General features: G+C 48.5%; 45 protein-coding genes and 1 pseudogene (1 of these 46 only partly in view). 35 read left to right on the top strand and 11 right to left on the bottom strand.

Annotation, left to right across the window (positions count from 1 at the left end; genetic code table 11):
- From D9734_RS13180 to lptG, 6 genes and pseudogenes are all read left to right on the top strand, one after another.
- A protein-coding gene (locus D9734_RS13180; protein WP_064529665.1) for a hypothetical protein crosses the window boundary here: on the top strand, window positions 1-235 show its final stretch. 524 nt of this gene lie to the left of the window's left edge; 235 of the gene's 759 nt are visible here — the last part of the coding sequence; the start codon falls outside the window, past its left edge; it ends in the stop codon at window positions 233-235.
- 46 nt (window positions 236-281) lie between these two features.
- Window positions 282-1,634 carry a lipopolysaccharide biosynthesis protein gene (locus D9734_RS13175; RefSeq protein ID WP_130208015.1) on the top strand — a complete coding sequence of 451 codons (1,353 nt, stop codon included), beginning with the start codon at window positions 282-284 and terminating at the stop codon, window positions 1,632-1,634.
- Window positions 1,631-2,455, top strand: coding sequence for a hypothetical protein (locus D9734_RS13170; protein WP_130208013.1), 825 nt, complete (start codon window positions 1,631-1,633; stop codon window positions 2,453-2,455). Before D9734_RS13175 ends, D9734_RS13170 begins: the two co-directional genes overlap by 4 nt.
- Window positions 2,456-2,466: 11 nt before the next feature.
- Window positions 2,467-3,024, top strand: coding sequence for a YtfJ family protein (locus tag D9734_RS13165; protein WP_130208061.1), 558 nt, complete (start codon window positions 2,467-2,469; stop codon window positions 3,022-3,024).
- 30 nt (window positions 3,025-3,054) lie between these two features.
- Window positions 3,055-4,125, top strand: a pseudogene (gene lptF / locus D9734_RS13160) (LPS export ABC transporter permease LptF).
- On the top strand, window positions 4,122-5,201 hold the full coding sequence (lptG, locus tag D9734_RS13155) for an LPS export ABC transporter permease LptG (protein ID WP_130208011.1): 1,080 nt from the start codon (window positions 4,122-4,124) through the stop codon (window positions 5,199-5,201). The pseudogene lptF and the gene lptG overlap by 4 nt, the downstream one beginning before the upstream one ends.
- A gap of 37 nt (window positions 5,202-5,238) precedes the next feature.
- Here the strand turns inward: lptG and D9734_RS13150 are convergent, their stop codons facing one another.
- Genes D9734_RS13150 through D9734_RS13135 form a run of 4 tightly spaced genes read right to left on the bottom strand, consistent with a single transcriptional unit; the run spans window position 5,239 to window position 9,323 of the window.
- Window positions 5,239-6,411, bottom strand: coding sequence for an aminotransferase class I/II-fold pyridoxal phosphate-dependent enzyme (locus tag D9734_RS13150; protein WP_130208009.1), 1,173 nt, complete (start codon window positions 6,409-6,411; stop codon window positions 5,239-5,241).
- Window positions 6,411-6,659, bottom strand: coding sequence for an acyl carrier protein (locus tag D9734_RS13145; RefSeq protein ID WP_001697422.1), 249 nt, complete (start codon window positions 6,657-6,659; stop codon window positions 6,411-6,413). The genes D9734_RS13150 and D9734_RS13145 overlap by 1 nt, the downstream gene beginning before the upstream one ends.
- A gap of 31 nt (window positions 6,660-6,690) precedes the next feature.
- Window positions 6,691-7,605: an NAD-dependent epimerase/dehydratase family protein gene (locus tag D9734_RS13140; RefSeq protein WP_130208007.1), complete on the bottom strand. Its 915-nt coding sequence runs from the start codon at window positions 7,603-7,605 to the stop codon at window positions 6,691-6,693.
- Window positions 7,602-9,323, bottom strand: coding sequence for a fatty acyl-AMP ligase (locus D9734_RS13135; protein ID WP_240780541.1), 1,722 nt, complete (start codon window positions 9,321-9,323; stop codon window positions 7,602-7,604). Before D9734_RS13135 ends, D9734_RS13140 begins: the two co-directional genes overlap by 4 nt.
- A 371-nt stretch (window positions 9,324-9,694) precedes the next feature.
- Between D9734_RS13135 and yghO the strand changes: the two genes are divergently transcribed.
- Window positions 9,695-10,837 carry a protein YghO gene (yghO, locus tag D9734_RS13130; RefSeq protein WP_205712818.1) on the top strand — a complete coding sequence of 381 codons (1,143 nt, stop codon included), beginning with the start codon at window positions 9,695-9,697 and terminating at the stop codon, window positions 10,835-10,837.
- A 6-nt stretch (window positions 10,838-10,843) separates the two neighbouring features.
- Here yghO and glcC read toward each other — a convergent pair whose 3' ends face one another.
- The gene (glcC, locus tag D9734_RS13125) at window positions 10,844-11,608 is read right to left on the bottom strand and encodes a transcriptional regulator GlcC (protein WP_130208005.1); all 765 of its coding nucleotides are present in this window, start codon (window positions 11,606-11,608) and stop codon (window positions 10,844-10,846) included.
- 250 nt (window positions 11,609-11,858) lie between these two features.
- Between glcC and glcD the strand changes: the two genes are divergently transcribed.
- The 28 genes from glcD (at window position 11,859) to D9734_RS12980 (ending at window position 49,281) form a co-directional block, all read left to right on the top strand.
- A complete protein-coding gene (glcD, locus tag D9734_RS13120; protein ID WP_125097517.1) occupies window positions 11,859-13,358 on the top strand; it encodes a glycolate oxidase subunit GlcD in 1,500 nt (499 codons plus the stop codon).
- The gene (glcE, locus tag D9734_RS13115; RefSeq protein WP_130208003.1) at window positions 13,358-14,410 is read left to right on the top strand and encodes a glycolate oxidase subunit GlcE; all 1,053 of its coding nucleotides are present in this window, start codon (window positions 13,358-13,360) and stop codon (window positions 14,408-14,410) included. The genes glcD and glcE overlap by 1 nt, the downstream gene beginning before the upstream one ends.
- Window positions 14,411-14,420: 10 nt before the next feature.
- Window positions 14,421-15,644, top strand: coding sequence for a glycolate oxidase subunit GlcF (gene glcF, locus D9734_RS13110; RefSeq protein WP_130208001.1), 1,224 nt, complete (start codon window positions 14,421-14,423; stop codon window positions 15,642-15,644).
- A 4-nt stretch (window positions 15,645-15,648) separates the two neighbouring features.
- Window positions 15,649-16,053 (top strand): GlcG family protein, encoded by a 405-nt coding sequence (locus D9734_RS13105; protein ID WP_000853256.1) that lies wholly within the window; start codon window positions 15,649-15,651, stop codon window positions 16,051-16,053.
- Between the two features lie 21 nt (window positions 16,054-16,074).
- Entirely contained in the window at window positions 16,075-18,246 is a 2,172-nt protein-coding gene (gene glcB / locus D9734_RS13100) for a malate synthase G (protein ID WP_130207999.1), read from the top strand.
- A 355-nt stretch (window positions 18,247-18,601) separates the two neighbouring features.
- Window positions 18,602-20,284: a glycolate permease GlcA gene (gene glcA / locus D9734_RS13095; RefSeq protein WP_130207997.1), complete on the top strand. Its 1,683-nt coding sequence runs from the start codon at window positions 18,602-18,604 to the stop codon at window positions 20,282-20,284.
- 495 nt (window positions 20,285-20,779) lie between these two features.
- A complete protein-coding gene (gene sslE, locus D9734_RS13090; protein ID WP_130207995.1) occupies window positions 20,780-25,333 on the top strand; it encodes a lipoprotein metalloprotease SslE in 4,554 nt (1,517 codons plus the stop codon).
- A 314-nt stretch (window positions 25,334-25,647) separates the two neighbouring features.
- Entirely contained in the window at window positions 25,648-26,457 is an 810-nt protein-coding gene (gene pppA, locus D9734_RS13080) for a prepilin peptidase PppA (protein WP_130207993.1), read from the top strand.
- A 65-nt stretch (window positions 26,458-26,522) separates the two neighbouring features.
- Window positions 26,523-26,933: a type II secretion system pilot lipoprotein GspS-beta gene (gene gspS2, locus D9734_RS13075; protein WP_001324279.1), complete on the top strand. Its 411-nt coding sequence runs from the start codon at window positions 26,523-26,525 to the stop codon at window positions 26,931-26,933.
- A gap of 15 nt (window positions 26,934-26,948) precedes the next feature.
- A complete protein-coding gene (gene gspC, locus D9734_RS13070) occupies window positions 26,949-27,908 on the top strand; it encodes a type II secretion system protein GspC (RefSeq protein WP_130207991.1) in 960 nt (319 codons plus the stop codon).
- Window positions 27,909-27,937: 29 nt separating this feature from the next.
- A complete protein-coding gene (gspD, locus tag D9734_RS13065; RefSeq protein WP_130207989.1) occupies window positions 27,938-29,998 on the top strand; it encodes a type II secretion system secretin GspD in 2,061 nt (686 codons plus the stop codon).
- A complete protein-coding gene (gene gspE / locus D9734_RS13060; RefSeq protein WP_130207987.1) occupies window positions 29,998-31,491 on the top strand; it encodes a type II secretion system ATPase GspE in 1,494 nt (497 codons plus the stop codon). The genes gspD and gspE overlap by 1 nt, the downstream gene beginning before the upstream one ends.
- On the top strand, window positions 31,491-32,714 hold the full coding sequence (gene gspF / locus D9734_RS13055; protein ID WP_130207985.1) for a type II secretion system inner membrane protein GspF: 1,224 nt from the start codon (window positions 31,491-31,493) through the stop codon (window positions 32,712-32,714). Before gspE ends, gspF begins: the two co-directional genes overlap by 1 nt.
- A gap of 16 nt (window positions 32,715-32,730) precedes the next feature.
- Complete coding sequence (gene gspG, locus D9734_RS13050) at window positions 32,731-33,186, top strand: type II secretion system major pseudopilin GspG (protein ID WP_001087289.1); 456 nt, start codon at window positions 32,731-32,733, stop codon at window positions 33,184-33,186.
- Window positions 33,187-33,189: 3 nt separating this feature from the next.
- Window positions 33,190-33,753: a type II secretion system minor pseudopilin GspH gene (gspH, locus tag D9734_RS13045; protein ID WP_130207983.1), complete on the top strand. Its 564-nt coding sequence runs from the start codon at window positions 33,190-33,192 to the stop codon at window positions 33,751-33,753.
- Complete coding sequence (gene gspI / locus D9734_RS13040; protein ID WP_130207981.1) at window positions 33,750-34,121, top strand: type II secretion system minor pseudopilin GspI; 372 nt, start codon at window positions 33,750-33,752, stop codon at window positions 34,119-34,121. Before gspH ends, gspI begins: the two co-directional genes overlap by 4 nt.
- Complete coding sequence (gspJ, locus tag D9734_RS13035; RefSeq protein WP_130207979.1) at window positions 34,118-34,723, top strand: type II secretion system minor pseudopilin GspJ; 606 nt, start codon at window positions 34,118-34,120, stop codon at window positions 34,721-34,723. Before gspI ends, gspJ begins: the two co-directional genes overlap by 4 nt.
- Window positions 34,720-35,697, top strand: coding sequence for a type II secretion system minor pseudopilin GspK (gspK, locus tag D9734_RS13030; RefSeq protein WP_130207977.1), 978 nt, complete (start codon window positions 34,720-34,722; stop codon window positions 35,695-35,697). Before gspJ ends, gspK begins: the two co-directional genes overlap by 4 nt.
- Window positions 35,694-36,872 (top strand): type II secretion system protein GspL, encoded by a 1,179-nt coding sequence (gene gspL, locus D9734_RS13025; RefSeq protein WP_130207975.1) that lies wholly within the window; start codon window positions 35,694-35,696, stop codon window positions 36,870-36,872. Before gspK ends, gspL begins: the two co-directional genes overlap by 4 nt.
- Window position 36,873: 1 nt before the next feature.
- Window positions 36,874-37,410, top strand: a complete 537-nt coding sequence (gene yghD, locus D9734_RS13020; RefSeq protein WP_130207973.1) for a GspM family type II secretion system protein YghD — start codon at window positions 36,874-36,876, stop codon at window positions 37,408-37,410.
- A 1,171-nt stretch (window positions 37,411-38,581) separates the two neighbouring features.
- Window positions 38,582-39,358 (top strand): ABC transporter permease, encoded by a 777-nt coding sequence (locus D9734_RS13015; protein ID WP_130207971.1) that lies wholly within the window; start codon window positions 38,582-38,584, stop codon window positions 39,356-39,358.
- Window positions 39,355-40,023 carry an ABC transporter ATP-binding protein gene (locus tag D9734_RS13010; RefSeq protein WP_130207969.1) on the top strand — a complete coding sequence of 223 codons (669 nt, stop codon included), beginning with the start codon at window positions 39,355-39,357 and terminating at the stop codon, window positions 40,021-40,023. The genes D9734_RS13015 and D9734_RS13010 overlap by 4 nt, the downstream gene beginning before the upstream one ends.
- Window positions 40,024-40,043: 20 nt before the next feature.
- Window positions 40,044-41,069, top strand: a complete 1,026-nt coding sequence (gene galE, locus D9734_RS13005; RefSeq protein WP_130207967.1) for a UDP-glucose 4-epimerase GalE — start codon at window positions 40,044-40,046, stop codon at window positions 41,067-41,069.
- Window positions 41,070-41,124: 55 nt separating this feature from the next.
- Window positions 41,125-42,894 (top strand): sulfotransferase family protein, encoded by a 1,770-nt coding sequence (locus tag D9734_RS13000; protein ID WP_130207965.1) that lies wholly within the window; start codon window positions 41,125-41,127, stop codon window positions 42,892-42,894.
- 410 nt (window positions 42,895-43,304) lie between these two features.
- Window positions 43,305-45,374: a glycosyltransferase gene (locus D9734_RS12995; RefSeq protein ID WP_130207963.1), complete on the top strand. Its 2,070-nt coding sequence runs from the start codon at window positions 43,305-43,307 to the stop codon at window positions 45,372-45,374.
- On the top strand, window positions 45,371-46,498 hold the full coding sequence (locus D9734_RS12990) for a polysaccharide pyruvyl transferase family protein (RefSeq protein ID WP_130207961.1): 1,128 nt from the start codon (window positions 45,371-45,373) through the stop codon (window positions 46,496-46,498). Before D9734_RS12995 ends, D9734_RS12990 begins: the two co-directional genes overlap by 4 nt.
- 135 nt (window positions 46,499-46,633) lie before the next feature.
- A complete protein-coding gene (locus D9734_RS12985; protein ID WP_130207959.1) occupies window positions 46,634-47,803 on the top strand; it encodes a nucleotide sugar dehydrogenase in 1,170 nt (389 codons plus the stop codon).
- 128 nt (window positions 47,804-47,931) lie between these two features.
- A complete protein-coding gene (locus D9734_RS12980; RefSeq protein WP_130208055.1) occupies window positions 47,932-49,281 on the top strand; it encodes a glycosyltransferase family A protein in 1,350 nt (449 codons plus the stop codon).
- Window positions 49,282-49,401: 120 nt separating this feature from the next.
- Here D9734_RS12980 and D9734_RS12975 read toward each other — a convergent pair whose 3' ends face one another.
- From D9734_RS12975 to D9734_RS12950, 6 genes are all read right to left on the bottom strand, one after another.
- On the bottom strand, window positions 49,402-50,643 hold the full coding sequence (locus tag D9734_RS12975; RefSeq protein ID WP_130207957.1) for a capsular biosynthesis protein: 1,242 nt from the start codon (window positions 50,641-50,643) through the stop codon (window positions 49,402-49,404).
- A 34-nt stretch (window positions 50,644-50,677) separates the two neighbouring features.
- On the bottom strand, window positions 50,678-52,705 hold the full coding sequence (locus D9734_RS12970; RefSeq protein ID WP_130207955.1) for a capsular polysaccharide biosynthesis protein: 2,028 nt from the start codon (window positions 52,703-52,705) through the stop codon (window positions 50,678-50,680).
- Window positions 52,702-53,442, bottom strand: coding sequence for a 3-deoxy-manno-octulosonate cytidylyltransferase (kdsB, locus tag D9734_RS12965; RefSeq protein WP_130207953.1), 741 nt, complete (start codon window positions 53,440-53,442; stop codon window positions 52,702-52,704). Before kdsB ends, D9734_RS12970 begins: the two co-directional genes overlap by 4 nt.
- A 9-nt stretch (window positions 53,443-53,451) precedes the next feature.
- Window positions 53,452-55,128, bottom strand: coding sequence for a polysaccharide biosynthesis/export family protein (locus D9734_RS12960; RefSeq protein ID WP_130207951.1), 1,677 nt, complete (start codon window positions 55,126-55,128; stop codon window positions 53,452-53,454).
- A 23-nt stretch (window positions 55,129-55,151) separates the two neighbouring features.
- On the bottom strand, window positions 55,152-56,300 hold the full coding sequence (locus D9734_RS12955; protein WP_130207949.1) for a capsule biosynthesis protein: 1,149 nt from the start codon (window positions 56,298-56,300) through the stop codon (window positions 55,152-55,154).
- A gap of 71 nt (window positions 56,301-56,371) precedes the next feature.
- Window positions 56,372-57,355, bottom strand: coding sequence for a KpsF/GutQ family sugar-phosphate isomerase (locus tag D9734_RS12950; protein ID WP_130207947.1), 984 nt, complete (start codon window positions 57,353-57,355; stop codon window positions 56,372-56,374).
- Between the last annotated feature and the right edge of the window lie 316 nt (window positions 57,356-57,671).

The raw sequence follows: 57,671 nt of genomic DNA, 5'->3' as shown, positions 1-57,671 counted from the left end.
CCGTCCTGAATTAATCATTCGTTTGGGGATTGATATTGATACTGCCATCTCCCGCAAGCCTGACCATGACTATGCCGAGTTGCAGGACAAAATCGGCGTCATGTCGAAGATTGGCTATAACGGCACAAAAATTTTAGAGATTGATTCCAGAGCGCCCTACAGCGAAGTGCTGGAACAGGCACAGAAAGCGGTTTCTCTGGTTGCCATCGTTTCTGACCGCCGAAGCTTGACTTAAGGCAGACGGGATATTTTTCATTTTTCAACGATAAGGTCAGGCTGAATTGGCAGGTTTTAACATCAAACATTGGTTTGCAGATGGAGCCTTTCGCACCATTATTCGTAACAGCGCCTGGTTAGGCTCCAGCAATGTCGTGAGTGCCTTGCTGGGCTTACTGGCGCTTTCGTGCGCCGGTAAAGGAATGACTCCAGCGATGTTTGGCGTACTTGTCGTCATACAGTCTTATGCCAAGTCGATTAGTGATTTTATTAAGTTTCAGACATGGCAGTTGGTGGTGCAGTACGGAACGCCAGCATTAACCAACAATAATCCTCAGCAATTCCGTAATGTTGTCTCATTTTCCTTCTCGCTGGATATCGTCAGCGGCGCGGTGGCGATTGTCGGCGGCATTGCCTTACTGCCATTCCTTTCCCATTCATTAGGTCTGGATGACCAAAGCTTTTGGCTGGCGGCGCTCTATTGCACACTTATTCCTTCAATGGCTTCCTCCACGCCGACTGGCATTTTGCGTGCGGTTGATCGCTTCGACTTAATTGCTGTACAGCAGGCGACGAAACCTTTTCTGCGTGCGGCGGGCAGCGTAATCGCCTGGTATTTTAACTTTGGCTTTGCCGGATTTGTTATCGCCTGGTACGCATCGAATCTGGTTGGCGGCACCATGTACTGGTGGTTTGCCGCGCGCGAATTACGCCGCAGAAATATCCATAACGCGTTCAAATTGAATCTGTTTGAGTCTGCCCGACACATCAAAGGCGCATGGAGTTTTGTCTGGTCAACCAACATTGCCCATTCCATTTGGTCGGCGCGTAATTCATGTAGCACGGTACTGGTGGGGATCGTATTAGGGCCAGCTGCTGCCGGGTTATTTAAAATCGCCATGACATTCTTCGATGCTGCCGGGACGCCCGCCAGTTTGTTGGGTAAGAGTTTTTACCCTGAAGTCATGCGCTTAGATCCACGAACTACCAGACCGTGGCTCCTGGGTGTGAAGTCTGGATTACTGGCTGGTGGGATTGGCATTCTGGTGGCGCTGGCCGTGTTAATCGTTGGCAAGCCACTTATTTCACTGGTGTTTGGTGTTAAGTATCTCGAAGCGTATGACCTGATCCAGGTGATGCTCGGAGCCATTGTTATTTCGATGCTGGGCTTCCCACAGGAGTCATTATTGCTAATGGCGGGGAAACAGCGTGCTTTTCTCGTGGCGCAAACCATCGCCTCAATCGGCTACATCGTGTTGCTGTTCATGTTCTGCCATCTGTTAGGCGTGCTGGGGGCAGCATTTGCTTACTTCGGTGGGCAATGTCTTGATGTGGTGCTCTCGTTAATTCCGACATTAAAGGCGTTCTTTCAACGCCATTTATTGGCCTATAACGCAGTGGGAGAAAAATCCCAATGATGAAAAAATATTTTCCACTTGAGGTCAGTGAGCGTTTATTTATCGCGGTCGAAGAAGATGATGTTGTTGACGCTCAAGTTAGCTTACCACCAACGATCGCACTGCGTTGTTCATCGGAAATTATTCATGATAATTATGCATTATGCCTGAGATTCTGGTTGGACGGAGTCAATCGCAAGGCGTTACTCCACCTGACCCTGAAGCAGGCTAAAGGTGACCCTCTTACCGACGAAGAACGCAAACAGTATAAATACATGCGAGCGCGCTACAAGCATCTGCGTTTTGCGCAACGGCTGTATTTAAAGAAGCATCAGGCTGGTTTTTTATTTGGCAAAACGACCGTTTTTCTGGGGCATTTTCAGGATGGTTTTCGTAACGGTAAGAAAAATATTGTGTCGTATTACGGCAACCTGTTACGTATTTATTTAAGCTCTCCTGTCTGGTGGCTGGTGAACTATTCATTACGCCATAGCCAGCTAGAAAGCGTTAATGGTTTTATCGCTTATCGCCAGAAGCAAATGCGCATCCTGAAAAAAATTATTGCCAGGCCGCAGCTAACCGGCAGGGAATTTCATGATGTGCGAAAAATCATCAGTCAGCAGGTTTCTTATTACGACACTCTAAGATCGATTGATCCCGAAAATACAGAGGCGTTGCAGATTTCCCGCTTCCTGGCGGCCATTAATGGCCTGATGGGGGATAAGCACGACGATATGGTGGCGGATGATTTGGACAATCGCCAATCGTATGATGCGCCAGTGGCACTCGACAGCGATATTCGTCAGCGCTTAGAACTGCTGATTTCGCGTTTTCCGCTATAACCGGAGTAATGATGCCCTCTCGTCTGATTACTGCGCTGATATTTTCACTCTTCTCGTTCGGCGCTACTGCGCACAATTTCGTCATCGGAAAACCGATCACACCTGTTTATATTCAGGACGGTGGCGAATTGCTGCTCAAAAATGACGAAATTTACTATCAAAAGTGGAACAGCACGCAGCTGAAGGGAAAAGTCCGCATTATTCAGTATATCGCCGGACGAAAGTCAGCGAAGAAGAAGAACTCTCTGTTAATCAAAGCAGTAGAAACAGCAAACTTTCCTCAGGATCGTTTTCAGCCCACCACCATTGTGAACACCGATGATGTAATCTTCGGCACTGGCTATTTTGTGACAGGTAAAATTGAAAAAAATAAACGTCGTTATCCGTGGGCGCAATTCGTAATCGACGGCAGCGGTCTGGGGCGCGTTGCCTGGCAACTGCCGAAACAGAGTTCAACCATTCTGGTGCTGAATAAATACGGGCAAATTCAGTGGGCGAAGGACGGCAGCCTGACGCCAGAAGAGGTTGATCAGGTCATTGCGTTGGCGCAGAAGCTGATCAATGAATAAAAAACTCAAAGGATTGAGGACGTTAGTGAGATGAAGCTGGTTGAACACTACATCATGCGTGGTACGCGCCGTCTGGTGCTGATTATCGTTGGTTTTTTGATCTTTATCTTCGCCAGTTACTCTGCACAGCGTTACCTGACCGAAGCAGCCAATGGGACTTTAGCGCTTGATGTAGTACTTAATGTTGTTTTCTACAAAGTGCTGATAGCGCTTGAAATGTTACTTCCAGTGGGCCTGTATGTGTCGGTTGGTGTGACACTTGGGCAGATGTATACCGACTCAGAAATTACCGCTATCTCTGCGGCGGGCGCCAGTCCCGCACGTTTGTATAAAGCCGTTCTGTATCTGGCAATTCCATTAAGTATTTTTGTCACGCTGTTGTCGATGTATGGTCGGCCCTGGGCTTATGCGCAGATTTATCAACTGGAACAACAGTCGCAGTCGGAGCTGGATGTTCGCCAGTTGCGGGCAAAGAAATTTAACACTAACGATAACGGACGAATGATCATTTCGCAGACGGTTGATCAGGATAATAATCGCCTGACTGACGCGCTGATTTATACTTCTACTGCCAATCGAACCCGTGTTTTCCGCGCCCGTTCGGTTGATGTGGTTGACCCATCACCCGAGAAACCGACCGTTATGTTGCACAACGGGACCGCCTATCTTCTTGATCATCAGGGGCGTGACGACAACGAACAGATCTACCGTAATCTGCAATTACATCTTAATCCACTGGATCAAAGTGCCAACGTCAAACGTAAAGCATAATCGGTCGCGGAACTGGCGCGCTCTGTATTTCCTGCCGATCATGCCGAACTGCAATGGCGACAAAGCCGTGGCCTGACAGCGTTGTTGATGGCTCTGCTGGCCATCTCTTTAAGTCGGGTAAAACCGCGGCAAGGGCGATTTTCAACGTTACTGCCACTGACGTTGCTGTTTGTTGCCATTTTTTATGGCGGTGACGTCTGCCGTACGCTGGTGGCTAACGGCACGATTCCCCTCATTCCTGGTTTGTGGTTAGTGCCCGGACTCATGCTAATGGGCCTGTTGATGCTGGTCGCACGCGACTTCTCCTTGCTGCAGAAATTTTCCCGATGAATGTTTTCAGTCGCTATTTAATCCGCCATCTCTTCCTCGGTTTTGCTGCCGCTGCCGGGCTACTGCTGCCGCTTTTTACCACCTTCAACTTGATTAACGAACTGGATGATGTCAGTCCGGGTGGTTATCTCTGGACTCAGGCGGTGCTGGTGGTACTGATGACCTTACCGCGCACACTGGTCGAACTTTCGCCGTTTATCGCGTTATTGGGTGGGATTGTTGGTCTCGGGCAGTTATCGAAAAATAGTGAACTTACCGCCATTCGCAGCACGGGGTTTTCTATCTTCCGTATTGCACTGGTGGCGCTGGTCGCCGGGATACTGTGGACTGTTTCGTTAGGCGCGATTGATGAGTGGGTGGCGTCGCCATTGCAGCAACAGGCGCTGCAAATCAAATCTACCGCGATAGCGTTGGGGGATGACGATGACATTACCGGCAATATGCTGTGGGCCAGGCGCGGTAATGAATTTGTGACGGTGAAATCGCTGAACGAACAGGGCCAGCCGGTAGGCATAGAGATATTTCACTATCGCGACGATCTCTCGCTCGAATCCTACATTTATGCACGCAGTGCCACCATTGAAGACGACAAAACGTGGATCCTGCACGGCGTGAATCATAAAAAATGGCTGAATGGCAAAGAAACGCTGGAAACATCAGATAATCTTGGCTGGCAATCGGCCTTCACCAGTATGAATCTTGAAGAGTTATCGATGCCGGGGAATACTTTTTCTGTCCGTCAGCTCAATCATTACATCCATTATTTGCAGGAAACCGGACAACCCAGCAGCGAATACCGCCTTGCACTGTGGGAGAAGCTGGGGCAACCCATTTTAACTCTGGCGATGATTTTACTTGCTGTGCCCTTTACCTTTAGCGCCCCGCGCTCACCAGGGATGGGTAGCCGTCTCGCTGTAGGCGTCATCGTTGGCTTGCTTACCTGGATTAGCTATCAAATCATGGTCAATCTGGGATTGCTATTTGCGTTGAGTGCGCCCGCTACCGCACTCGGTTTACCAGTAGCGTTTGTGCTGGTGGCGTTAATGCTGGTGTATTGGTACGACAGGCAACATTAATAATCCCGCCGAGGGGTAACACCACGGCGGGCTCACGTTACTGCTTCAGAGTAGCGAACGCCTGAATGATGGCATCGATTTGTTCACAACTGTGGGCAGCGTTTACGCTACAGCGCAACAGCGTAATACCCGCAGGCGCGGCAGGTGGCAGGATAAGATTCACATACACGCCCAGCGAAATAAGCTCACGCCAGATGCGTAAACCTTCCTCTTTCGAACCGATTATTACCGGCACTACCGGACTAATATGTGAGCTTAACTCGTAACCCAGTTTTTGCAGCCCGTCATACAGATGGTTGGCATTATCCATCAGTTTTTGCCGCAGCTCTGGTTGAGTGGCAATGGTTCTTAACGACGAGCGCACGGTTGCAATGCAGGAAGGAGAAGGGGAGGCGGTAAAAATATACGGACGGCTGCCGTAGCGCAGCACTTCCATCGCTTCCGAACCCACGGCAAAACCACCAATAGAAGCCAGGCTTTTACTGAAGGTGCCAACGATAATATCCACATCATCTTCAACGCCAACGGCTTCAACCAGTCCGCGCCCCGTTGCGCCTAACACGCCAAATGAATGCGCTTCATCGACAATCAAATAACCGCCGAGACGACGTTTGATATCAACGATTTCCGCCAGCGGTGCGACGTCACCGAGCATACTGTAGATGCCCTCAACGATGATAATCGCCTCTTTTGCTCGTTCACCGAGGCGCACCATGCGACGTTCCAGATCTTTAGCATCGTTATGGCGGAAACGAATGATCTCCGCGCCGCCGAGAGAACAGGCGTCATAAATACTGGCGTGGCTGTCGGCATCCAACAACACCACGGCGTTATGGTCGGCAAGTGCGCTGATGACACCTAAATTAGCGGTATAACCGGTTGAAAAAACGATAGCGGTAGGGCGATTGAAAAACTCGGCGATCTCTTTCTCTAACGCCAGATGCGGCGCATAACTACCATTAGCCATACGTGAACCGGTGGTGCCGGTGCCTTGCGTCGCTAACGCTGCCTGACCATCGGCGATGGCATCATGATTGAAGGTTAAACCGAGATAATTATTGGTCCCGGCCAGAATCACTTTTTTATCGCCAATGCGCCCTTCGGTGGCGGAGTACACTTCATCAATACAGGTGCCAAACGGCGTTAACCCGTTATCGCTAAATTGCAGTCGCTCGCCCGCAAGACGCGCATATTTATCGTATAGCCCCATTATTTATTCTCCAGCCATGGAAGTAGTGTTTCCATTAATTGCACAGGGGTTTTGACATCCAGCAGAATATTAATAGGAATGGAAATATCAAATCTGTCTTCCAGCATCATTAAGAGATCCATCACTTTAATCGACTCCAGGCCGAGATCGTTGACGAGATCGCTGTCAGGCTTAATTTCCACACCGTTTTCGACCAAATCCTGTAAACAGGAAAGGATGTAATCCATTACTATTTCACGATTTACCATAGAAACGTTAACACACCTTTAAACAAGACAATCAAAATAGCCCGTTGCGTAATGCGTGTTCCAGGCTAATCCCGGGAAACCAATTAATATCTTCAGAAATACGGTTATTACTTGCCGACCAGTCGGCGTGGGTTAATTCACGAATTTTCGAGCGGGTCAGCATAGGTTCTTTACCGGCCAGGCGACTCAACGCGGTACTGACATCTGCAAGGCAGGTGAGCAACGGCAGAGGAATGCCGACCATCCGTACAGCTCCTTGACGGGCGGCGGCGGCCAGTTGTTGCACGCGCTGCCAGTCATAGCCACCGGCGACACCATCACATAATTCATACGTTTGCGCCTGTACGGAATCGGCGCTTAACCACTGACCCACGGCTTGCGCAAAATCGGTGACGTGCAGGAAAGAGAGCTGCGTCTCTGGTGCGCCCAGCCGTGGCAGCAGGCCGCGCAGCATCCAGTCAAACAGTGGTTTTAACTCTTTATCGCCGGGGCCATAGACTGCTGTTGGGCGAAAAATGCCCAGCGTAATTTTGTCCGCCACTGCTGCTAGTCGTTGTTCGGCGACGTGTTTGGATTTCGCGTACCAGGAGAGTTCGGGATGGCGCGCCGCCAGCGAAGAGATAAAAAGAAAACGTTGGCAAAAGCCACTCTCTTTTGCCGCCTGCATCAGGCGCAGACTGCCGTCAACGTTACAGCGAGTAAAGACATCCTCTTTGTGTCCGCGTACTTGCCCGGCGCAATGGACCACAGCACCGGCACCAGCAACCAACTCGCTAAGTGAATGCGTATCTTCCAGCGAACCGCGCACCCAGATGAGATTGTCATTGACGTGAGCGCGGGAAGTACGCGTCAATGCGCGGACGTGAAAGCCGCGGGCGAGCAGGTTATCGACAATATATTTACCGATAAACCCGGTAGCGCCCGTTACCGCGACAGTTTGATTCATGCGAGTGATTCCTGCACATGGAAACTGGCGGCAACGGCCTTCTGATAACGTTTTTTGGCTTCTGCGCGGGCGGGCTTGCCGGAAGATGTGCGAGGAATGCTGTGGGGCGGTAACAGGTCGATAGCCGCGGTTACGCCAAATTCGCTTTGTATCCGCGCCGCCAGCGAGTGGATAAGCTGCGTGCGGCGCTCTGCGTCGCTGATCCGACACTGGATCTGCAAAATGATTTTTTCCTGGGCGGTAACAAACGCAATGGCATCGCCAGAGTGAATTTCTGGCTCCTGTTCCGCAATGTATTCAATATCCTGCGGCCAGATATTACGCCCACGAATAATAATCAGGTCTTTAATGCGCCCGGTGACATACAGATAACCGTCCAGCAGATAGCCGAGATCGCCGGTATCTAACCAGCCCGTCGCGGTAATTTCGTCTTGTGAAGCCTGATCGCCAAAGTAACCGCTCATCAGGCTGGGGCCGGAGATGCAAATATGGCCCACCACACGTTCCGCTACTGGTATACCTGCTTCATTACGGATTTCAATGCCATGTTCCGGCAATGCCTTACCACAGTTGACGAAAGTTGATACGGCACGTGTTTCAACACCTGGCTTCACGGCTTTACCCTGGTATTCGAGGATATCGCGATCCACTTCATTGACCACAACTCCGGAGGCTTCATCGGAGAAGCTGACGGCCAGCGCGTTTTCTGCCAGTCCGTAGCAGGGCATAAACGTTTTATCGTCAAAGTTAACCTGACGAAAACATTCAGAAAATTGATGGAGTTGTTCTGCGGAGATGGGTTCAGCGCCAATACCCGCGACGCGCCAGCAGGAGAGATCCAGCTCAGCGAGATCTTTTTCATTCACGCGGCGCTGGCACAATTCATAGCCAAACGGCGGCGCAACGGAAACAGTGCCACGATTTTTACTGATCAATTTAAGCCATTGCAGTGGGCGCATGGCGAAATCCTGGGTGCGCAAATAATCCACCGAAAGCTGCGTGGCTACAGGTGTCAGGAGAAAACCGACCAGCCCCATATCATGGTAGAAAGGCAGCCAGGAGACGCAGCGGTCGCCAGGGCGTAATTTAATGCCATCGTGGCTGATGGCGCGTAGATTAGCCATCACTTCGCGGTGAGTGATGATAACGCCACGGGGAAAACGGGTGCTGCCGGAGGTGTACTGCAAATAGGCGATATCGTCCGGAATTGGACGCTGGAGCGCAACATCGGCTTCCGGTAATGCCTTAAACCAGGCGTGGCTTAAAACATGTAATTCGGGGTTATCATGCGTCGCGGCATTGACCAGCGGCAACCATTCATCGCCAGTGATTATCGCGGCTGGTTGGCAGCTTGCCAGTAAACCTTGCAGTTTGGTGCTCCAGGAATCCCTCTGACCGACGCCCATTGGAATCGCCAATGGTACGGCAACTAATCCAGCATACTGGCAGGCAAAAAATGCCTCGACAAACCCGCTACTGGTTTCGGCAATCAGCGCCACGCGATCGCCTTTTTTCAGGTTCAGCGATAGCAGCCGCCTGGCTCCTGTTTCCGCTCGCACTTTTAAAGTGTGATATTCCAGTTCATCTTCAAGCTGGCTACGCCTGTCATAAAAATTCATTCCGGCGTTACTCAGAGCGGCATAGTCCAAAGCATCAACCAGCGTTGGAAAATCGGCATAGCGCATAGGCAAAGAATGCGTAAAGATTTTATTGGACATATACACCACAAGAAAATTGGATATCAAAAATAAAATGACAATAATGCGGTGGATTATATATGCATAAAAGATAAATGAGATAGTATTTTCATCGTTGTGATATTGAACATTGATTAAGATAATAAGTTCTGCTCTGTTATTTTTTATTGTGAATAATATTTAATTTATGAATGTATTAAGGTGATGCCTTGTCGGGTCGCTTAAGTCTATAAGAGACATTATTGACTGTTTAACGCAGTCACTGGTTTTATCAACATCATTAATAAATATTGTTTTGTCTTCGTTTGTATTCATTGGGTGGATTATTAAGGTGCCATTCGTTGCGGTTACTGCCTGTTTTTCACCGTTAATTATTTGTTATCCACGTAAATATGGAATGCGATCTGCTGATGATTAAAATTGAAAAAGTAATAAATAAAAACGACTTAAAAGCATTTATCGCTTTTCCGTCGTCACTTTATCTCGATGATCCAAACTGGATCCCTCCTTTATGCATTGAACGCAGTGAGCATCTGTCACAAAAGAATCCGGGAACGGACCATATTATCTGGCAGGCATGGGTGGCGAAAAAAGAGGGGCAGGTAGTAGGGCGCATTACCGCGCAAATCGATACCTTGCACCGCGAGCGTTACGGCGAGGATACCGGTCATTTCGGCATGATTGACGCCATTGATGATTCGCAGGTTTTTAAAGCTTTATTTGACGTAGCGGAAGCGTGGTTGAAGTCACAAGGCGCACGCAACATCACCGGGCCTTTCAGCCTGAATATCAATCAGGAAAGCGGATTACTGATTGAAGGTTTTGACACACCACCCAGTGCGATGATGCCGCACGGTAAACCGTGGTATGCCGCGCATATTGAACAACTGGGTTATCACAAAGGTATTGATTTACTGGCGTGGTGGATGCAGCGAACCGATCTCACTTTCTCTCCGGCGCTAAAAAAACTGATGGATCAGGTGCGCAAAAAGGTGACCATTCGCTGCATCAATCGTCAGCGGTTTGCCGAAGAGATGCAGATCCTGCGTGAGATTTTCAACTCCGGCTGGCAGCACAACTGGGGATTTGTGCCGTTTACCGAACATGAATTTGCGACCATGGGCGATCAACTTAAGTATCTGGTGCCGGACGATATGATCTACATCGCCGAGATTGATTCTGCACCCTGCGCGTTTATTGTCGGCTTACCGAACATCAACGAGGCGATTGCCGATCTGAACGGATCGCTCTTTCCCTTCGGCTGGGCAAAATTGCTGTGGCGCTTGAAAGTCAGCGGTGTGCGGACCGCGCGAGTGCCGCTAATGGGGGTTCGCGACGAGTATCAGTTCAGCCGCATCGGCCCGGTGATTGCGCTGTTATTGATTGAAGCCTTACATGATCCGTTTGCCCGCCGGAAGATCGATGCGCTGGAAATGTCATGGATCCTCGAAACCAATACAGGCATGAATAACATGCTGGAACGCATTGGGGCGGAGCCGTACAAGCGTTACCGCTTGTATGAAAAGCAGATTTAACTCCAGCTAACTCTGGTTCATTTCCAGCGGCACCGCCGAACGAATCAAATGGTGGCCTTCCAGTTCGATATCGTGGAGATTCTTTTTCACGGTCATCACATGATCGCGGGCGGCGCGCTGGGCGACATGCGGGAGTCGCTGCAACACCGCGTTATAGATCCGCGCATGCTGGCGATCGATCTGTTTTTTTTGCTGTGGTCGATGGTAGAGATTATTCACGCTGGCAAACACCGAATTAAACATTAGATCGGTCAATGATTGCAGCGTAAACACCAGCACCTGATTGTGGGAAGCCTGACAAATGGCGAGATGGAAAGCGTGATCCAGCTGTGCATGTTCGATCAGCGAAAGCTCTTTGTTGTGCTCACTGGCAGCGAGCATTTTTTCATAACAGCGGGTTATCAAAACAAAATCAGCCTGGGTTCCCAGCGTAGCCGCCAACCTTGCCGATTCGCCCTCCAGCAATGCGCGAACGTCAAGCAGATCGTACAGCGTTCGCGGCTGCGTGCTGAACAGATGAATTAGCGGGCTGGTGTCCTGGACCCGATTAAGCCGCGCGACCCGAGAATCGCGACCCTGCGCTGTTTCAATAATCCCGCGCCCGCGCAGCACGGTCAGTCCTTCACGCAGTGCGGAACGCGAGAAGCCGAGCTTTTCGCACAGCCGACGCTCCGAGGGAAGCGGCTGACCGACCTTCAGTACGCCGTCGATAATTAACCGTTCGATACTCTCAGCAACTACTTCGCAAATAGGGCGACGTTCATCTTTCATTCCCGGACCTCGTGCACAGGTAGGACCAATTTTTCTGTTCTTAACTCGCGAAACACGTACATCACGTAAGTGATTATGTTACATCAATTTAACATTGAGTTAACCAACGCGAAGTCACAGAGATGGAAAAAAAATGGTCTGACCGGTAGCTAAAGAGATAGACGAAAACGAAAACCCCGCTTAATAACTGTTCACAGAAGCAGCGCGCAAAAATCAGCTGCCACACAACACAACAAAGCGAACCCTACTCATGAGCATCTTGTACGAAGAGCGTCTTGATGGCGCTTTACCCGATGTCGACCGCACATCGGTACTGATGGCACTGCGTGAGCATGTCCCTGGACTGGAGATCCTGCATACCGATGAGGAGATCACTCCTTACGAATGTGACGGGTTGAGCGCGTATCGCACGCGTCCATTACTGGTTGTTCTGCCTAAGCAGATGGAACAGGTGACGGCGATTCTGGCCGTTTGCCACCGCCTGCGTGTGCCGGTGGTGACCCGTGGCGCAGGCACCGGGCTTTCTGGCGGCGCGCTGCCGCTGGAAAAAGGTGTGTTGTTGGTGATGGCGCGCTTTAAAGAGATCCTCGACATTAACCCCGTCGGACGCCGTGCGCGCGTGCAGCCGGGCGTGCGTAACCTGGCGATCTCCCAGGCCGTAGCACCGCATAATCTCTATTATGCACCGGACCCTTCCTCGCAAATCGCCTGTTCGATTGGCGGCAACGTGGCGGAAAACGCGGGGGGCGTCCACTGCCTGAAATATGGTCTGACCGTACATAACCTGCTGAAAATTGAAGTGCAAACGCTGGACGGCGAGGCGCTGACGCTGGGATCGGACGCGCTGGATTCGCCTGGTTTTGACCTGCTGGCGCTGTTCACCGGATCGGAAGGTATGCTCGGCGTGACCACCGAAGTGACGGTAAAACTGCTGCCGAAGCCGCCCGTGGCGCGTGTGTTGTTAGCCAGCTTTGACTCGGTAGAAAAAGCCGGACTTGCGGTTGGTGACATCATCGCCAATGGCATTATCCCCGGCGGGCTGGAGATGATGGATAACCTGTCGATCCGCGCGGCAGAAGATTTTATTCATGCCGGTTATCCCGTCGACGCCGAAGCGATTTTGTTATGCGAGCTGGACGGCGTGGAGTCTGACGTACAGGAAGACTGCGAGCGAGTTAACGACATCTTACTGAAAGCGGGCGCGACTGACGTCCGTCTGGCACAGGATGAAGCAGAGCGCGTACGTTTCTGGGCTGGCCGCAAGAACGCTTTTCCGGCGGTGGGGCGCATCTCTCCCGATTACTACTGCATGGACGGCACCATCCCACGCCGCGCGCTACCTGGCGTACTGGAAGGCATTGCCCGTTTATCGCAGCAATATGATTTACGCGTCGCCAACGTCTTTCATGCCGGAGACGGCAACATGCACCCGTTAATCCTTTTCGATGCCAACGAACCCGGTGAATTTGCCCGCGCGGAAGAGCTGGGCGGGAAGATCCTCGAACTCTGCGTTGAAGTGGGCGGCAGCATCAGTGGGGAACATGGCATCGGGCGCGAAAAAATCAATCAAATGTGCGCCCAGTTCAACAGCGATGAAATCACGACCTTCCATGCAGTCAAGGCGGCGTTTGATCCCGATGGTTTGCTGAACCCAGGAAAAAACATCCCCACGCTACACCGCTGTGCTGAATTTGGTGCCATGCACGTGCATCACGGTCATTTACCTTTCCCTGAACTGGAGCGTTTCTGATGCTACGCGAGTGTGATTACAGCCAGGCGCTGCTGGAGCAGGTGAATCAGGCGATTAGTAATAAAACGCCGCTGGTGATTCAGGGAAGCAATAGCAAAGCCTTTTTAGGCCGTCCTGTCACCGGGCAAACGCTGGATGTGCGTTGTCATCGCGGCATTGTTAATTACGACCCGACCGAGCTGGTGATAACCGCGCGTGCCGGAACGCCGCTGGTGGCGATTGAAGCGGCGCTGGAAAGCGCGGGGCAAATGCTCCCCTGCGAGCCGCCGCATTATGGTGAAGAAGCTACCTGGGGCGGGATGGTCGCCTGCGGGCTGGCGGGGCCGCGTCGCCCGTGGAGCGGTTCGGTCCGCGATTTTGTCCTCGGCACGCGCATCATTACCGGCACAGGAAAACATCTGCGTTTTGGCGGCGAAGTGATGAAAAACGTTGCCGGATACGATCTCTCGCGATTAATGGCCGGAAGCTACGGTTGTCTTGGCGTGCTCACTGAAATCTCAATGAAAGTGTTACCGCGACCGCGCGCCACCCTGAGCCTGCGTCGGGAAATCAGCCTGCAAGAAGCCATGAGTGAAATCGCCCAGTGGCAACTTCAGCCGCTACCCATTAGTGGCTTATGTTACTTCGACAACGCGTTGTGGATCCGCCTTGAAGGCGGTGAAGGATCGGTGAAAGCGGCGCGTGAACTGCTGGGGGGCGAAGAGGTTGCGGGTCAGTTCTGGCAGCAATTGCGTGAACAACAACTGCCGTTCTTCTCGTTACCAGGTACCTTATGGCGCATTTCATTACCCAGCGATGCGCCGATGATGGATTTACCCGGCGAACAACTGATCGACTGGGGCGGCGCGTTACGCTGGCTGAAATCGACAGCCGATGACAATCAAATCCATCGCATCGCCCGCAACGCTGGCGGTCATGCGACCCGCTTTAGTGCCGGAGATGGCGGCTTTGCCGCGCTACCGGCTCCTTTATTCCGCTATCACCAGCAGCTTAAACAGCAGCTCGATCCTTGCGGCGTGTTTAACCCCGGTCGCATGTACGCGGAACTTTAAGGAGCAGGCTATGCAAACCCGGTTAACCGAAGAGATGCGGCAGAACGCGCGAGCGCAGGAAGCCGACAGCATCCTGCGCGCCTGTGTTCATTGCGGATTTTGTACCGCAACCTGCCCAACTTATCAGCTATTGGGCGATGAACTGGACGGGCCGCGCGGGCGCATCTATCTGATTAAACAGGTGTTGGAAGGCAACGAAGTTACGCTTAAAACACAGGAGCATCTCGATCGCTGTCTCACTTGCCGTAATTGTGAAACCACCTGTCCTTCTGGTGTGCGCTATCACAATTTGCTGGATATCGGGCGTGATATTGTCGAGCAGAAAGTGAAACGCCCACTGCCGGAGCGAATGCTGCGCGAAGGGCTGCGTCAGGTGGTGCCGCGTCCGGCGGTCTTTCGCGCATTGACGCAGGTAGGGCTGGTGCTGCGACCGTTTTTGCCAGAACAGATAAGAGCAAAATTACCCGCTGAAACGGTGAAAGCCAAACCGCGTCCACCGCTGCGCCATAAGCGCCGGGTTTTAATGCTGGAAGGTTGCGCCCAGCCTACACTTTCGCCCAACACTAACGCGGCAACCGCGCGGGTGCTGGATCGTCTGGGGATCAGCGTCATGCCAGCTAACGAAGCAGGCTGTTGTGGCGCGGTGGACTATCATCTTAATGCGCAAGAGAAAGGGTTAGCGCGGGCGCGAAATAACATTGATGCCTGGTGGCCCGCGCTTGAAGCAGGTGCCGAGGCAATTTTGCAAACCGCCAGCGGCTGCGGCGCGTTCGTTAAAGAGTATGGGCAGATGCTGAAAAACGATGCGTTGTATGCCGATAAAGCGCGTCAGGTCAGTGAGCTGGCGGTCGATTTAGTCGAACTTCTGCGCGAGGAACCGCTGGAAAAACTGGCAATTCGCGGCGATAAAAAACTGGCCTTCCACTGCCCGTGTACCCTACAACATGCGCAAAAGCTGAACGGCGAAGTGGAAAAAGTGTTGCTTCGTCTTGGATTTACCTTAACCGATGTTCCCGACAGCCATCTGTGCTGCGGGTCGGCGGGAACATATGCGTTAACGCATCCCGATCTGGCGCGCCAGTTGCGGGATAACAAAATGAATGCGCTGGAAAGCGGCAAACCGGAAATGATCGTCACCGCCAACATTGGTTGCCAGACGCATCTGGCGAGCGCCGGTCGTACCTCTGTGCGTCACTGGATTGAAATTGTAGAACAAGCCCTTGAAAAGGAATAACAAAATGAAAACTAAAGTCATTCTTAGCCAGCAAATGGCGAGTGCAATTATTGCCGCAGGTCAGGAAGAAGCGCAGAAAAATAACTGGTCTGTTTCCATTGCTGTTGCCGATGACGGCGGTCATCTGCTGGCGTTAAGTCGCATGGACGATTGCGCGCCGATAGCGGCCTACATCTCTCAGGAGAAAGCGCGTACTGCCGCGCTGGGGCGTCGCGAAACTAAGGGCTATGAAGAGATGGTGAACAACGGACGTACCGCGTTCGTGACTGCGCCGTTACTGACGTCGCTGGAAGGTGGCGTACCGGTTGTTGTTGATGGACAAATTATTGGTGCCGTGGGCGTTTCTGGTTTAACCGGAGCACAGGATGCGCAGGTCGCGAAAGCGGCAGCAGCGGTGTTGGCGAAATAAGCGAAAACGAGGAGATAAACAATGAGTCAAACCATAACCCAGGGCCGTTTACGCATTGACGCCAATTTTAAACGTTTTGTGGATGAAGAAGTTTTACCGGGAACAGGGCTGGACGCTGCGGCGTTCTGGCGCAATTTTGATGAGATCGTTCACGATCTGGCGCCAGAAAATCGTCAATTACTGGCAGAGCGCGATCGCATTCAGGCGGCGCTGGACGAATGGCATCGCAGCAATCCGGGGCCGGTAAAAGACAAAGCGGCTTATAAATCTTTCCTGCGTGAACTGGGCTATCTCGTGCCGCAGCCGGACCACGTTACGGTGGAAACCACGGGCATCGATAGCGAAATCACCAGTCAGGCGGGGCCACAACTGGTGGTTCCGGCGATGAACGCCCGCTACGCGCTGAACGCGGCAAACGCTCGCTGGGGCTCACTGTACGATGCGTTATACGGCAGCGACATCATCCCACAGGAAGGGGCGATGGTCAGTGGCTACGATCCGCAGCGCGGTGAGCAGGTTATCGCCTGGGTTCGGCGTTTCCTCGATGAATCTCTACCGCTGGAAAACGGCAGCTATCAGGATGTGGTGGCGTTTAAGGTGGTCGACAAACAATTACGTATCCAGTTGAAAAATGGTAAAGAAACCACGTTACGTACTCCGGCACAGTTTGTCGGTTACCGTGGTAATGCCGCTGCGCCGACCTGCATTTTGCTGAAAAATAACGGCCTGCATATTGAGCTGCAAATCGATGCCAACGGGCGGATTGGCAAAGACGATCCGGCGCACATCAACGACGTTATCGTTGAAGCCGCCATCAGTACCATTCTCGACTGTGAAGATTCGGTCGCTGCGGTTGATGCGGAAGATAAAATCCTGCTGTACCGTAACCTGCTGGGCCTGATGCAGGGGACTCTGCAAGAGAAAATGGAGAAAAACGGTCGGCAAATCGTGCGTAAACTGAATGACGATCGTCAGTACACCGCCGCCGATGGCTCTGAAATTTCTCTGCACGGGCGCTCGCTGCTGTTTATCCGTAACGTAGGTCATTTGATGACCATTCCCGTAATTTGGGACAGCGAAGGCAATGAAATTCCGGAAGGTATTCTTGATGGCGTCATGACTGGCGCGATTGCCCTCTATGATTTAAAAGTGCAGAAAAACTCGCGCACTGGCAGCGTCTATATTGTGAAGCCGAAAATGCACGGTCCGCAGGAAGTGGCGTTCGCCAACAAACTGTTTACCCGCGTTGAGGCAATGCTCGGTATGGCACCGAATACCCTGAAAATGGGCATTATGGATGAAGAACGCCGGACCTCGCTGAACTTGCGTAGCTGTATCGCTCAGGCGCGCAACCGCGTGGCGTTCATCAATACCGGTTTCCTCGACCGTACTGGCGATGAGATGCATTCGGTGATGGAAGCTGGCCCGATGCTGCGTAAAAACCAGATGAAATCGACGCCGTGGATCAAAGCCTACGAGCGCAATAACGTGCTTTCCGGTCTGTTCTGCGGGCTGCGCGGTAAAGCGCAAATCGGCAAAGGCATGTGGGCAATGCCGGACCTGATGGCAGACATGTACAGCCAGAAGGGCGACCAGTTACGTGCCGGGGCAAACACGGCCTGGGTTCCGTCGCCAACTGCCGCTACGCTCCATGCGCTGCACTACCACCAAACCAACGTACAGAGCGTGCAAGCCAACATTGCCCAGACCGAGTTCAATGCTGAATTTGAACCGCTGCTGGACGATCTGCTGACCATTCCGGTTGCTGAAAATGCTAACTGGTCGGCGCAAGAGATCCAACAAGAGCTGGATAACAACGTGCAGGGGATTCTGGGGTACGTGGTGCGTTGGGTAGAGCAGGGGATTGGTTGTTCAAAAGTGCCGGATATTCACAACGTGGCGCTGATGGAAGACCGTGCAACGCTGCGCATCTCCAGCCAGCATATTGCCAACTGGTTACGCCACGGCATTCTGACCAATGAGCAGGTGCAGGCGTCACTGGAGAATATGGCGAAAGTGGTTGATCAGCAAAACGCTGGCGATCCGGCTTATCGTCCGATGGCGGGGAATTTCGCTAACTCGTGTGCTTTTAAAGCCGCCAGCGATTTGATCTTCCTCGGCGTGAAACAGCCAAACGGTTATACCGAACCGTTATTACACGCCTGGCGTTTACGCGAAAAAGAAAGTCATTAATAGCGTCAAAAAAAGCCCCGGCAAGTTTTATTGTCGGGGCTATTATAGTAACTGCGGTAGTACATTTATCCCGGAAATAACCGGAGCGATTATCAGGGTTTAACAAAATTAAATACCCGCAGCGCATTACTAGCGGGCCTAAAACAACAATATGGACATCTTAACGATACTCTGCACCTGCGTGTGCGGAATAGAACCCCTTACCCGATATACTTGTTATGCCAGAGGTAGCAATTGCGTTAGCAGCGTACTGTTGCTGTAAAGTATAACGCCTATATTTTACAGTTCAGTCCTCTTTTGCTTATTACAACCTTAATCATATCAAGCATATAAAGATAATAAGAGACTGAACAATATGGTTACCTGGACCCAAATGTATATGCCGATGGGAGGACTGGGGCTATCCGCTCTGGTTGCCCTGATCCCAATAATATTCTTCTTCGTTGCACTTGCGGTATTACGTCTGAAAGGGCATGTCGCTGGAGCAATAACCCTTATATTATCTATCCTGATTGCGATATTCGCCTTTAAAATGCCGATTGATATGGCATTTGCTGCTGCGGGCTATGGCTTTATTTATGGATTATGGCCAATTGCCTGGATTATTGTCGCGGCGGTTTTCCTGTATAAATTAACCGTTGCCAGCGGTCAGTTTGATATTATCCGCAGCTCGGTTATCTCCATCACCGACGATCAGCGTTTGCAGGTGTTACTGATTGGTTTCTCCTTTGGCGCGTTGCTGGAAGGGGCGGCAGGCTTTGGCGCACCGGTGGCAATTACAGGGGCATTGCTGGTGGGCCTGGGCTTCAAACCGTTATACGCGGCGGGGCTGTGTCTGATTGCTAACACTGCGCCGGTGGCGTTTGGTGCGTTGGGCGTGCCGATACTGGTCGCCGGTCAGGTGACCGGAATCGATCCGTTCCACATTGGTGCAATGGCGGGACGTCAGTTGCCGTTCCTGTCGGTACTGGTGCCGTTCTGGCTGGTAGCGATGATGGATGGCTGGAAAGGGGTGAAAGAGACGTGGCCAGCGGCGCTGGTTGCGGGTGGTAGCTTTGCGGTTACCCAGTTCTTTACCTCTAACTACATTGGTCCTGAGCTGCCGGATATTACTTCGGCGCTGGTGAGTATCGTCTCACTGTCTTTATTCCTTAAAGTCTGGCGACCGAAAAATACCGAAACGGCAATCAGCATGGGGCAATCCGCAGGTGCGATGGTGGTGAATAAACCGTCTTCTGGCGGTCCCGTGCCTTCAGAATATAGTCTGGGGCAAATCATTCGCGCGTGGTCACCGTTTTTAATCTTAACGGTGCTGGTCACCATCTGGACCATGAAACCGTTTAAAGCGTTATTTGCTCCGGGCGGCGCGTTTTATTCGCTGGTGATTAATTTCCAGATCCCTCATTTGCATCAACAAGTCTTGAAAGCGGCCCCCATTGTCGCCCAGCCGACGCCAATGGACGCGGTGTTTAAATTCGACCCGCTCTCTGCTGGCGGCACCGCTATTTTCATTGCAGCGATTATCTCTATCTTCATCCTCGGCGTGGGGATCAAGAAAGGTATTAGTGTCTTTGCCGAAACGCTAATTAGCCTGAAGTGGCCGATACTGTCGATTGGCATGGTGCTGGCATTTGCCTTCGTGACCAACTATTCCGGTATGTCTACCACACTGGCGCTGGTACTGGCGGGTACTGGTGTGATGTTCCCGTTCTTTTCGCCATTCCTCGGCTGGCTGGGGGTATTCCTTACCGGCTCGGACACCTCCTCGAACGCTCTGTTTGGTTCACTACAATCAACCACGGCGCAGCAAATCAACGTCTCTGACACTCTGCTGGTGGCAGCAAATACCAGCGGCGGCGTAACTGGCAAGATGATCTCCCCGCAATCTATCGCCGTGGCCTGCGCCGCGACGGGCATGGTGGGCCGAGAATCTGAACTGTTCCGCTACACCGTGAAGCACAGTCTGATTTTTGCCAGCGTTATCGGCATTATCACCCTGCTGCAGGCATATGTGTTTACCGGAATGTTAGTTTCGTAAGTCAATAATGCCGGATGATCGTCAATATCATCCGGCTTCTTTCTACTCACGTTTCATTATCCTGACTAAATAATTGTAAAATCATTTCGTTGTTTATTATCCATGCATAAATAATATTTCGTGTTCAGATAACTCGCTAAATAATTAAGGGAGTGAGAATATCTATTTTTTTGTCACGCAAAACAAGTCTGTATTAATTGTGTTCGCTTGATGAGCAAACACCGTGCTATCTGTTGCTTTTGCAATCGCAATCGTTAAAACTATCAACAACTTGGGATAGTTACATTGTGAATAATTGTTACTTTTTTGTTTGTTGAATCATTTTATAAATACCCCGTCTGACATCGAATAGGGGATATTCTTATAAATTTCACCTGTTTCGTTATCAATAATGCAGTTTTCTTAAGAATGGAGGAAGTTACTAGAGAAGGTAAAACATAAAACTATTTCCCCAGTTACGAATTTTTTAACTATATTTTGTCACTTGCGTTATTAATGAATAAGAAATTTAAATATAAAAAATCGCTTTTAGCGGCTATTTTAAGCGCAACCTTATTAACCGGTTGTGATGGCGGCGGTTCAGGTTCTTCCTCCGATAACCCGCCTGTAGATTCTGGAACCGGGTCTTTGCCGGAAGTGAAACCCGATCCAACGCCAACCCCGGAGCCGACGCCGGAGCCTGAACCTACTCCGGACCCGACACCTGAGCCAGAGCCAACGCCAGAACCGGAGCCAGAACCTGTTCCTACGAAAACAGGTTATCTGACCCTGGGCGGAAGCCAGCGGGTAATCGGTGCTAAATGTAATGGTGAATCCAGCGACGGCTTTACTTTTACACCTGGCGAGAACGTTACTTGCGTGGCGGGTAACACGACAATTGCCACCTTCAACACTCAGTCAGAATCTGCGCGTAGCTTGCGTGCGGTTGAAAAAGTGTCGTTTAGCCTTGAGGATGCGCAAGAACTGGCGGGGTCTGATGACAAGAAAAGCAATGCGCTCTCGCTGGTAACCTCCATGAACAGTTGTCCGGCGGATACAGAACAGGTTTGCCTGACGTTCTCCTCGGTGATCGAGAGTAAACGCTTCGACTCGCTGTATAAGCAAATCGATCTGGCACCGGAAGAGTTCAAAAAGCTGGTCAATGAAGAGGTGGAAAACAATGCCGCGACTGATAAAGCTCCATCCACTCATACTTCACCGGTTGTGCCAGTCACCACACCGGGAACAAAACCGGATCTGAACGCTTCCTTCGTGTCGGCTAACGCGGAACAGTTTTATCAGTATCAACCTACGGAAATCATTCTCTCTGAAGGCCGACTGGTAGATAGCCAGGGGAATGGCGTTGTTGGCGTCAACTACTACACCAATTCAGGGCGTGGTGTAACCGGAGAAAACGGCGAGTTTTCCTTTAGCTGGGGGGAAACCATCTCCTTTGGCATCGACACCTTTGAACTTGGCTCAGTGCGCGGTAACAAGTCGACTATTGCACTGACGGAACTGGGCGATGAAGTTCGCGGGGCAAATATCGATCAGCTGATCCACCGCTATTCGAAAGCCGGGCAAAATAATACCCGTGTCGTTCCGGACGATGTGCGCAAGGTCTTTGCTGAATACCCCAACGTGATCAACGAGATTATCAATCTCTCTTTATCCAACGGTGCGACGCTGGGTGAAGGTGATCAAGTTGTTACGCTGCCTAACGAATTTATCGAACAGTTTGAAACGGGTCAGGCCAAAGAGATCGATACTGCAATCTGTGCGAAAACCGACGGTTGTAACTCTCCGCGCTGGTTCTCGCTGACCGCGCGCAGCATTAATGAAGGTCAGATTCAGGGCGTTATCAACAAGCTGTGGGGCGTGGATCAGAGCTACAAATCTGTCAGCAAGTTCCATGTTTTCCATGACTCCACCAACTTCTATGGCAGCACCGGTAATGCGCGCGGTCAGGCGGTGGTAAATATCTCCAACGCGGCATTCCCGATTCTGATGGCGCGTAATGATAAAAACTACTGGCTGGCCTTCGGCGAAAAACGCGCCTGGGATAAAAATGAGCTGGCGTACATTACTGAAGCGCCTTCTCTTGTGGTGCCTGAAAACGTTACGCGCGATACCGCGACCTTCAACCTGCCGTTTATCTCGCTGGGGCAAGTCGGCAAAGGTAAGCTGATGGTTATCGGTAACCCGCACTACAACAGCATTCTGCGCTGTCCGAACGGTTACAGCTGGGAAGGCGGTGTTGATAAAAGCGGTCAGTGTATGCGTAACAGTGATTCAAATGACATGAAGCACTTTATGCAGAACGTGTTGCGCTATTTGTCTAACAATAGCTGGACGCCAGACGCGAAAACCAGCATGACCGTAGGCACCAACCTGGATACCGTCTATTTCAAACGTCATGGTCAGGTTACAGGAAACAGTGCTGAGTTCGGCTTCCATCCGGATTTCGCGGGTATCTCCGTTGAGCATTTAAGTAGCTATGGCGATCTCGATCCGCAGAAAATGCCGCTGCTGATCCTTAACGGCTTTGAGTATGTGACTCAGGTGTGGAACGATCCCTATGCAGTGCCTCTGCGTGCAGATACCAGCAAACCGAAGCTGAGCCAGCAGGATGTGACCGATCTGATCGCCTATCTGAACAAAGGTGGTTCGGTGCTGATCATGGAAAACGTGATGAGCAATCTTAAGGAAGAGAGCGCGTCTGGCTTTGTGCGCCTGTTGGATGCCGCAGGTCTGTCGATGGCTCTTAACAAGTCGGTGGTGAATAATGATCCTCAAGGGTATCCGGATCGCGTTCGTCAGTTGAATGAAAAAGGGATGTGGGTTTATGAACGTTATCCGGTTGTGGAAGGTGCGCTGCCGTACACCATTAATTCTGAGACAGGCGAAGTTACCTGGAAATATCAGATTGATAACAAACCTGATAAGAAACCGAAACTGGAAGTAGCCAGCTGGCTGGAGGATGTGGATGGTGAGCAGGTAACTCGTTATGCCTTTATTGATGTGGCGGAGCATAAGACGGAAGATTCTTTGAAGGCTGCAAAGGATAAAATCTTTAAAGCGTTCCCGGGGCTGGAAGAGTGTAAGGATCCTGACTACCACTATGAGGTCAACTGTCTGGAATACCGTCCTGGCACGAACGTTCCGGTAACGGGTGGCATGTATGTTCCGCAATATACGCAACTGAATCTCAGCGCCGACACCGCGAAAGCGATGGTGCAGGCTGCGGATTTAGGTACCAACATTCAGCGCCTGTATCAGCACGAGCTTTACTTCCGTACCAATGGTCGTAAAGGTGAGCGTCTGAACAGCGTCGATCTGGAACGTCTGTACCAGAACATGTCGGTCTGGCTGTGGAATAAAATTGAATACCGCTATGAAAGCGGCAAGGACGACGAGCTGGGCTTTAAAACGTTCACTGAGTTCCTGAACTGCTATGCCAACAATGCCTATACTGGCGGCACGCAGTGTTCTGATGAGCTGAAACAATCGCTGGTCGATAACAACATGATCTACGGCGAGAAGAGCGTTAATAAAGCGGGCATGATGAACCCGAGCTATCCGCTCAACTATATGGAAAAACCGCTGACGCGCCTGATGCTGGGTCGTTCCTGGTGGGATCTGAACATTAAGGTTGATGTCGAGAAATATCCGGGAGCGGTATCGGCAGAAGGGCAGGAGGTTACTGAAAGCATCAGCCTGTACTCGAGTCCGACCAAATGGTTTGCGGGTAACATGCAGTCTACAGGCCTGTGGGCTCCGGCTCAGCAGGAAGTCAGCATTAAGTCCAATGCGAACGTTCCTGTGACTGTCACCGTGGCGCTGGCCGACGACCTGACCGGACGTGAGAAGCATGAAGTTGCTCTGAACCGTCCGCCAAAAGTGACGAAAACCTATGATCTGGATGCTCAAGGCACGGTGACCTTCAAGGTGCCTTACGGTGGTCTGATTTATATCAAGGGCAACAGCTCAAAGAATGAGTCAGCCAACTTCACCTTTACCGGTGTGGTAAAAGCGCCGTTCTATAAAGACGGCGAATGGAAAAACGATCTGAACTCCCCTGCGCCGCTGGGCGAACTGGAGTCTGCGTCGTTCGTCTATACCACGCCGAAGAAGAACCTGAATGCCAGCAATTACACGGGCGGCCTGAAACAATTCGCTAAAGATCTGGATACCTTTGCCAGCTCGATGAATGACTTCTACGGTCGCAATGAAACGAGCGGCAACCACCGGATGTTTACCTATGAAGCATTGACGGGTCATAAACATCGTTTCGCCAACGATGTGCAGATCTCCATCGGTGATGCGCACTCTGGTTATCCGGTAATGAACAGCAGCTTCTCGACGAACAGCACCACGCTGCCGACGACGCCGCTGAACGACTGGCTGATCTGGCATGAAGTAGGGCATAACGCCGCAGAAACACCACTGACTGTACCGGGCGCAACTGAAGTGGCGAACAACGTGCTGGCGTTGTACATGCAGGATCGCTATCTCGGCAAGATGAACCGTGTCGCTGAAGATATTACCGTCGCGCCGGAATATCTGGACGAGAGCAACGGTCAGGCATGGGCGCGCGGCGGTGCGGGTGACCGTCTGCTGATGTACGCGCAGCTGAAGGAATGGGCAGAGAAAAACTTTGATATCAAGAAATGGTATCCAGATAGCAAGCTGCCAGAGTTCTACAGCGAGCGTGAGGGGATGAAAGGCTGGAACCTCTTCCAGTTGATGCATCGTAAAGCGCGCGGCGATGATGTTGGTGACAAGACCTTTGGTGGCAAGAATTACTGTGCTGAATCCAATGGTAACGCTGCCGACACGCTGATGCTGTGTGCCTCCTGGGTCGCTCAGACGGATCTTTCGGAGTTCTTTAAGAAATGGAATCCGGGCGCGAATGCTTATCAGCTGCCGGGGGCAAGCGATATGAGCTTCGAGGGCGGTGTGAGCCAGTCGGCTTACAACAAGCTCGCTGCGCTTGGTCTGCCGAAACCGCAGCAAGGAGGACCGGAAACCATTAACAAGGTTACCGAGTATTCGATGCCTGCTGAATAAACCGGATAAGGCGTTCACGCCGCATCCGGCATGAAATAAGGCGCACCGGGTTAACACATTTGCCCGATGCGCCAGCTTATCGGGCCTGAAGGGAAGAAGCCGCGATTATTTGCGTTGGCAGACACCCGTAGGCCGGATAAGGCGTTCACGCCGCATCCGGCATGAAATAAGGCGCACCGGGTTAACACATTTGCCCGATGCGCCAGCTTATCGGGCCTGGAGGGAAAGCCGCGATTATTTGCGTTGGCAGACACCTGTAGGCGGATAAGGCGTTCACGCCGCATCCGGCAAGTTACAACAAATAACCTTTAACCATGCTTTTTGATGTTTTTCAGCAATACCCTGCGGCGATGCCCATACTGGCAACCGTCGGAGGATTAATCATCGGCAGTTTTTTGAATGTGGTGATTTGGCGTTACCCCATCATGCTTCGTCAACAAATGGCGGAGTTTCACGGTGAAATGCCGAGTACGCAGTCAAAAATAAGCCTTGCGCTGCCGCGCTCGCACTGTCCGCATTGTCAGCAGACCATCCGGATACGAGACAACATTCCGCTGCTCTCCTGGCTGATGCTCAAAGGGCGCTGCCGCGACTGTCAGGCGAAAATCAGCAAGCGTTATCCGCTGGTCGAGTTATTGACGGCACTCGCTTTTTTGCTGGCGAGTCTGGTCTGGCCGGAAAGTGGATGGGGGCTGGCGGTGATGATATTATCCGCCTGGCTGATTGCCGCGAGCATCATCGACCTCGATCACCAATGGCTGCCCGATGTTTTTACTCAGGGCGTATTGTGGACCGGGCTGATTGCGGCATGGGCGCAACAGAGTCCGTTAACGCTACAAGACGCAGTCACCGGCGTACTGGTGGGGTTTATCACTTTTTACTCCCTGCGCTGGATAGCCGGAATAGTTCTGCGTAAAGAAGCATTAGGCATGGGCGATGTATTATTGTTCGCTGCGTTAGGTAGTTGGGTGGGGCCGTTGTCGCTGCCCAATGTTGCTTTAATCGCCTCATGCTGCGGCCTGATATATGCCGTTATTACAAAAAGAGGATCAACCACACTGCCTTTTGGACCGTGTTTAAGTCTGGGCGGTATAGCAACACTTTATCTACAGGCATTGTTTTAATGATAACCACGTCATTATCGAAGTGACATTTTAACTCTTATTAATAACCTTAGAGATTATTTACCATGTCGATAAAACAAATGCCAGGGAGGGTATTAATATCGCTATTGTTGAGCGTTACAGGATTATTAAGTGGCTGCGCCAGCCATAATGAAAATGCCAGTTTACTGGCGAAAAAACAGGCGCAAAATATCAGCCAAAACCTGCCGATTAAATCTGCGGGATATACCTTAGTGCTGGCGCAAAGTAGCGGCACGACGGTAAAAATGACCATTATCAGCGAAGCAGGTACTCAGACCACGCAGACGCCTGACGCCTTTTTAACCAGCTACCAACGACAAATGTGCGCTGATCCGACGGTGAAATTAATGATCACCGAGGGAATTAATTACAGCATAACGATTAATGATACACGCACAGGTAACCAGTATCAGCGGAAACTGGATCGTACCACCTGTGGAATAGTCAAAGCATAACGTCGGGTATATAAATTGGCGCGGGTTGTTTTTCGTGACGCACGAATTTATCTCATTCAATGGCTGACAAAAATTCGTCACACACTTAGCCAGAGACAATCTCTTAATACAGACAAAGAGCACCTGCGCAAAATTGCACGCGGGATGTTCTGGCTGATGCTGCTTATTATTTCTGCAAAAATGGCGCATTCACTCTGGCGCTATATCTCCTTTTCTGCGGAATATACATCGGCTTCTTCATCGGCGAATAAACCGGCACGTGCAGGTGCAAAACCGTTCGATAAAAAAGACGTGCAATTAATCAGCCAACAAAACTGGTTTGGCAAATATCAGCCCGTCGCCGCACCGGTAAAACAACCCGAACCTGCGCCTGTGGCAGAAACGCGTCTTAATGTGGTGCTGCGTGGGATCGCCTTTGGTGCCAGACCCGGCGCGGTTATTGAAGAAGGCGGCAAACAACAGGTTTATTTGCAGGGCGAACGGCTTGGCTCTCACAACGCGGTGATTGAGGAAATCAACCGCGACCATGTGATGCTGCGCTATCAGGGAAAAATAGAGCGCCTGAGTCTGGCTGAAGAGGAGCGTTCCACCGTAGCCGTGACCAACAAAAAAGCCGCCAGTGACGAAGCAAAGCAAGTTGTTGCTGAGCCTGCTGTCAGTGCGCCCGTTGAGATCCCGGCTGCCGTGCGTCAGGCGCTGGCGAAAGATCCGCAGAAAATTTTTAACTATATCCAGCTTACGCCTGTGCGTAAGGAGGGGATTGTCGGTTATGCAGTGAAACCGGGGGCAGATCGTTCTCTGTTCGATGCCAGCGGTTTCAAGGAAGGCGATATCGCCATTGCGCTAAATCAGCAGGATTTCACTGATCCACGAGCAATGATTGCTCTGATGCGGCAGTTACCTTCAATGGATTCCATTCAACTTACGGTTTTACGCAAGGGTGCGCGCTACGACATTTCCATCGCGCTGCGCTAACCGCATTTAATCCAGGAGAATCATTCATCGTGTTTTGGCGTGATATTACGTTGTCGGTCTGGCGTAAGAAGACAACTGGCCTCAAAACAAAAAAGCGTTTACTGCCGCTGGTGCTGGCAGCGGCATTATGTAGTTCACCGGTCTGGGCGGAAGAAGCCACTTTCACCGCTAATTTTAAAGATACCGACCTGAAATCGTTCATCGAAACCGTCGGCGCTAACCTTAATAAGACCATCATTATGGGGCCGGGCGTACAGGGGAAAGTGAGTATTCGCACCATGACCCCGCTCAATGAACGTCAGTATTACCAGCTATTCCTTAACCTGCTGGAAGCACAGGGGTATGCCGTCGTACCGATGGAAAACGACGTGCTGAAGGTGGTGAAATCCAGCGCCGCGAAAGTCGAGCCGCTGCCGCTGGTCGGTGAAGGCAGCGACAACTACGCGGGCGATGAAATGGTTACCAAAGTAGTGCCGGTACGCAATGTTTCGGTCCGCGAGCTGGCGCCGATTTTGCGCCAGATGATCGACAGTGCGGGGTCCGGCAACGTCGTCAATTACGATCCCTCCAACGTAATTATGCTCACCGGACGTGCCTCCGTCGTGGAGCGCCTGACGGAAGTGATCCAGCGTGTGGATCATGCGGGAAATCGCACTGAAGAGGTAATCCCGCTGGATAACGCCTCGGCTTCGGAAATCGCCCGCGTGCTGGAAAGCCTGACTAAAAATAGCGGCGAGAACCAGCCAGCAACGCTGAAATCTCAAATTGTCGCCGACGAACGCACCAACAGTGTGATTGTCAGCGGTGACCCCGCCACGCGAGACAAAATGCGCCGCCTGATCCGTCGGCTGGACTCAGAAATGGAGCGCAGCGGCAACAGCCAGGTTTTCTATCTCAAATACAGCAAAGCCGAAGATCTGGTCGATGTGCTGAAGCAGGTCAGCGGCACGCTCACGGCGGCTAAAGAAGAGGCGGAAGGCACGGTCGGTAGCGGGCGTGAGGTTGTCTCCATCGCCGCCAGCAAACACAGTAATGCCCTGATTGTTACCGCGCCGCAGGACATCATGCAGTCGCTGCAAAGCGTGATTGAACAACTGGATATTCGCCGTGCTCAGGTGCATGTCGAGGCGTTGATCGTGGAAGTTGCCGAAGGCAGCAATATCAATTTCGGCGTGCAGTGGGCGTCGAAAGATGCTGGATTAATGCAGTTTGCTAACGGTACGCAGATCCCTATTGGCACGCTGGGGGCAGCCATTTCTCAGGCGAAACCGCAGAAAGGCTCGACGGTGATCAGCGAAAACGGTGCCACCACCATTAACCCGGATACCAACGGCGATCTCTCCACGCTCGCCCAGCTACTTTCCGGCTTTAGCGGTACGGCGGTTGGCGTGGTGAAAGGCGACTGGATGGCGCTGGTACAGGCGGTTAAAAACGACTCCAGCTCGAACGTCCTCTCCACGCCGAGCATCACCACGCTGGACAACCAGGAAGCCTTCTTCATGGTGGGCCAGGACGTTCCGGTATTAACCGGCTCTACCGTTGGCTCCAATAACAGCAATCCTTTCAACACGGTAGAGAGGAAAAAAGTCGGCATCATGCTGAAAGTCACGCCGCAGATTAACGAAGGTAACGCGGTACAGATGGTGATTGAGCAGGAAGTCTCTAAGGTGGAAGGACAGACCAGCCTCGATGTCGTGTTTGGCGAGCGCAAACTGAAAACCACCGTGCTGGCTAATGATGGCGAGCTGATCGTGCTTGGCGGCCTGATGGACGACCAGGCGGGAGAAAGCGTGGCGAAAGTGCCGCTGCTTGGCGATATCCCGTTGATTGGTAACCTGTTTAAATCGACGGCGGATAAAAAAGAAAAACGTAACCTGATGGTGTTTATCCGCCCGACCATTCTGCGTGACGGTATGGCGGCAGACGGCGTGTCGCAGCGCAAATATAACTATATGCGCGCCGAGCAGATCTATCGCGATGAACAAGGCTTAAGCCTGATGCCGCACACCGCGCAGCCGGTGCTGCCAGCGCAAAACCAGTCTCTACCGCCGGAAGTTCGCGCGTTCCTCAACGCCGGGAGAGCGCGTTAATGGTGCCTGTAGCACAGGAAACCACCGCTAACACCGTGCGTCTGCCCTACAGTTTCAGCCGTCGGTTTAGCCTGGTGGCATGGTGCGAAGCGTCGCTGGAGATCCTCCATGTTCATCCGTTGTCGCTCTCTGTTTTGCAGGAGCTGCAGCGGGGGCTGAACGCGCCCTTTACGCTGCGGCAAATCGACGAGGCCGAATTTGAACAGCGGCTGAATGCGGTCTGGCAGCGGGACTCTTCCGAGGCCCGCCAGCTGATGGAAGATCTCGGTTCCGCCGAAGACTTCTTTACCCTCGCTGAAGAACTGCCAGAAACGGAAGATCTGCTGGAAAGTGACGACGATGCGCCGATCATCAAACTGATCAACGCCATGCTGGCAGAGGCGATTAAAGAAGGCGCTTCGGATATCCACATCGAGACGTTTGAAAAGAGTCTGGTGATCCGTTTTCGTGTTGACGGCACATTACATGAAATGCTGCGCCCGGGGCGCAAACTGGCCTCGCTGCTGGTATCGCGTATTAAGGTAATGGCGCGGCTGGATATCGCCGAAAAGCGCGTACCGCAGGATGGACGTATTGCACTGCTGCTGGGCGGTCGGGCGATTGACGTGCGTGTCTCCACCATGCCTTCCGCCTGGGGCGAGCGCGTGGTGCTGCGACTGCTGGACAAAAACCAGGCCCGCCTGACGCTGGAGCGTCTGGGTTTAAGTCAGCAACTGACAGTGCAGTTGCGCCAGCTGTTACACAAACCGCACGGCATCTTTCTGGTGACGGGGCCGACGGGTTCCGGCAAAAGCACCACGCTGTACGCCGGATTGCAGGAGCTGAACAACCATTCGCGCAACATTCTCACGGTTGAAGACCCCATCGAATACATGATTGAAGGGATCGGTCAGACGCAGGTCAACACCCGCGTCGGTATGACCTTCGCCCGTGGCCTGCGCGCGATTTTGCGTCAGGACCCGGATGTGGTGATGGTCGGTGAGATCCGCGATACCGAAACCGCAGAAATCGCCGTTCAGGCGTCATTGACCGGGCACCTGGTACTTTCCACGCTACATACCAACACGGCGGTGGGGGCGATTACGCGTTTGCAGGATATGGGCGTGGAGCCTTTCCTGCTCTCTTCCAGTCTGACGGGCGTGATGGCGCAGCGACTGGTCCGCACGCTGTGCTCCGACTGCCGCCAGGCTGCGCCTGCCACTGACGAAGAAAAACGCCTGCTGGGGATTACCGACGCGCGTACTGTCACTCTGTACCATCCGCAGGGTTGCCCCGCCTGTAATCACAAAGGTTTTCGCGGACGTACTGCCATTCATGAGCTGATCGTGGTGGACGCCACATTGCGTGATTTGATCCACCGTCAGGCCGGGGAACTGGAGCTGGAACGTTATGTCCGGCAACACTCTGCGGGCATCCGCAGCAACGGCATTGAGAAAGTGCTCGCCGGAGAAACCTCTCTCGATGAAGTTCTGCGGGTCACGATGGAGGCGTAATGGCACTGTTTTACTATCAGGCGCTGGAGCGTAATGGTCGCAAAACCAAAGGCATGATTGAGGCGGATTCCGCGCGTCATGCCCGCCAGTTGTTGCGCGCTAAAGAGCTTATTCCCGTGCACATTGAAGCCCGGATGAATGCTTCTACAGGGGGAATGTTGCAGCGTCGGCGACACGCACATCGTCGTGTGGCGGCGGCAGATCTGGCGCTGTTCACTCGCCAACTGGCAACGCTGGTGCAGGCAGCAATGCCGCTGGAAACCTGCTTACAGGCGGTCAGTGAGCAAAGTGAAAAACTGCATGTGAAAAGCCTCGGAATGGCGCTGCGCAGCCGGATTCAGGAAGGTTACACCCTGTCGGACAGCCTGCGCGAACATCCCCGCGTCTTTGACTCCCTGTTTTGTTCGATGGTAGCCGCCGGAGAAAAATCCGGGCATCTCGACGTGGTGCTCAATCGCCTTGCGGATTACACCGAACAGCGGCAGCGCCTGAAATCACGCCTGCTGCAGGCTATGCTCTATCCGTTGGTACTGCTGGTGGTGGCAACGGGCGTGGTCACTATTTTGCTGACGGCGGTGGTGCCGAAAATTATCGAACAGTTTGATCATCTCGGACACGCGCTGCCCGCCTCCACCCGCGCGCTTATCGCCATGAGTGACGCGTTACAGGCCAGCGGTGTTTACTGGCTGGCTGGTCTGCTGGGGCTTCTGGTGTTGGGGCAACGGCTACTTAAAAATCCCGCTATGCGCCTGCGCTGGGATAAAACCCTGCTGCGCCTGCCCGTGACGGGGCGTGTTGCGCGCGGGCTGAATACGGCGCGTTTTTCCCGCACCTTAAGCATCCTCACCGCCAGCAGTGTTCCGCTACTGGAAGGCATTCAGACCGCTGCCGCCGTGTCGGCAAATCGCTATGTCGAACAACAACTGCTGCTGGCGGCAGACCGCGTCCGCGAAGGAAGCAGTCTGCGCGCTGCGCTGGCGGAGTTGCGCCTGTTCCCGCCGATGATGCTGTACATGATTGCCTCCGGTGAACAGAGTGGCGAACTGGAAACCATGCTTGAACAGGCCGCGGTCAACCAGGAACGGGAATTTGATACCCAGGTGGGGCTGGCGTTAGGACTGCTTGAACCGGCGCTGGTGGTGATGATGGCGGGCGTGGTGCTGTTTATCGTCATCGCCATCCTCGAACCGATGCTGCAACTGAACAATATGGTTGGAATGTAATTTACGGAGTTATCACATGAATTCGTTATCCCGCACACAAAAACCACGGGCAGGTTTTACCCTGCTGGAAGTGATGGTGGTGATTGTTATTCTTGGCGTCCTGGCAAGTCTGGTGGTGCCTAACCTTTTGGGCAACAAAGAGAAAGCAGATCGGCAAAAAGCCATCAGCGATATCGTGGCGCTGGAAAACGCGCTGGATATGTACCGACTGGATAACGGGCGTTATCCGACTACCGAGCAGGGGCTTGAGGCACTGATCCAGCAACCAGCCAATATGGCTGACGCCCGCAACTACCGTACCGGTGGATACATTAAACGACTGCCAAAGGATCCGTGGGGCAATGATTATCAGTATCTCAGCCCGGGTGAAAAAGGGCTGTTTGATGTTTATACCCTGGGGGCAGATGGTCAGGAAAACGGGGAAGGTGCTGGCGCAGATATCGGTAACTGGAATTTGCAGGAGTTTCAGTAATCAGTGCCTGAACGCGGATTCACACTTCTGGAAATCATGCTGGTGATTTTCCTTATCGGCCTTGCCAGTGCGGGCGTGGTACAGACATTTGCGACCGATTCTGAACCGCCTGCGAAAAAAGCGGCGCAGGATTTTCTGACTCGCTTTGCGCAGTTTAAGGACAGGGCAGTGATCGAAGGGCAAACACTCGGTGTGTTAATCGACCCACCTGGCTACCAGTTTATGCAGCGTCGTCAGGGGAAGTGGCTGCCCGTTTCTGCGACCCGGTTATCGGCACAGGTTACGGTGCCAAAACAGGTGCAGATGCTGTTACAACCAGGAAGTGATATCTGGCAGAAGGAATATGCGCTGGAGCTGCAACGTCGTCGCCTGACGCTGCACGATATTGAACTGGAGCTGCAAAAAGAGGCGAAAAAGAAGACGCCGCAGATCCGTTTTTCGCCTTTTGAACCCGCCGCGCCGTTTACGCTGCGCTTTTACCAGAAGGCGCAAAACGATTGCTGGGCGGTGAAACTGGCGCACGATGGTGCGTTATCTCTCAATCAATGTGATGAGAGGATGCCATGAAGCGCGGATTTACCTTGCTGGAAGTGATGCTCGCGCTGGCGATTTTTGCGCTGGCTGCCACGGCAGTGTTACAGATTGCCAGCGGCGCGCTGAACAATCAGCAGGTGCTTGAGGAGAAAACGGTAGCGGGCTGGGTAGCTGAAAACCAGACCGCGCTGCTCTACCTGATGACCCGCGAGCAGCGGGCGGTCAGGCACCAGGGCGAGAGCGATATGGCAGGAAGCCGCTGGTACTGGCGAACCATACCGCTGAATACAGGTAATGCGCTACTTCAGGCGGTGGATATTGAAGTCAGCCTTCATGAAGACTTTTCGTCGGTGATTCAGTCACGACGCGCCTGGTTTAGCGCCGTGGGAGGCCAACAGTGAGAAGGACTCGCGCTGGTTTCACGTTACTGGAAATGCTGGTGGCAATCGCCATTTTTGCCTCACTGGCACTGATGGCGCAGCAGGTGACAAACGGCGTCACGCGCGTGAATAGCGCCGTCGCCGGACACGATCAAAAACTAAACCTCATGCAGCAAACGATGAGTTTTCTGACCCACGATCTGACACAAATGATGCCGCGTCCGGTAAGAGGCGAGCAGGGCCAGCGTGAACCAGCGTTACTGGCTGGCGCTGGCGTGCTGGCGTCTGAGAGTGAAGGGATGCGCTTTGTGCGCGGCGGCGTGGTTAATCCGTTGATGCGCCTGCCGCGCAGTAATCTGCTCACCGTCGGTTACCGCATTCATGATGGTTATCTCGAACGGTTATCCTGGCCGCTGACCGATGCAGCAGGTAGCGTGAAGCCAACAACGCAAAAATTAATCCCGGCGGATTCGCTCCATTTGCAGTTCTACGACGGCACGCGCTGGCAGGAAACCTGGTCATCACTTCAGACGATCCCTGTGGCGGTGCGTATGACCCTGCATTCGCCGCAATGGGGCGAGATTGAACGCATCTGGTTGTTACGCGGGCCGCAATTATCATGATCATCTCACCACCAAAACGCGGAATGGCACTGGTCGTGGTGCTGGTATTGCTGGCGGTCATGATGCTGGTAACCATCACGCTTTCCGGGCGGATGCAGCAACAACTTGGGCGAACGCGCAGCCAGCAGGAGTATCAGCAGGCGCTGTGGTACAGCGCCAGTGCCGAAAGCCTGGCGCTGAGCGCGCTCAGTCTGAGCCTGAAAAATGAACAACGCGTGCATCTGGCGCAGCCGTGGGCTTCTGGCCCTCGTTTTTTCCCACTGCCGCAGGGGCAAATCGGCGTCACTCTGCGTGACGCACAGGCCTGCTTTAACCTGAATGCCCTTGCTCAGCCCACAACGGCGTCGCGTCCGCTCGCAGTGCAACAACTGATTGCCCTGATCTCGCGCCTGGATGTGCCTGCTTATCGGGCCGAACTGATAGCCGAAAGCCTGTGGGAGTTTATTGACGAGGACCGCAGCGTGCAGACGCGTCTGGGGCGTGAAGACAGCGAGTATCTCGCCCGTTCGGTGCCATTCTACGCCGCGAATCAACCGCTGGCGGATATCAGCGAGATGCGCGTGGTGCAGGGAATGGACGCCGGGCTTTATCAAAAACTGAAACCGCTGGTCTGTGCGCTGCCGATGACCCGCCAGCAAATCAACATCAATACCTTAGACGTCACGCAAAGTGTGATTCTTGAGGCGCTGTTTGACCCGTGGTTAAGCCCTGTTCAGGCGCGGGCGTTATTACAACAACGTCCGGCGAAGGGCTGGGAAGATGTCGATCAGTTTCTTGCACAGCCGCTACTTGCTGACGTCGATGAGCGTACTAAAAAACAGCTAAAAACCGTCCTGAGCGTGGACAGCAATTACTTCTGGCTGCGTTCAGATATCACCGTGAATGAGATTGAACTGACGATGAATTCGTTAATTGTCCGCATGGGCCCACAACACTTTTCTGTTCTCTGGCATCAGACAGGAGAAAGTGAGTGAGTTCCATGCTTGAGATTTTTTTCCCGCTTTGCGCCTCCGACCCCATCCGTTGGCAGCACCGTACCGCCGATGTGGAGTACGGCATCTGGCCTGACGCTGCCGACGAACGTCTTCAGCAATGGCTGCAAACCGATGCGATTCGACTCTACATCCCCGGCGAATGGATCAGCGTCTGGCAGGTTGAACTGCCTGATGTTGCCCGCAAGCAGATACCGACTATTCTGCCCGCCTTACTGGAAGAAGAGCTGAACCAGGATATTGACGAACTGCATTTCGCCCCGTTGAAAATCGACCAGCAACTGGCAACCGTGGCAGTGATTCACCAGCAGCATATGCGCAACATTGCGCAGTGGTTGCAGGAAAACGGCATCACCCGCGCGACTGTTGCGCCAGACTGGATGTCCATTCCTTGTGGCTATATGGCTGGCGATGCGCAACGGGTTATTTGCCGCATCGATGAATGTCGCGGATGGAGCGCCGGGCGGGCGCTGGCTCCGGTCATGTTCCGCGCCCAGCTCAATGAGCAGGATTTACCGCTTTCGCTAACCGTGGTCGGTATTGCACCGGAAGAGCTATCTGCATGGTCTGGCGCAGACGCCGAACGCCTGACCGTTACGGCCCTGCCCGCCATTACCACTTATGGCGAACCGGAAGGGAACCTGCTAACAGGGCCATGGCAGCCTCGTGTCAGCTACCGAAAACAGTGGGCGCGCTGGCGGGTGATGATTCTGCCGATATTGCTGATTCTGGTTGCGCTGGCAGTGGAACGGGGCGTGACATTATGGAGCGTCAGCGAGCAGGTGGCGCAAAGCCGCGCCCAGGCGGAGAAGCAGTTCTTAACGCTGTTCCCGGAGCAGAAGCGGATTGTGAATTTACGCTCTCAGGTGACGATGGCGCTTAAAAAATATCGCCCGCAGGTCGACGATACCCGGCTGCTCGCAGAATTGTCAGCGATCGCCAGTACTCTGAAATCAGCGTCACTTTCCGACATCGAGATGCGTGGTTTCACCTTTGATCAAAAACGGCAGACGCTTCACCTCCAGCTGCGGGCTGCGAACTTTGCCAGTTTCGACAAACTGCGTAGCGCACTGGCGGCAGATTATGTTGTGCAACAGGACGCGTTACAGAAAGAGGGTGATGCGGTTTCCGGCGGCGTAACGTTGCGGAGGAAATAACATGTTACGCGATAAATTTATTCACTATTTTCAGCAATGGCGTGAACGCCAGTTAAGCCGTGGCGAACACTGGCTGGCACAACACCTGGCAGGGCGTTCGCCGCGTGAAAAAGACATGTTACTGGCAGCGGCAGTGTTCCTGTTTAGCGCCGGATATTACGTCCTCATCTGGCAGCCTTTGAGCGAACGGATAGAGCAACAGGAGACGATGTTGCAACAGCTGGTGGCGATGAACTCCCGGATGAAGAGCGCCGCGCCGGATATTATTGCGGCGCGAAAATCCGCCACGACAACGCCTGCACAGGTATCGCGGGTCATCAGTGACAGTGCTTCCGTGCACTCCGTGGTCATCAAGCGGATAGCCGAGCGCGGGGAGAATATTCAGGTCTGGATAGAACCGGTGGTGTTTAATGACCTGCTGAACTGGCTCAATACGCTGAACGAAAAATATGCGCTGCGGGTGACACAAATTGATGTCAGTGCGGGTGAGAAGCCTGGGATGGTGAACGTGCAGCGACTGGAGTTTGGGCGGGGGTAGGTATTGCCATTTCCTTAACCCCACCTGATAACCCTTAGCCCAATGGTGAGTGCGGAACTGTCAAACCCGCTCACCGGGCTGAGTTCCGATGTAGCAAGAATTATCTCCCTCCAGACCACCACGGAATGTTCGACAATACTGTAGGAATTCGTTTTTCACTATGTAGCCCTTGTGAATAGACACCTTTCACAGACTGTAAAGATGCTTAAGTGTTTTGACACATTATGATTATTAATAGTTGCAATAAATCATTGAGTAACAATTGATAGGCCAAAACATATAGGATAATTCTTGTGTGATCTGTATTTTGTGTAGCCTGGAAATTAGTAAAATTCTTGGAGATAATCAGAAAGGGAATTTTGGGAAAGTAAAATAATTTCAGCGGAAACTATTCGTCGATTTTAAGAAATGTCTGATTTGGTATATCTACCGACGGTTAATGCTGGCTGTAACGCTGGTTAAAGTAAATAATAAAAATAATCAAGATGTATATTTTAATCGACAAAATAATTACTTTCGGGATTATTTATGCGACTTAAATAACACCATTTAAATGTGATATAAATCACAAATATGGCTGTGAAGAGGGTGCTGTAGATATAAATAAGAAGTACATGAGTGAATTTTAAATAGAGAAATAGTTTCTCGTGAAACAATTTGTTGGTAATCAATCGCGTGCGTTCTGGTTTGAGACAGATTGCAGGTGTTATTATGCATAAAGTTTATAGGTGGCATTATAATCAAGTAGTTAACTGTAATAGTAAAAAATAATTTCTTGCGAAATTAGCGGCCCATTTTGAATAAGTGTGTTCCGGAGTAATCCAGAACGCATGCTGCGTTACGTCTTTTTCAAGCCATATTGGTTAAGCAAAAAGAGGTAGAAATAATTTCCTGAGAAATTAACTCTACATTCTAAAACGGCCAGTTTTCTGAAATTACCAGAAGACCGAATACATTCATGCCTGAAGAATGGATTAGAAGAAACGAGACGGAAATAGATCTATTTATCCCTGCGGAAATAATTTCTGATGAAATTGTTTGCGGCTATTAAAAAGGTCAAACCGTCTGAGTGAATTTTATCCAGTTACAAACAAGTATTACCTCCAGTGTATTGGTAGCTGTTAAGCCAGGGGCGGTAGCATACCTGAAGAGAATAGGATCACATCACCAAATGGCAAGAAGTGGATTTGAAGTCCAGAAAGTCACCGTAGAGGCATTATTTCTACGAGAAATACGAACACGCTTTGGTAAGTTCCGTCTGGGATATCTGTGGGCGATTCTCGAACCCTCTGCGCATTTGCTGATACTGTTGGGCATTTTTGGTTACATTATGCACCGCACGATGCCAGACATCTCATTCCCGGTGTTTTTACTTAATGGCCTGATTCCCTTTTTTATCTTTAGCAGTATCAGCAAACGTTCTGTAGGTGCTATTGAAGCGAACCAGGGGTTGTTTAATTATCGACCAGTAAAACCTATCGATACGATCATTGCACGCGCACTGCTTGAGACGCTGATTTACGTTGCTGTTTATATATTGCTTATGCTCATTGTCTGGATGGCCGGCGAATATTTCGAAATAACAAACTTTTTACAACTTGTGCTTACCTGGAGTCTGCTGATCATTCTTTCATGTGGCGTCGGCTTAATATTCATGGTCGTTGGCAAAACCTTCCCTGAAATGCAAAAGGTCCTGCCGATACTACTTAAGCCGCTGTATTTCATCTCCTGCATCATGTTCCCTTTACACTCGATTCCAAAGCAATACTGGTCGTATCTACTCTGGAACCCATTAGTACATGTCGTAGAGTTAAGCCGCGAGGCAGTTATGCCTGGCTATATCAGCGAAGGCGTGAGTCTGAACTACCTGGCAATGTTCACTCTGGTCACCCTGTTCATCGGTCTGGCGTTATACCGAACGCGTGAAGAGGCAATGCTGACATCATGATTAAGATTGAGAATTTGACGAAGTCCTATCGCACACCAACAGGGCGACATTATGTCTTTAAGGATTTAAACATCGAAATCCCTTCAGGAAAAAGTGTTGCCTTTATTGGTCGCAACGGAGCGGGTAAATCAACGTTACTGAGAATGATTGGCGGAATTGACCGCCCCGACAGTGGAAAGATCATCACTAATAAAACAATATCATGGCCAGTCGGCCTCGCAGGTGGATTTCAGGGAAGTTTAACCGGACGCGAAAACGTAAAATTTGTTGCGCGGTTATACGCGAAGCAAGAAGAGCTGAAAGAGAAAATTGAGTTTGTTGAAGAATTTGCCGAACTCGGTAAGTACTTCGATATGCCGATTAAAACTTACTCATCTGGTATGCGATCGCGTTTAGGCTTTGGTTTAAGCATGGCATTTAAGTTTGATTATTATATCGTCGATGAAGTAACCGCAGTCGGTGATGCCAGGTTTAAAGAAAAATGCGCTCAATTGTTTAAAGAAAGGCATAAAGAATCTAGTTTTTTAATGGTATCGCATAGTATGAATTTATTGAAAGATTTTTGTGATGTGGCCATTGTGTTTAAAAATGATAACGCGGTTAGTTTTCATGAAAATGTTCAGGGAGGGATAGAGGAATATAAAAAAGAAAGAAATAAACACTGATATTTAATTTCGAGGTAATAATGAATATATTGGTTACAGGTGGGGCCGGCTACATTGGCTCACATACGACTTTATGCCTGTTAAATAAAGGGCATAATGTTGTAATAATTGATAATCTTAGTAATTCATCCAAAGAGTCCATTGTAAGGGTTGAAGCTATCACTAAAAAAAAAGTTATATTATATGAGCTAAATATAAATAATGAAGACAGTGTTTCTGAAATAATAAAAAAACATAATATTGAATGTATAATGCATTTTGCTGGAGCAAAGTCTGTTGCAGAATCATTAAAAAAACCAGATTTTTATTATAGCAATAATGTATTAGGAACATTACATCTAATTAATCTCGCCATCAAGAATAACGTTGCTAACTTTATTTTTAGTTCTTCTGCAACAGTTTACGGCAATGGTAATATAATACCTATTACTGAAAATTGTGCTATAGGTGGTACTTTAAATCCTTACGGCACATCGAAATATATATCAGAGCTAATGATTAGGGATATTGCAAAAACATACCGCAATATGAATTTCATTTGCCTGAGATATTTTAATCCAATAGGTGCTCATGAATCAGGAATGATTGGAGAAAGCCCATCTGATATACCGAGTAATTTAGTTCCTTATATAACACAAGTTGCAATTGGTAAACTAGAAAAACTTATGATTTTTGGGGGGGATTATCCTACAAAAGATGGGACAGGTGTACGAGATTATATACATGTAATGGATTTGGCAGAGGGACATGAAGCCGCTCTGTCGTATATTTCTAATAATCATCAAACTAATTACCATACATTCAATTTGGGGACAGGGAAAGGGTATTCTGTTTTAGAACTAATCTCTTGCTTTGAAAAAATATCAGGCATAACCATTCCTTATGAAATAACGGAAAGGAGAGAGGGGGATATTGCTGAATCTTGGTCATCTCCGTTGAGAGCCAATAAATGTTTAAAATGGCAAGCGAAACGAAGTTTAGAGCAAATGTTAGCTGACGCATGGCAATGGCAATTGAAAAATCCCAATGGTTATAATGATATATAATATTATCTATTAAAAACACATTAAATGCACATAATTTATTAAGCAGAGTAAGTTGATGAACAAAATAATTATAGTTGGGCACCCAAATTCAAATTTAGATATTGCCGAAAAAATTTCTCTTCAATATGGAATGGGGATTCCTCGCTTATCAAAACGAGAAAATCTAAGTCCACAAGACATAACCAAAATTATTTGTAAAGCATATAATGCTCCCAAGATCAGTGAAGTTACCAATATATCTGAATTTTCTCCTTTACAGGTCTCTGCTGTCTGGCATGGTATGGCTCTAGACTTATTTCTTAATAATTTAGAGCGGAAATTCTGGGGGTGGTCAGATCCGTATGCTATTTATACGTTAGATTACTGGGCATCACTCGATGAAAACCTAACTTTCATTCTGGTTTATGATCACCCAAGATCAGTCCTGGAACAAGCAGCTAATAGTCAAGAGTCATTTATTAATAACACGATAGAGCATTTAATTGATAACTGGATAGCTTATAATACTGCTTTGCTTGATTTTTATTCTAAAAACCGGGATCGCTGTTTATTAATCAGCACAGATCAAATTAAAAATAACACAGAAGGTTTTCTAGAAAAATTACAATTAGTACTAAAAAAAACGCTAAATATATGCTCTTTTCAAGAGTATATAAATACAAGTATTCATTCTTATAGCGAACAAGTATCCGCGTCACCTTTATTAATAGATGAAGAGGCAAAACAAGAAATTATGGCCCTTTCTGGTATTGATATTAAAATAGGTGATAAATTCTTCAATAAAAATATTGCTGAAGATTATTTATTAAAAATGATACTAACTCAATATCCGGAGAGTCAATGTCTCTACAGAAAGCTTCAATCAGAAGCAGATATCCCTGCACTTTCAGGTAACGAGGAAAAACTTAATCCCAATACTATTTGGACTGGTTTGGTTCAACAAAGATTGATTACAATAGAAATAATTTCAAAGCTGCACCAACTTTATAAGACTTCTCTTATTGACTATAAAATTGACCTTGCTCAACAAACGGAGGCACATTATCTACTTTCATCACAATTAAATCAGATGAAAGAAAAGTTTGAGCATTATTATGCGCGAAAAAAAGAACTGCATGCAAAAAACCGAAAATTAAAAAGTAAATTAAAAAAACAAACTTCTTTTATTTGTAAAAAAGAGAAAGAGTTACGATTTATTGAGAGTGAATTCCATAATTTAAAAAATAAAATTGAATATAACCAAAAGACTAAAGAGAAAGATAGTTCTGATGTTAAAGAATTAAAAAAACATTTAGATGATCTTAATAATCAGTTGGCGAAAGAAAAATCTAATCAAGATCTACAAAAACAACAATTAGATAGAATAACTAAAGAAAAAAACTTGATGCTAACGCAGTTGCATCTAGTTCAGGAAAAACTAGAACAATATTATTTGGAAAATCAAAAGCTGAAACAACAGCAATTTCCGGAACTATATGGAGCAGCAGAGCGAATTAAAGAAGGGCTGGAATATCGTCTCGGCGCTATCATGATTCAACATTCTAAATCTATATTTGGTGTAATTAGTATGCCAATAGCTATAGTAAAGGAGCGAAAAATATGGCATAAGCAGTATATTTCTGAAAAACAGAGTGATCTTCCACCACTGTGCATGTACCGCGATGCTCATGAAGCGAATAGAGTTAAACAGCATTTATCTTATATGTTGGGGAAAATACTAGTACAGAAAAAAGGATCAATTTTCGGATTCATAACTCTTCCATTTTCTATATACAGAACTGTTCGCCAATTCAAGAAAGCCAAAAAGAATAAAGTTATAAAGTAAAATATAAAAAATCATTATGCATAATGATTTCTTTTGTGATGATTTAATAACGTATAATATTGCAGACATAACTATTAATTAGTTAAACAGTCGCCAAAGCCCACAATGATACTCAATATCAATTGAGTTAATGCTAAAAATAATGACATGGCGTTGTTTTGTCCGAGGTATTAATTATGGCAGAACATTGTTAACGCAAAAGACAAGCTTAAATCTACGCTGCTGTTTATGACTATTTTTTAATGTATACCATTGCAAATGATATTATTCGGCCTATTCATATGTTTCAAATCTTTCAAAATAATATACACTTTATGAATTTACCAATCATATCGATAAAATATTACAATAACTCAATAGTTAAAAAATAATTGCAATAGATATGCTGAAATTAAGGTGGTTATAAAAATATGAGTATTTTAAACGAAGCAATTAAATTGTATAAGAATGGTGAATATCATAAATCATTGTCATTATTTGAGAAAGCAGGTGAGATATATGATGCTAGTTGGGTTAAGGCAAATATAATTTTATGTAAAAATGCATTGCAGGCTTTTGGTGACATTAACGCTATCGAAGCAAAAAAAAATATTGAGTGGGACCCCGCAACCCAGATCATGTATTCAAACTCTAATATTGAAAAATTAAATGAAAAGGAGATTAGCAAATTAATAATAAAATATCATAAAGCAACTATAAGAAAATCAGAAACAGCAGAAACGAAAACTATAAATCCTGTACCTTCTGATTGGCCAAAAGATTTGAACTTATTCCAATTACCAGAGAGTACTAATGATTTTAAATGGCTGACCAAAAAAAAATCAGTAAAAGAGGGGAAGGGTAAGAATGAAAATATGGATGGTCTCAGTATTGTCGTACCGACCTTCAATCGTTCAAAAATATTGGAAATAACGTTAGCTTGCCTTTGTAACCAAAAAACGAAATTTAATTATGAAGTAATTGTTGCCGACGATGGAAGTAAAGAAAATATAGAACAAATAATCAGAAAATTTGAGCAACTAATTGATATTAAGTATGTGCGCCAGAAGGATTATGGCTATCAATTGTGTGCAGTAAGAAATTTAGGGCTTAGAACCGCACGATACAACTTCGTTGCTATACTTGATTGCGATATGGCTCCAAACCCTCTTTGGGTACAATCTTATATGGAGTTACTTGAATTAGATGATGATGTAGCTCTGATCGGTCCAAGAAAATACATTGACACTACCAAATATAATTATTTAGAGTTCCTTGAAGACGAAAGCTTGCTTGAGAAACTACCCGAAATTATTACAAATAACCAAGTTGCGGGAAAAATTGAACGAAGTAAATCAGTTGATTGGCGATTAGAACATTTTGAGAAAACAGATAACTTAAGACTCTGTAATACTCCATTTCGATATTTCAGCGGTGGCAATGTAGCATTTGCAAAAAAATGGCTTGAGCGTGCAGGTTGGTTTGATGAAGAATTCACACACTGGGGAGGAGAGGATAACGAGTTTGGATACCGTCTGTACAGAGAAGGATGTTATTTCCGTTCTGTGGATGGTGCAATGGCATATCATCAGGAACCGCCAGGTAAAGAAAATGAAACAGACCGAGCAACTGGAAAATCTATCACTATCCAATTAATACAAGAAAAAGTTCCATATTATTATAGAAAACTGGACAAAATAGAAAACTCAACACTCAAGAAGGTTCCTTTAGTATCAATTTATATTCCAGCCTATAACTGTGCGGACCATATTGTACGTTGTGTCGATAGTGCATTGAATCAAACAATCACTGACCTGGAAGTATGCATTTGTAATGATGGTTCTACGGATAACACGTTAAGAATTCTAGAAGAACATTATGGAAATCATCCTCGAGTACGTTTTATTACACAAAAAAATAAAGGAATTGGAGCTGCTTCCAACGCAGCAGTAAAATTGTGCCGTGGTTTTTATATTGGTCAACTTGACTCCGATGACTACCTCGAACCTGATGCTGTGGAACTTTGTTTAAATGAATTTAAAAGAGATCTATCCTTGGTATGTGTCTACACAACGAATAGGAATGTTGATAGTCAAGGAAAGTTGATTGAAAATGGTTATAACTGGCCAGAATTCTCGCGAGAGAAATTTACTACGGCAATGATTTGCCATCATTTTAGAATGTTTACAGCCAGGGCATGGAATTTAACGGATGGATTTAATGAGCAGATTAGCAATGCTGTTGATTATGATATTTATCTAAAACTTAGCGAGGTGGGACCATTCAAACATATAAATAAAATATGTTATAACAGGGTATTGCATGGAGATAATACATCTATAAAAAAAATAGGTGCACAAAAAAATAATCACTTTAAAGTTATAAATGAATCTTTGACTCGTCAAGGTATAAATTCATATTTCTTTAAGCCTGTTAATAGTGATGATTCAAGTAGGGGATATTCAATTGTAAAAATTAGTATGGCGGATAAGTTAGAATGAAAAATATAGGCGTTATAGGCTGCTTACCTGAACTTCCTGTCGATTTTCCACTTTTAATTCCAGAAAACTCTGGGAACATGGTTCATGCTGAAGCACCATTAAGGATGTTTTCAAGGGCAGTACATTACAGAGATAGTAGTTTTATTTTATCAGGAGAAACAAATTTTAAGGATTTTGTAAATAAAACATGCTCTCATTTGATTATTACCCTTGCTAACTCTCTTTCATTAGAAAAACCAAGTCCAGATAAATACAAAAGGCTTCTTGACTCTCTTAAGCAGTATGATGTGCCTATTATTGTTTTTGGACTTGGTATTCAATCAAGTGTTCGGGATATAAATAAAGCAGAACTTTGTAAGGAGGCTATTGAATTACTGGATTTTTTGTCGTTTAAAGCAATGTATCTGGGCGTAAGAGGTGAGTTTACAAAGAAAGTAATAGAAAAGTGCACCAATATAAAAAATGTGTTTGTTACCGGCTGTCCATCTTTATTTTCTGATCCAATAGCATTACGCGTCCTTTATGAAAAATATACTAAAAGAGATTTTAATGTAGCGTCTATAAATGTGACAAATTTGTCACGAGTATCAGAGAAACAACTTTTTGAAAGAGCAGTACTAAGCAATTCATTTTTTATTGAGCCAGTAAATAAACGCACTCATCAATATTATATTGATCTCATTAAAGAGAAAAAAGACGCTGAGTTACCATATTACTTTAAATCAATGGTTAATAATAATGAGTCTTCACTTAATAAAGAACAATTAGATTTGTATATAAAAACAAAATATAGATTATTTAGAAATACAAAAACGTGGTATGAGTTCAATCGAGAATGTGTAGATTATACATTCGGAACTAGATTTCATGTGAATATGGCCTCTGTTCTTAGTGGTGTTCCTGCATTATGGCTAACCCACGATGCGAGAACGCTAGAATTGACTGAGTTTTTTAATCTGCCAAGTATTGACTTAGATGCTATTAATTCTATGTCATTAAGTCAAATTAAGTCATATATAAGTTATGACAAATTTTTCAAGAACATAAATAAATTATTTAATAATTTCAACGAGTATCTTGAAGTCAATGGATTGCCAAAAATTAAAACATTTCAAGAAGTTTAATGTAAGATATAAAAATTATGTTTTTTGTTTTAGTAAAATTTACGTAAATTATTCTATTATTTATCATAATCCTAAGCTTTTGCTTGATATAATGTCAACAAAAGGCAGTATAAATAATAAAATTGTGAGTTAATTGTGAAAATTACAATCTCCGGTGTTGGTTATGTTGGCATGTCAATTGCTACATTGCTTTCACAAAAACACGATGTTATTGCTCTAGATATAGATCTTGATAAAGTTTCATTAATTAATGAAAGGTTGTCACCAATATGTGATCCTGAAATACAAAATTTTTTATCAAATAGAAAATTAAACCTATATGCTACAACAGAAAAATACGAAGCCTATAGAGATGCTGATTATGTTATAATTTCGACACCAACTAATTATGACCCTATTAATAATAGCTTCGATACACACTCTGTCGAATCAGTGGCATGTGATGTACTAAGTATAAATCCAAATACAACTATCATAATCAAATCTACAGTCCCCGTCGGATTTACTGAACGACTAAAGCGCGATCTAAACACGAATAATATTATCTTTTCCCCAGAATTTTTACGTGAAGGTAAAGCTCTTTATGATAACCTGTATCCATCTCGCATAGTTGTCGGAGAGCGTAGCGAACGAGCAAGAAAGTTCGCTGAGCTTCTCTGTGAAGGTGCTATAAAAAAAGATATTCCAATATTGTTAACGAATAGCACTGAAGCTGAAGCCATTAAACTTTTTGCAAATACTTACCTTGCAATGCGGATTGCTTATTTCAATGAATTGGATACTTATGCCTCCGTTCATGGTTTAGATACAAAGCAAATTATAGAGGGTGTTGGTTTAGATCCTAGAATTGGTCAACATTATAATAATCCTTCTTTTGGCTATGGAGGTTATTGCTTACCTAAGGATACCAAGCAATTACTTGCAAATTATCGTGATGTTCCGCAGAACTTAATCCAGGCTATTGTCGATGCCAATACTACCCGAAAAGACTTTGTTGCGGAGGATATATTAAGTCGTAAACCAAAAGTTGTAGGAATCTATCGCCTCATAATGAAAGCAGGTAGTGATAACTTTAGAGCAAGTAGTATTCAAGGTGTAATGAAACGACTCAAAGCCAAAGGAATTGAGATAGTTGTATATGAACCTGTACTAAAAGAGCCTTATTTCTTTGGTTCTTATGTTGAGCGCGATATTAATGCTTTTAAAGAACGTGTTGATGTTATAGTAGCAAACCGTCGCACACAAGAATTAGACGATGTAGGCGAGAAAATTTATACACGCGATTTATTTGGTGTCGATTCTTAATTATGTTCAGGAATTTAAAGTTTTTATGGCATTTAAAAAATAAACGATATGTTTATGCTTTAGCTTCAATACACGATGACTGCCAGTTTTGGCAGTCAAAACGTATCTTAGCAATGTATGATCTTAATATGTATTGGTCATTGCGTAATATCAACGATACACCGCCAGATTGGCGGTGTAAATTAGCGATTAAAATAGCTAAAATTGCTTGTGGTGACATAAGTTTAACCCCAGAATTACTTACGGAGTTCAAAGATGAGTTCACGGACACACATCAAAAGATTGAGTTGGCAAAGGCCCTGGCATCATACTCTCCTACGTTTTCATTATCATTATTAGATAATATAGATAATATAGATAATTATCCTTTAGATTTATATGCAGCTCTTCAATTAAGAGTTGGGTTAACTCAAAAAGCCATATCAACACTTTCTCAGATTGATTCCAGTAGTCTTATTTCTTCCCCTGATATATTGCTCTTACAAAATAATGCTTTGAGAGAAACACCAAAAACCTCTTTAAATAGACTTAACTCATACTATACGTACTTTGGTTTATCTCCGGTCGCACTTGCAGATAACTCATCTCCTTTGTCACCTTGTAATATTGTTACATCGGTTCCTTATACTGTCCAAACGGGCCCCCTAGTTTCTATTTTAATGACAACATACAATACCGACAGGCGGGTAGAAAATGCAGTAATATCATTGCTTAATCAAACATATCGTTCATTTGAACTAATTATTGTTGATGATGCCAGCACTGATGATACGCTATTTCGTCTTCAGAGATTAGCACTCAAAGATAGTCGAATAAAAATTATTAGCCTGCCACAAAATGTTGGAACATATGCTGCAAAACGAATAGGTTTAATACAAGCTAAGGGAGAGTTTGTGACATGCCATGACTCAGATGACTGGTCCCATCCTGAAAAATTATTTAGACAGATATCACCTTTATTGTTAAATCCTAAACTAATTTGTTCAATTTCTGATTGGGTAAGGTTACAAGATAATGGGATTTTCTATGCGCGTGCGGTTTATCCACTAAAACGACTGAATCCTTCTTCTTTGCTGTTTAGAAGGGCGGAGGTATTGCAAAAAGCGGGCGTTTGGGACTGCGTTAAAACTGGTGCTGATAGTGAATTTATTGCTCGACTTCAGCTAATTTTTGGTGCCTCCTCTATACATCGTATTAAATTGCCTTTGACACTAGGAAGTCATCGTACCGACTCGTTAATGAATTCACCTACAACAGGTTATTCCTCTCAGGGAATTTCACCGGATCGCCAGAAATATTGGGATTCCTGGTCACGATGGCACATAAACTCGTTAAGAAATAAAGAAAGTCTTTACATAGGAAATTCTGATTTTACTAATGATAACAGACCATTCCCAGCACCTGACTCAATATTAGTTGATACTAATGCCATCAAGTTTGCATTACGATGTGCTCATATTAATCTTGCCAGTGTATAACCTATTACTTCATGTATAATCTATGCCATTTATTTTTTATAATCACCTGCATTTTCTAATTATAACTTATTGAGCCTTATACTATGGGGGAGTATTAATAAGTATTTATGTTAATACAACTCATTGTAATGTTCTTTTTGATATCATAATACAATCTTTTTTTTCTGTTTTTATCTTATTAAAAACCCATTTCCCATAATAAACCCCATTAACCTGCGTCTTAACCAATAAATACCCACGAAACTTCTTAAACAGCTTCATATCTGGTTTAAAATCGGCCTGCCAGAACTGGTGCAAATGCCCTTGATACGTCAATCCTTTGATGTCGTACAGGGCATTGCCCATCACCTTGAGTGGTTTGTTATGAATCAGTGCAGAGATCCCCGCCGTACTGTTAATCGTCACCACCGCTTTTGCGTGGCGTAATAATTCCGGCATAGGGAGATCGTGCACGTATATGACTCGCTCACCTAAGCCATATTCCTTACTCAACCGCTTAATTAATGGTCGATAGAGTCTGTGACCACGATCCATCGGATGATGTTTGATCACCAAATAACTCTCTTTCGGCGCTTTACGCGAAAATGAGTACATGACTTCATTAATATAGTCACGCACATCGTTATAATTGCTGTGGTTACGAATCTGGCTATCGTTATACACCTGCAAAATGGCAAGATAATAACGCTGGTCCAGCTCGTTCATTAACCTCGGCAATACCTTACGCTGTGTTACCTTGTAAAGTTGCTTGCGCCAGTATGCACGAACCCAGCAACGTGCCTCATACCAGGGGGAAAACGATTTGTGGTGGCGGTAGCGAGGGAACTCATGACGGTAATGCCAACCCATCAGGTAATACCACATCGCATGACCAATACGTTTCATCGTTGAAGGTTTTAAATTCTCAGCGTGCGGCGTAGACATATCTGGCAACTTACGATAAAAATCCGGGTCGCGCGGTAGCGATGAATATGCGTTCACTCCGCCTTCTTCAACGGTTATAAATTGCGGGCGTAAATATCCTTCTTCAAATGCCAGAAAGCGAATGCCTTTCGACGTTGCCCACCGTTTTGCTTCTTTGTGCAATGGGCGGCAGTCACCAAAGCAGAGGATGGTATCAAAGTCATATTGTCGGTGGAGATCTCGCAACCAACCGGGAAACTCTTTCGGCGTTTGGTAGTAAGCCAGGTATTGTCGATTGCGGCAGTAAAAACGATCCCCGCCGTTGAAGACAACATTCACAGCGTTACGGCCTAATGACTCTAACCATTCCGCGACGTCATTGAAAAAAGGTCCCATCGGTCCCTGCAATAGCAGATATTTTTTACCCGATAATAAAACGGTTAGTGCGTTGTCTTGCATAAATAATCTGTGTAATAGTCAATGGTGAAATTATTTAGCCAAATCTGACTTTGCAGAACATAATTAATTTGCGGTAATAGCGTATGACTCGCCCCGCTTTTTTTCGGGTAATAAACATCTGCTTGCGCGGCGTCTGGATTAAATATTCCGCAGCTTCTTCAACCGTAATAGGTTGTAACCGTGTTGGGTGAATGTATGTTGGATAAACAATCAACGCCTGATAGATCAAGTCTGCTAACGTTAATCTGCGCTCGCGGCGCGGGCAGTGATGTTCATCAACGGTTAAACCCCAACCGGCGTAGAAGGGCAGGCCGTAACAATGAACTTGTTTGCCATGTAATAACGCTTCAAACCCGGACAATGATGTCATGGTGTGCACTTCATCTGCGCGCTGAATGCATTGAATAATATCTGCATCCAGTGCCTGATAATTGGCAAGTTCAGAGATCAATTTAGCCGGAATATTGCCCTTGCGATTTCCCACCAGTACATCCGGGTGCGGTTTATAAATAATGTAGGCGCGCGGATTACGCTCGCGTACTGTGCGCAATAACTCAAGGTTGCTCTTAATCGAGACAGTGCCTGTTTTAATAGATGCATCGTCCTCTACCTGACCCGGTACCAGGATGATTTTTTTACCTTTGGACTCGGCAGGCAGAGAGAAATCGGCCCCCAGGTTGTACTTGCTCAGTTTGCTTTCAACCAGTCGTTGCCGCAACTTCTCAGCTCGCATCTGCTGCGCCAGCGTTAACTGGCTGTGATTAAGCAGCTCCTCCAGGTCGCTGGGGCGTGTGGCGTCATAGTAGATCCCGCGTTTATCCAGCACCAGCGATAGCGGCGGCAACAGGTCAGAGCCAAGCCCGGATGAACGCAGAAAACCATCTTCCATTCGCCATAACGGCAGTGATTTTCGCTGCGCTTCGGCTTGCCATTCCTGTTCTCCCTTTACACCCCATACCACGCAAGCGGTGGCCGCAGTACAGCGACGTGAATAACTCAGTCGGTTTGTCGCTGTTCGCAAGAAAGGTTTCAGGATCGCCGACTTCCACAGCGTTAAGCCTGGCGCCCATAAATAGCCATTACGCTGCTGCTGATGGCTGCGCTGTAATTGCAGCCATTGCAGTACGGTAAACAGATCGCTTGCGGCCCCCGTAAGCGGGTCGATATAGCGACAGTAACGCAGGTATGCTGCGGCAAAAAGTTCTTCCAGCGTGGCAGAACCGCGTCGGGCGGATAACAAAGCGGACTGCGGATGGCGATCGTCGGTTAAGCCCCAGCCTGCATACCAGGGCCGACCGAAACATGTCACTGGTTTTCCTGCCAGCAAGGCTTCAAAGCCGTATTGGGATGTCACGACGTAAACCCGGGAAACGTGTCGCAACAGCGACTGCGGGCTGACATTCTCGGCAATCAAACGTACTCGTTGCGTGGCGCGCAGATCAGCGAAATAACCTGTTTTCTTTCCTTCCAGTACGTCCGGATGCACCTTCACCCAAATTTCGGCTTGAGGATTTTCCGCCATCGCGGCTTCCAGCATGGCGGCAAACTCATGCGGGCCAGCACTGCCATACGTCACTGACATATCATTAAATGTCTGATCGACAACCAGAACGATGTCTGCACGTTCTGACTCATCAGCCACAAACGCAGGCGCCAGGTTATATTTCGACAAATCCCCGGTCACGATGGTGTGCATCGCTTCTCTGGCCTGGCTTATCAGAGCTGTATTTCCGGCTTTATCCTGTACCAGTTTCTCCAGTGCCGAAGGCTTGCTGGCATCGTAGTAAATGCCGCAATCATCCACCACCAGAGAAAGCGGCGGTGCGCCATTGACGCCAAGATCCAGCGAGCGCACAAATCCATCTTCCAGACGAATGATGGGTTTTCCCGCGGCTTTGGCGATGGCGACTGGTTTCGCCGCGCTGGGGCGATGCCCCCACACGGCGATAGCATCGACGTTTTGCGGAACAGGACGCAGCAGAGAAAGTTTCTGGCACGGTTGCGCCAGAAATTTCTCCAGATGCGGAATACGCCAGATGCCAGGCGAGTAAATGCCAATCATGTGTTTTCGGCCAGTTCCTGCGCCATCAGAGCGCGCACCTTTTCAAGGCATGCCGGGGTGTCGACGCCCGGACCGGTTGCGGCAACCTCAAATGTGCGAATGTTGATCCCCGCGTTCATCAACCGTAACTGCTCCAGTGATTCCGCCTGCTCCGGCATGGACTCAGGTAACTGGCTGTAGTTTTGCAGCACATCGCGACGATAAGCGTAAATACCGACGTGTTTCAGGTAGCGCGCTTTTTCAGCATTGCGCGGATACGGAATCGGCGCACGGCTGAAATAAAGTGCATCCTGGCGGGTATTTACCACCACTTTTACCGTGCTTGGCTCCGTTGCTTCTTCGGCAGAAATCGCGTGGCATAGCGTTGCCACTGGCAACGCGGGGTCATCACGCATTCCTTGTAACAGCGTTTCTACATCCTGCGGGCGAATCATGGGTTCATCGCCCTGCAAGTTAATATAGATATCTGCATCGACTTTATGCATCACCTCGACCAGCCGATCGGTGCCGGATTCATGATCGTTGCGCGTCATGATGGCTTTCCCACCAAACGCCTGCACGGCCTGTTCAACGCGCGGGTCGTCTGTTGCCACCCAAACTTCCGCAACGCCCGCCACCTGTAACGCACGCTCGTAAACATGCTGGATCATCGGTTTGCCAACAATATCGAGCAGTGGCTTACCCGGCAGGCGCGAGGAGCCGTAGCGGGCCGGAATGACAATAACTGCTTTGCTCATCTCAATTCCTTACAAAGACAGAATCACTTTTGCACCCACCGCCAGCTGATAGAGGATGGTGGAAATACCACGGGTAACTTCAATGTTTTTCGATTCATATTTCGGCAGAACCATAATTTCATCGCCAGGCTTGAGTGAATCCACATCTTCCGCGTTGACTGCCGCACCGTTCTGACGAATGACGATAATTCTGGCGTTACCCGATTTTTGCGTCAGGCCACCACATTTCTCGATGTAATCCTCGGTGGTCATTCCCTTCTGCCAGCTCACCGCGTTCGGGAACAGCACCTCGCCATGAACCATAACCAGCGATGTTTTCTCCGGAATATTGATGACGTCGCCATCTTCAAGCAGAACAGAATCAATATTGGACTCGTTGAGGATCACTTCACCTTTCGGAACCACGGTGCGCGCTTTCGCCACAAAGCGGCTGATCAGTTGCGCTTCCTGCATTCGCAGGCTGGCTTCTTCTTTGGTGGAGGACTGGGCGGAAAGTGATGCTTCCTCCAGCTTTTGCAGCGAGAGATTCAGCATCTCTTTCTGACGCTGGGCCACTGATGGGCGATAAAGCTGAACCGCGTTCATCTGCGACATACTGTTCGGACGGACTTTTTCCAGAACCGCACGCATGGTGGAGCCATATGGCAGCACCATGGCATGTTCGCCAGAGTGCGCGCCTTCAACCCGCACCTGAATGGTGCCGGCATAGCGGTCAGTGCTGACGATTAAGGTATCGCCATTTTGCAACATACGGCCTGGCGCTGAGCTTATCGGATAGTATTCGCTACGTTTTTGCAGTCCCTGTTTACGCATAATCGTAATGTGAGTCGCGCCAGGCTTAGGGCGCGCCCAGCTCAACGCTTCCGTTACGGGAATGCTGCTTTCGCGGAACTCAAAGTCGTAGCTGTTAAAGACATCGCCCTGAACGCTGAAAGTATGCTGACGCGGCCCGACGATGATGGTGTCACCATCGGCGAACTGCGAAAGCCCCAGTTTGCCGTTCAGCAGGAAGTCGTACAGGTTGACGTTGGAGCGCACGCGGTTACCGCGCTTAACCACAATATCAACGTAACTTCCGCGCTCTGGATCAACGCCGCCAGCCTTGATCAGATAATTGAGTAACGAATCAGACGTCACACCGCCATACAGACCAGGATTACGCACAAATCCGGTCACGTACACTTTTACTGGCTGCGCCTGTAATAAGGAGGCGTAGACGTTGACGTTGGACTGGTACACTTCCTTCACTTTGGATGTGACCAGGGTATTTAACTGACTATTACTGACGCCAGCAACTTTCACCGGACCAACGTTCGGCAGGAAAATATTACCTTTGGGATCAACCTGTAACGCACCATCAAAGGTGAACGCACCCCACAAGCGAACCTGAATGCTATCGCCCGGATTCAGAATATAGTCAGGGTTGAATCCTACCGTCGCACCGCTATCCGCGCTGGTGCCGTTGAAAAGTTGAGCACCAAACATACGGCTCATTACCACCGGCGGTGCGGGCGGCGGGGTATTGTCGAAGCCGCTCATGTTTTGCGTATCCGACTTTTGTCCGCTCAGAATACCGGGCAGTGGTGCTGCTCCTGTCAGGTTTGGGTCAGCGTTAATATCAATGGCCGCGCTGGCCTGCGCCGCGTGACAGGCGGCAATCAGTAAAATTGATTTCAATAATTTCATCACAAACTCATTCAGCGACAGCGTTAATCTCGGTGATCTTCAATCACAGCCAGCAACAGTTTCAGGGTGCCGAACAGCAGGCAGCACACCAGTAACCAACAGGCGATCAAATAAGGGATATTTGGAAAAGAGGATTCCTGCGGCAACTGTGGCGAACTGATCACAGACAGCACCTTGAGCTTACGAGCCGCTTCTACACGGGTCTTTTCAATGGAGGTCAGCGTCAGTTTGTAGAGCTCGGTGTTGAACTCTACTTTTGATTTGATTTCCTCAAAATCCACCGCCATACGGTTTAGCTTGTCACCCTGTGGCGCTGTGATTTTGCTTTTTTCTTCATCGATTTGTGCCTGCAATGACTGAATCGCATTACGCGCACTCACAATTTGCGGGGCGTCCTCACGCAGATACGTCAGCAAGTTACGCAGGTCCGCTTCCATCTGGATCTTCTGGCCCATCAGCGTATTCACTAACGTGCTCGCAGCCTGTGCTTGTGCCTGTGGATCCAGAACGTTGTTGTTGTCCTGATAAGAGAGCAGTTCCGCTTTGCTGGCGTCCAGACGCTGGCGTGCCTTTTCCATTTCCGTTTCCGCAAAGGCAAGCTGGTCACGCGCAATGCGATGTGACATCTCATTGATAAAGCGCTCTGACTCTTTCAGCACGGTCTGGTTAAACTTAAGCGCAAACTCCGGGCTAAAGCCCTGCGTCTGAATATTGAGCAATCCGGTTTTATCGTCATACGAGACGTTGATACGGTCCTTGTAGTACTTCAGGAAGCCTTCTGCGGTTTCATCCTTGCTAAGATGATTAAGAAAATCGAGCCCGCTATGGCTAAACGCTTCGCGAAAATTCAGTTGCTTATCTAACGCTGCCAGCATATCTGGAGAGTTAATGTACTCTTTCAGATATAACGCATCCTCTGCGGAACTCGGGTTAGAGGCACCCAATAGCAGACCAAAATTTAAGCTGCCACTGTTTAAATCATCTGAGCGTTTAATGGCAACTTTCGATTCGCTCATATAGCGAGGCTGGCTGAAGATAGCCAGATAGATCAGCAGCACTGCCATCGGTGCCAGAATGATGATTTTCGCCAGGTGTTTTTGGATATCTGCCAGTGAGATGGCAGACAAACGAGCACGCATCCAGGATACGGCAGACTTCACTTTTATCAACATGTAACGATTATCAGAGTTTCAGTGGGGCGCAAACTCAATGAGAGACTTAACTCTCGCGCCCTGTTGCTTAATTAGTCGAAAATGCGCACAAGACCAGTGACTTTGTTCGCCTTGTTGGTCACCAATAACGTCGAGACGCGGTGTTTTTGCATCTTTTCTTTCGCTTCGATGATCATGGTTTCTTCTGGCAACGTCAGCGGTTCACGCGTCATCATCTGCGCCGCCGTGGCGGATGTCAGAGAATCTTCTTTTTCCATAAAGCGACGCAGGTCACCGTCGGTGATAATGCCCGCCAGCTCGCCTTCTGCGTCTTCTACCATCACCATTCCCTGGCAACCGCTGGTGATACGTTGAATCACCGTTTTAAAGGGCGCATCCAGATGAACCGAAGGGACATCATGCTGCATGACATCCGCAACGCGGGTCAGCAGGCGACGGCCTAATGAACCGCCCGGGTGATAGCGTGCAAAATCATTCGGCATAAATTTGCGTTGGTGGATCATGGCAATCGCCAACGCATCGCCGATCGCCATGGTCAGCGTGGTAGACGTTGTTGGTGCAAGATTATTCGGGCAGGTTTCATTCGCCATGTGGAGTTCCAGCACGGCATCGGCATTTTTCGCCAGCGTGGAATTTCCATTATTGGTAATGGCGATAATTCGGTTGCCGAAATTCTTCAGTGACGGGACGAGCTTCAGGATTTCGTCTGTTTCACCGCTGGCAGAAATAAGGATCAGAAGATCGTAAGGCGTAATCATGCCCAGATCGCCATGGAAAGCTTCTGCGGGATGAATAAAGAAACTCGGCGTACCCGTAGAGGCCAGAGTCGCAGACATTTTTCGACCAACATGCCCTGATTTACCCATTCCCGAAAGAATAACGTGTCCTTTACAATTAATTATCAATTCAAGAGCACGCTGGTACTGAGTGGAATCCAACTGTTTGGACAAGTTTTGTAATGCAGCACCTTGTTCTGCCAGAGTCTGGCAAACCGAGGTAATTAAATATGGATCGATAGTACTGCTCTGGTCATCAGGTAAATGTCTTTCAGACATATCAACTCCTTTGCTCGGAAATAATGCCATAGTCACAACAAACCCGAACCAACAATAAATTATTGATATTAAATCAATTGGTTATAACAAAGTGTTTTAATGAATATAAAACTATGGTCAGCCCATGTGCTTATGTAGGGCTTATCACCTTCTTATTAAGTCGCAATGTCTCGTGGAAGTGCGAAGATGCTGCAATATTACAGGCGAGAAGGGGGAACCAAATTTTGCCCACCTATTTAACACACCCCTACATTATGAACAAGGAATTTAGGATTTTTATCAATCATTAAAATGTTTCGCGATTAACTATTAAGGC

It is taken from the genome of Escherichia sp. E14S1, assembly GCF_004211995.1.
GTDB lineage: Bacteria > Pseudomonadota > Gammaproteobacteria > Enterobacterales > Enterobacteriaceae > Escherichia.
This window is presented reverse-complemented; position numbering and strand designations above follow the sequence as displayed.

What these genes read in the sequence shown, in the direction of transcription:
- D9734_RS13170 (WP_130208013.1), top strand. Translation starts at nt 1,631, where the DNA reads ATGATGAAAAAATATTTTCCACTTGAGGTCAGTGAGCGTTTATTTATC.
- D9734_RS13165 (WP_130208061.1), top strand. Translation starts at nt 2,467, where the DNA reads ATGCCCTCTCGTCTGATTACTGCGCTGATATTTTCACTCTTCTCGTTC.
- lptG (WP_130208011.1), top strand. Translation starts at nt 4,122, where the DNA reads ATGAATGTTTTCAGTCGCTATTTAATCCGCCATCTCTTCCTCGGTTTT.
- D9734_RS13150 (WP_130208009.1), bottom strand. Translation starts at nt 6,411, where the DNA reads ATGGGGCTATACGATAAATATGCGCGTCTTGCGGGCGAGCGACTGCAA.
- D9734_RS13145 (WP_001697422.1), bottom strand. Translation starts at nt 6,659, where the DNA reads ATGGTAAATCGTGAAATAGTAATGGATTACATCCTTTCCTGTTTACAG.
- D9734_RS13140 (WP_130208007.1), bottom strand. Translation starts at nt 7,605, where the DNA reads ATGAATCAAACTGTCGCGGTAACGGGCGCTACCGGGTTTATCGGTAAA.
- D9734_RS13135 (WP_240780541.1), bottom strand. Translation starts at nt 9,323, where the DNA reads ATGTCCAATAAAATCTTTACGCATTCTTTGCCTATGCGCTATGCCGAT.
- yghO (WP_205712818.1), top strand. Translation starts at nt 9,695, where the DNA reads ATGGAATGCGATCTGCTGATGATTAAAATTGAAAAAGTAATAAATAAA.
- glcC (WP_130208005.1), bottom strand. Translation starts at nt 11,608, where the DNA reads ATGAAAGATGAACGTCGCCCTATTTGCGAAGTAGTTGCTGAGAGTATC.
- glcD (WP_125097517.1), top strand. Translation starts at nt 11,859, where the DNA reads ATGAGCATCTTGTACGAAGAGCGTCTTGATGGCGCTTTACCCGATGTC.
- glcE (WP_130208003.1), top strand. Translation starts at nt 13,358, where the DNA reads ATGCTACGCGAGTGTGATTACAGCCAGGCGCTGCTGGAGCAGGTGAAT.
- glcF (WP_130208001.1), top strand. Translation starts at nt 14,421, where the DNA reads ATGCAAACCCGGTTAACCGAAGAGATGCGGCAGAACGCGCGAGCGCAG.
- D9734_RS13105 (WP_000853256.1), top strand. Translation starts at nt 15,649, where the DNA reads ATGAAAACTAAAGTCATTCTTAGCCAGCAAATGGCGAGTGCAATTATT.
- glcB (WP_130207999.1), top strand. Translation starts at nt 16,075, where the DNA reads ATGAGTCAAACCATAACCCAGGGCCGTTTACGCATTGACGCCAATTTT.
- glcA (WP_130207997.1), top strand. Translation starts at nt 18,602, where the DNA reads ATGGTTACCTGGACCCAAATGTATATGCCGATGGGAGGACTGGGGCTA.
- sslE (WP_130207995.1), top strand. Translation starts at nt 20,780, where the DNA reads ATGAATAAGAAATTTAAATATAAAAAATCGCTTTTAGCGGCTATTTTA.
- pppA (WP_130207993.1), top strand. Translation starts at nt 25,648, where the DNA reads ATGCTTTTTGATGTTTTTCAGCAATACCCTGCGGCGATGCCCATACTG.
- gspS2 (WP_001324279.1), top strand. Translation starts at nt 26,523, where the DNA reads ATGTCGATAAAACAAATGCCAGGGAGGGTATTAATATCGCTATTGTTG.
- gspE (WP_130207987.1), top strand. Translation starts at nt 29,998, where the DNA reads ATGGTGCCTGTAGCACAGGAAACCACCGCTAACACCGTGCGTCTGCCC.
- gspF (WP_130207985.1), top strand. Translation starts at nt 31,491, where the DNA reads ATGGCACTGTTTTACTATCAGGCGCTGGAGCGTAATGGTCGCAAAACC.
- gspG (WP_001087289.1), top strand. Translation starts at nt 32,731, where the DNA reads ATGAATTCGTTATCCCGCACACAAAAACCACGGGCAGGTTTTACCCTG.
- gspI (WP_130207981.1), top strand. Translation starts at nt 33,750, where the DNA reads ATGAAGCGCGGATTTACCTTGCTGGAAGTGATGCTCGCGCTGGCGATT.
- gspK (WP_130207977.1), top strand. Translation starts at nt 34,720, where the DNA reads ATGATCATCTCACCACCAAAACGCGGAATGGCACTGGTCGTGGTGCTG.
- yghD (WP_130207973.1), top strand. Translation starts at nt 36,874, where the DNA reads ATGTTACGCGATAAATTTATTCACTATTTTCAGCAATGGCGTGAACGC.
- D9734_RS13015 (WP_130207971.1), top strand. Translation starts at nt 38,582, where the DNA reads ATGGCAAGAAGTGGATTTGAAGTCCAGAAAGTCACCGTAGAGGCATTA.
- D9734_RS13010 (WP_130207969.1), top strand. Translation starts at nt 39,355, where the DNA reads ATGATTAAGATTGAGAATTTGACGAAGTCCTATCGCACACCAACAGGG.
- galE (WP_130207967.1), top strand. Translation starts at nt 40,044, where the DNA reads ATGAATATATTGGTTACAGGTGGGGCCGGCTACATTGGCTCACATACG.
- D9734_RS13000 (WP_130207965.1), top strand. Translation starts at nt 41,125, where the DNA reads ATGAACAAAATAATTATAGTTGGGCACCCAAATTCAAATTTAGATATT.
- D9734_RS12995 (WP_130207963.1), top strand. Translation starts at nt 43,305, where the DNA reads ATGAGTATTTTAAACGAAGCAATTAAATTGTATAAGAATGGTGAATAT.
- D9734_RS12990 (WP_130207961.1), top strand. Translation starts at nt 45,371, where the DNA reads ATGAAAAATATAGGCGTTATAGGCTGCTTACCTGAACTTCCTGTCGAT.
- D9734_RS12980 (WP_130208055.1), top strand. Translation starts at nt 47,932, where the DNA reads ATGTATTGGTCATTGCGTAATATCAACGATACACCGCCAGATTGGCGG.
- D9734_RS12975 (WP_130207957.1), bottom strand. Translation starts at nt 50,643, where the DNA reads ATGCAAGACAACGCACTAACCGTTTTATTATCGGGTAAAAAATATCTG.
- D9734_RS12970 (WP_130207955.1), bottom strand. Translation starts at nt 52,705, where the DNA reads ATGATTGGCATTTACTCGCCTGGCATCTGGCGTATTCCGCATCTGGAG.
- kdsB (WP_130207953.1), bottom strand. Translation starts at nt 53,442, where the DNA reads ATGAGCAAAGCAGTTATTGTCATTCCGGCCCGCTACGGCTCCTCGCGC.
- D9734_RS12960 (WP_130207951.1), bottom strand. Translation starts at nt 55,128, where the DNA reads ATGAAATTATTGAAATCAATTTTACTGATTGCCGCCTGTCACGCGGCG.
- D9734_RS12955 (WP_130207949.1), bottom strand. Translation starts at nt 56,300, where the DNA reads ATGTTGATAAAAGTGAAGTCTGCCGTATCCTGGATGCGTGCTCGTTTG.
- D9734_RS12950 (WP_130207947.1), bottom strand. Translation starts at nt 57,355, where the DNA reads ATGTCTGAAAGACATTTACCTGATGACCAGAGCAGTACTATCGATCCA.